The 56,717-nt window shown below is 71.4% G+C and carries 51 protein-coding genes and 1 pseudogene (1 of these 52 running past the window's edge); 29 read left to right on the forward strand and 23 right to left on the reverse strand.

Annotated elements, in window-relative coordinates; all coding sequences use genetic code 11:
* Positions 1-245: 245 nt before the first annotated feature.
* The 6 genes from AB0L37_RS17870 (at position 246) to AB0L37_RS17895 (ending at position 6,608) form a co-directional block, all read left to right on the forward strand.
* The gene (locus AB0L37_RS17870) at positions 246-1,493 is read left to right on the forward strand and encodes an FAD-dependent oxidoreductase (protein ID WP_365505681.1); all 1,248 of its coding nucleotides are present in this window, start codon (positions 246-248) and stop codon (positions 1,491-1,493) included.
* 1 nt (position 1,494) lies between these two features.
* Complete coding sequence (nirB, locus tag AB0L37_RS17875) at positions 1,495-4,056, forward strand: nitrite reductase large subunit NirB (protein ID WP_365505684.1); 2,562 nt, start codon at positions 1,495-1,497, stop codon at positions 4,054-4,056.
* Positions 4,053-4,415, forward strand: coding sequence for a nitrite reductase small subunit NirD (gene nirD, locus AB0L37_RS17880; protein WP_365505687.1), 363 nt, complete (start codon positions 4,053-4,055; stop codon positions 4,413-4,415). The genes nirB and nirD overlap by 4 nt, the downstream gene beginning before the upstream one ends.
* A gap of 65 nt (positions 4,416-4,480) precedes the next feature.
* Positions 4,481-5,065: a TetR/AcrR family transcriptional regulator gene (locus AB0L37_RS17885; RefSeq protein WP_365505690.1), complete on the forward strand. Its 585-nt coding sequence runs from the start codon at positions 4,481-4,483 to the stop codon at positions 5,063-5,065.
* 105 nt (positions 5,066-5,170) lie between these two features.
* On the forward strand, positions 5,171-5,959 hold the full coding sequence (locus AB0L37_RS17890; RefSeq protein WP_365505692.1) for an SDR family oxidoreductase: 789 nt from the start codon (positions 5,171-5,173) through the stop codon (positions 5,957-5,959).
* Between the two features lie 91 nt (positions 5,960-6,050).
* Positions 6,051-6,608, forward strand: coding sequence for a hypothetical protein (locus AB0L37_RS17895; RefSeq protein WP_365505695.1), 558 nt, complete (start codon positions 6,051-6,053; stop codon positions 6,606-6,608).
* Between the two features lie 9 nt (positions 6,609-6,617).
* Here the strand turns inward: AB0L37_RS17895 and AB0L37_RS17900 are convergent, their stop codons facing one another.
* The 3 genes from AB0L37_RS17900 to AB0L37_RS17910 form a co-directional block, all read right to left on the reverse strand.
* Positions 6,618-7,550: an oxidoreductase gene (locus AB0L37_RS17900; protein WP_365505698.1), complete on the reverse strand. Its 933-nt coding sequence runs from the start codon at positions 7,548-7,550 to the stop codon at positions 6,618-6,620.
* A gap of 181 nt (positions 7,551-7,731) precedes the next feature.
* The gene (gene ppdK, locus AB0L37_RS17905; RefSeq protein ID WP_365505701.1) at positions 7,732-10,449 is read right to left on the reverse strand and encodes a pyruvate, phosphate dikinase; all 2,718 of its coding nucleotides are present in this window, start codon (positions 10,447-10,449) and stop codon (positions 7,732-7,734) included.
* Positions 10,450-10,887: 438 nt separating this feature from the next.
* A complete protein-coding gene (locus AB0L37_RS17910; protein ID WP_365505704.1) occupies positions 10,888-12,090 on the reverse strand; it encodes an ROK family protein in 1,203 nt (400 codons plus the stop codon).
* 122 nt (positions 12,091-12,212) lie between these two features.
* On the opposite strand from AB0L37_RS17910, the gene AB0L37_RS17915 reads away from it, so the two are divergent.
* Both AB0L37_RS17915 and AB0L37_RS17920 read left to right on the forward strand, forming a co-directional pair.
* Entirely contained in the window at positions 12,213-13,565 is a 1,353-nt protein-coding gene (locus AB0L37_RS17915) for a hypothetical protein (protein WP_365506210.1), read from the forward strand.
* Positions 13,562-15,520, forward strand: a complete 1,959-nt coding sequence (locus AB0L37_RS17920; protein WP_365505707.1) for a glycogen debranching N-terminal domain-containing protein — start codon at positions 13,562-13,564, stop codon at positions 15,518-15,520. The genes AB0L37_RS17915 and AB0L37_RS17920 overlap by 4 nt, the downstream gene beginning before the upstream one ends.
* A 141-nt stretch (positions 15,521-15,661) precedes the next feature.
* Here the strand turns inward: AB0L37_RS17920 and dusB are convergent, their stop codons facing one another.
* Positions 15,662-16,795, reverse strand: a complete 1,134-nt coding sequence (gene dusB / locus AB0L37_RS17925; RefSeq protein ID WP_365505709.1) for a tRNA dihydrouridine synthase DusB — start codon at positions 16,793-16,795, stop codon at positions 15,662-15,664.
* A gap of 76 nt (positions 16,796-16,871) precedes the next feature.
* Positions 16,872-17,735: a helix-turn-helix transcriptional regulator gene (locus AB0L37_RS17930; protein ID WP_365505712.1), complete on the reverse strand. Its 864-nt coding sequence runs from the start codon at positions 17,733-17,735 to the stop codon at positions 16,872-16,874.
* A 148-nt stretch (positions 17,736-17,883) separates the two neighbouring features.
* On the opposite strand from AB0L37_RS17930, the gene AB0L37_RS17935 reads away from it, so the two are divergent.
* Entirely contained in the window at positions 17,884-19,353 is a 1,470-nt protein-coding gene (locus AB0L37_RS17935) for an MFS transporter (RefSeq protein WP_365505715.1), read from the forward strand.
* On the opposite strand, the gene AB0L37_RS17940 is transcribed toward AB0L37_RS17935, so the two are convergent.
* Positions 19,337-20,233, reverse strand: a complete 897-nt coding sequence (locus AB0L37_RS17940) for a helix-turn-helix transcriptional regulator (RefSeq protein ID WP_365505718.1) — start codon at positions 20,231-20,233, stop codon at positions 19,337-19,339. The genes AB0L37_RS17935 and AB0L37_RS17940 overlap by 17 nt on opposite strands.
* 101 nt (positions 20,234-20,334) lie before the next feature.
* Between AB0L37_RS17940 and AB0L37_RS17945 the strand changes: the two genes are divergently transcribed.
* The 3 genes from AB0L37_RS17945 (at position 20,335) to AB0L37_RS17955 (ending at position 23,530) form a co-directional block, all read left to right on the forward strand.
* Positions 20,335-21,765, forward strand: coding sequence for an MFS transporter (locus AB0L37_RS17945; RefSeq protein WP_365505720.1), 1,431 nt, complete (start codon positions 20,335-20,337; stop codon positions 21,763-21,765).
* A gap of 121 nt (positions 21,766-21,886) precedes the next feature.
* Complete coding sequence (locus tag AB0L37_RS17950) at positions 21,887-22,921, forward strand: aldo/keto reductase (protein WP_365505722.1); 1,035 nt, start codon at positions 21,887-21,889, stop codon at positions 22,919-22,921.
* Positions 22,922-22,945: 24 nt separating this feature from the next.
* Positions 22,946-23,530 (forward strand): TetR family transcriptional regulator, encoded by a 585-nt coding sequence (locus AB0L37_RS17955; protein ID WP_365505725.1) that lies wholly within the window; start codon positions 22,946-22,948, stop codon positions 23,528-23,530.
* A gap of 10 nt (positions 23,531-23,540) precedes the next feature.
* Here the strand turns inward: AB0L37_RS17955 and AB0L37_RS17960 are convergent, their stop codons facing one another.
* Both AB0L37_RS17960 and AB0L37_RS17965 read right to left on the reverse strand, forming a co-directional pair.
* Positions 23,541-23,750, reverse strand: a complete 210-nt coding sequence (locus tag AB0L37_RS17960) for a hypothetical protein (RefSeq protein ID WP_365505728.1) — start codon at positions 23,748-23,750, stop codon at positions 23,541-23,543.
* A gap of 494 nt (positions 23,751-24,244) precedes the next feature.
* Positions 24,245-25,627, reverse strand: a complete 1,383-nt coding sequence (locus AB0L37_RS17965; RefSeq protein WP_365505731.1) for a glycine--tRNA ligase — start codon at positions 25,625-25,627, stop codon at positions 24,245-24,247.
* 188 nt (positions 25,628-25,815) lie between these two features.
* Here AB0L37_RS17965 and AB0L37_RS17970 point away from each other — a divergent pair, with 188 nt between their 5' ends.
* From AB0L37_RS17970 to AB0L37_RS17985, 4 genes are all read left to right on the forward strand, one after another.
* The gene (locus tag AB0L37_RS17970; RefSeq protein WP_365505735.1) at positions 25,816-26,775 is read left to right on the forward strand and encodes a metal ABC transporter substrate-binding protein; all 960 of its coding nucleotides are present in this window, start codon (positions 25,816-25,818) and stop codon (positions 26,773-26,775) included.
* A 35-nt stretch (positions 26,776-26,810) separates the two neighbouring features.
* Entirely contained in the window at positions 26,811-27,584 is a 774-nt protein-coding gene (locus AB0L37_RS17975; protein WP_365505738.1) for a metal ABC transporter ATP-binding protein, read from the forward strand.
* Between the two features lie 17 nt (positions 27,585-27,601).
* Positions 27,602-28,489, forward strand: coding sequence for a metal ABC transporter permease (locus tag AB0L37_RS17980; RefSeq protein ID WP_365505741.1), 888 nt, complete (start codon positions 27,602-27,604; stop codon positions 28,487-28,489).
* 67 nt (positions 28,490-28,556) lie between these two features.
* Positions 28,557-28,961: a transcriptional repressor gene (locus AB0L37_RS17985; protein ID WP_365505744.1), complete on the forward strand. Its 405-nt coding sequence runs from the start codon at positions 28,557-28,559 to the stop codon at positions 28,959-28,961.
* A gap of 12 nt (positions 28,962-28,973) precedes the next feature.
* Here AB0L37_RS17985 and AB0L37_RS17990 read toward each other — a convergent pair whose 3' ends face one another.
* Genes AB0L37_RS17990 through recO form a run of 4 tightly spaced genes read right to left on the reverse strand, consistent with a single transcriptional unit; the run spans position 28,974 to position 31,733 of the window.
* Positions 28,974-29,510: a YcxB family protein gene (locus AB0L37_RS17990; RefSeq protein ID WP_365505747.1), complete on the reverse strand. Its 537-nt coding sequence runs from the start codon at positions 29,508-29,510 to the stop codon at positions 28,974-28,976.
* A gap of 58 nt (positions 29,511-29,568) precedes the next feature.
* Complete coding sequence (locus tag AB0L37_RS17995; RefSeq protein WP_365505750.1) at positions 29,569-30,087, reverse strand: YcxB family protein; 519 nt, start codon at positions 30,085-30,087, stop codon at positions 29,569-29,571.
* A gap of 26 nt (positions 30,088-30,113) precedes the next feature.
* Positions 30,114-30,956: an isoprenyl transferase gene (locus AB0L37_RS18000; RefSeq protein WP_365505752.1), complete on the reverse strand. Its 843-nt coding sequence runs from the start codon at positions 30,954-30,956 to the stop codon at positions 30,114-30,116.
* A 27-nt stretch (positions 30,957-30,983) separates the two neighbouring features.
* Positions 30,984-31,733 (reverse strand): DNA repair protein RecO, encoded by a 750-nt coding sequence (gene recO / locus AB0L37_RS18005; protein WP_365505755.1) that lies wholly within the window; start codon positions 31,731-31,733, stop codon positions 30,984-30,986.
* A gap of 152 nt (positions 31,734-31,885) precedes the next feature.
* On the opposite strand from recO, the gene AB0L37_RS18010 reads away from it, so the two are divergent.
* Positions 31,886-33,133 (forward strand): FAD-dependent oxidoreductase, encoded by a 1,248-nt coding sequence (locus AB0L37_RS18010; RefSeq protein ID WP_365505758.1) that lies wholly within the window; start codon positions 31,886-31,888, stop codon positions 33,131-33,133.
* Positions 33,134-33,142: 9 nt separating this feature from the next.
* Here the strand turns inward: AB0L37_RS18010 and AB0L37_RS18015 are convergent, their stop codons facing one another.
* Together AB0L37_RS18015 and AB0L37_RS18020 are read right to left on the reverse strand one after the other, a co-directional pair.
* The gene (locus AB0L37_RS18015; protein ID WP_338696290.1) at positions 33,143-33,358 is read right to left on the reverse strand and encodes a hypothetical protein; all 216 of its coding nucleotides are present in this window, start codon (positions 33,356-33,358) and stop codon (positions 33,143-33,145) included.
* Positions 33,355-33,597: a hypothetical protein gene (locus AB0L37_RS18020; protein ID WP_365505762.1), complete on the reverse strand. Its 243-nt coding sequence runs from the start codon at positions 33,595-33,597 to the stop codon at positions 33,355-33,357. The genes AB0L37_RS18015 and AB0L37_RS18020 overlap by 4 nt, the downstream gene beginning before the upstream one ends.
* A gap of 115 nt (positions 33,598-33,712) precedes the next feature.
* Between AB0L37_RS18020 and AB0L37_RS18025 the strand changes: the two genes are divergently transcribed.
* Together AB0L37_RS18025 and AB0L37_RS18030 are read left to right on the forward strand one after the other, a co-directional pair.
* Entirely contained in the window at positions 33,713-34,546 is an 834-nt protein-coding gene (locus tag AB0L37_RS18025; RefSeq protein ID WP_365505765.1) for a helix-turn-helix transcriptional regulator, read from the forward strand.
* Positions 34,528-34,728, forward strand: a complete 201-nt coding sequence (locus AB0L37_RS18030; RefSeq protein ID WP_365505768.1) for a DUF397 domain-containing protein — start codon at positions 34,528-34,530, stop codon at positions 34,726-34,728. The genes AB0L37_RS18025 and AB0L37_RS18030 overlap by 19 nt, the downstream gene beginning before the upstream one ends.
* Before the next feature lie 80 nt (positions 34,729-34,808).
* Here the strand turns inward: AB0L37_RS18030 and AB0L37_RS18035 are convergent.
* Together AB0L37_RS18035 and AB0L37_RS18040 are read right to left on the reverse strand one after the other, a co-directional pair.
* Positions 34,809-36,545 (reverse strand): annotated as a pseudogene (locus tag AB0L37_RS18035) (beta-galactosidase); the annotation flags it as partial.
* Positions 36,542-37,285: a FadR/GntR family transcriptional regulator gene (locus AB0L37_RS18040; protein ID WP_365505771.1), complete on the reverse strand. Its 744-nt coding sequence runs from the start codon at positions 37,283-37,285 to the stop codon at positions 36,542-36,544. The pseudogene AB0L37_RS18035 and the gene AB0L37_RS18040, both read right to left, overlap by 4 nt.
* A 209-nt stretch (positions 37,286-37,494) precedes the next feature.
* Here AB0L37_RS18040 and AB0L37_RS18045 point away from each other — a divergent pair, with 209 nt between their 5' ends.
* The 5 genes from AB0L37_RS18045 (at position 37,495) to AB0L37_RS18065 (ending at position 43,685) form a co-directional block, all read left to right on the forward strand.
* Positions 37,495-39,129: an ABC transporter substrate-binding protein gene (locus AB0L37_RS18045; RefSeq protein ID WP_365505774.1), complete on the forward strand. Its 1,635-nt coding sequence runs from the start codon at positions 37,495-37,497 to the stop codon at positions 39,127-39,129.
* Positions 39,126-40,085 carry an ABC transporter permease gene (locus tag AB0L37_RS18050; protein WP_365505777.1) on the forward strand — a complete coding sequence of 320 codons (960 nt, stop codon included), beginning with the start codon at positions 39,126-39,128 and terminating at the stop codon, positions 40,083-40,085. The genes AB0L37_RS18045 and AB0L37_RS18050 overlap by 4 nt, the downstream gene beginning before the upstream one ends.
* Before the next feature lie 73 nt (positions 40,086-40,158).
* Positions 40,159-42,162, forward strand: coding sequence for a dipeptide/oligopeptide/nickel ABC transporter permease/ATP-binding protein (locus tag AB0L37_RS18055; protein WP_365505780.1), 2,004 nt, complete (start codon positions 40,159-40,161; stop codon positions 42,160-42,162).
* The gene (locus AB0L37_RS18060; protein ID WP_365505783.1) at positions 42,159-43,172 is read left to right on the forward strand and encodes an ABC transporter ATP-binding protein; all 1,014 of its coding nucleotides are present in this window, start codon (positions 42,159-42,161) and stop codon (positions 43,170-43,172) included. The genes AB0L37_RS18055 and AB0L37_RS18060 overlap by 4 nt, the downstream gene beginning before the upstream one ends.
* 165 nt (positions 43,173-43,337) lie before the next feature.
* Entirely contained in the window at positions 43,338-43,685 is a 348-nt protein-coding gene (locus AB0L37_RS18065; protein WP_365505786.1) for an extradiol dioxygenase, read from the forward strand.
* On the opposite strand, the gene AB0L37_RS18070 is transcribed toward AB0L37_RS18065, so the two are convergent.
* From AB0L37_RS18070 to leuA, 6 genes are all read right to left on the reverse strand, one after another.
* Positions 43,682-44,212 (reverse strand): isochorismatase family protein, encoded by a 531-nt coding sequence (locus AB0L37_RS18070; protein WP_365505789.1) that lies wholly within the window; start codon positions 44,210-44,212, stop codon positions 43,682-43,684. The two genes, AB0L37_RS18065 and AB0L37_RS18070, sit on opposite strands and share 4 nt — an antisense overlap.
* A gap of 24 nt (positions 44,213-44,236) precedes the next feature.
* Positions 44,237-44,911: a response regulator transcription factor gene (locus AB0L37_RS18075; RefSeq protein WP_365505792.1), complete on the reverse strand. Its 675-nt coding sequence runs from the start codon at positions 44,909-44,911 to the stop codon at positions 44,237-44,239.
* Positions 44,908-46,203: a histidine kinase gene (locus AB0L37_RS18080; protein ID WP_365506213.1), complete on the reverse strand. Its 1,296-nt coding sequence runs from the start codon at positions 46,201-46,203 to the stop codon at positions 44,908-44,910. The genes AB0L37_RS18075 and AB0L37_RS18080 overlap by 4 nt, the downstream gene beginning before the upstream one ends.
* Before the next feature lie 71 nt (positions 46,204-46,274).
* Positions 46,275-48,353: an MMPL family transporter gene (locus tag AB0L37_RS18085; protein WP_365505795.1), complete on the reverse strand. Its 2,079-nt coding sequence runs from the start codon at positions 48,351-48,353 to the stop codon at positions 46,275-46,277.
* 357 nt (positions 48,354-48,710) lie between these two features.
* A complete protein-coding gene (locus AB0L37_RS18090) occupies positions 48,711-49,397 on the reverse strand; it encodes a TerB family tellurite resistance protein (protein WP_365506216.1) in 687 nt (228 codons plus the stop codon).
* 207 nt (positions 49,398-49,604) lie between these two features.
* The gene (leuA, locus tag AB0L37_RS18095; RefSeq protein ID WP_365505798.1) at positions 49,605-51,326 is read right to left on the reverse strand and encodes a 2-isopropylmalate synthase; all 1,722 of its coding nucleotides are present in this window, start codon (positions 51,324-51,326) and stop codon (positions 49,605-49,607) included.
* Between the two features lie 290 nt (positions 51,327-51,616).
* Between leuA and AB0L37_RS18100 the strand changes: the two genes are divergently transcribed.
* The 5 genes from AB0L37_RS18100 (at position 51,617) to AB0L37_RS18120 (ending at position 56,448) form a co-directional block, all read left to right on the forward strand.
* Positions 51,617-52,702, forward strand: a complete 1,086-nt coding sequence (locus AB0L37_RS18100) for a M4 family metallopeptidase (RefSeq protein ID WP_365505801.1) — start codon at positions 51,617-51,619, stop codon at positions 52,700-52,702.
* A 26-nt stretch (positions 52,703-52,728) separates the two neighbouring features.
* Positions 52,729-52,995, forward strand: coding sequence for a protealysin inhibitor emfourin (locus tag AB0L37_RS18105; protein WP_365505804.1), 267 nt, complete (start codon positions 52,729-52,731; stop codon positions 52,993-52,995).
* Between the two features lie 73 nt (positions 52,996-53,068).
* Positions 53,069-54,394 (forward strand): GH1 family beta-glucosidase, encoded by a 1,326-nt coding sequence (locus AB0L37_RS18110; RefSeq protein ID WP_365505807.1) that lies wholly within the window; start codon positions 53,069-53,071, stop codon positions 54,392-54,394.
* Positions 54,391-55,632 carry an MFS transporter gene (locus AB0L37_RS18115; protein WP_365505810.1) on the forward strand — a complete coding sequence of 414 codons (1,242 nt, stop codon included), beginning with the start codon at positions 54,391-54,393 and terminating at the stop codon, positions 55,630-55,632. The genes AB0L37_RS18110 and AB0L37_RS18115 overlap by 4 nt, the downstream gene beginning before the upstream one ends.
* Before the next feature lie 9 nt (positions 55,633-55,641).
* Complete coding sequence (locus AB0L37_RS18120; RefSeq protein ID WP_365505813.1) at positions 55,642-56,448, forward strand: GNAT family N-acetyltransferase; 807 nt, start codon at positions 55,642-55,644, stop codon at positions 56,446-56,448.
* Positions 56,449-56,619: 171 nt separating this feature from the next.
* Here AB0L37_RS18120 and AB0L37_RS18125 read toward each other — a convergent pair whose 3' ends face one another.
* A protein-coding gene (locus AB0L37_RS18125) for an NAD-dependent epimerase/dehydratase family protein (RefSeq protein ID WP_365505816.1) crosses the window boundary here: on the reverse strand, positions 56,620-56,717 show its 3' end. The gene runs 757 nt beyond the window's last position; only the last 98 of its 855 coding nucleotides appear in the window; the start codon falls outside the window, past its right edge — the gene reads right to left on this strand; the stop codon is at positions 56,620-56,622.

The following is a 56,717-nucleotide window of genomic DNA, read 5'->3' on the forward strand; positions in this document are numbered from 1 at the left end:
CGCCCCTGAGATGCGCACCTTCGGTGCGGCATCTCCCCGATAAAGGCTGAGCGGCGAAGCCGCTCGCCTTTAGGGGCGCGGGGAACTGCGCGACCGGCCACGACGCACGCCGCACCCGGCAACGGACCCCCACCCCCGCGGCGCGAACCCCTCACACCCGCCCATCCGCCCCGCTGAGCCCACCGTTCCCCCCGGGAAACCATCGGGACGCCACCGGGAAACACCCACCCCGCACTCTCAAGAACATGACCGCACCGTACGAGCACGCCGACACCCCCCGGGACGGGACCGTCGTCGTCATCGGCACCGGCCTCGCCGGCACCCGCCTCGCCCAGCGCCTGGGCGAGCGCGCGGTGCTGATCGGGGAGGAGCAGCACGCCCCGTACAACCGCGTGCTGCTCGCCGAGGTCCTCGCCGGAACGTACGGCCCGGACGTCATCGAGCTGCCCCGCACCCCGGGCACCCGCCTGCACACCCGCGCCGTCCGCATCGACCGGGACCGGCGGATCGTGCAGTGCGAGGACGGCACCGAGGTCGGCTACGACCACCTCGTCCTCGCGACCGGGTCCAACCCCGTACTGCCGCCCCTGCGCGGACTCTTCGAGCCCGGGGCGGGTGAACTGCCCGGCGGCGTCCGCGCGTTCCGCACCATGGACGACTGCCTGGCGCTGTCCGGCGCCGTCTCCGAAGGGACCCGGGCCGTCGTGATCGGCGGCGGTCTCCTCGGGGTCTCCGCGGCCCGCGCGCTGGCCCGGCGCGGCGCCCAGGTGGTGCTCACGCAGCAGGCGGAGCGGCTGATGGAGCGCCAGCTCGACCCGCGCTCCTCCGAACTGGTCCGCCGCCATCTGACCTCGCTCGGCGTCGAGATCCACACCGAGTGCCGGGTCCGCGGCGTCGGCGTCGTCGACGGACACGTACGCCGCGTCGAACTGCACGACGGCTACGTGCTCGGCACCGACGTCACCGTCCTCGCCTGCGGGGTGCGGCCCCGCGCCGGACTCGCGCAGGCCGCGGGCCTCGACGTACGCAAAGGCATCGTCGTCGACGACGAGCTGCGCACCAGCGACCCGCGCATCCACGCGATCGGCGACTGCGCGCAGCACGCCGGCACCGTGTACGGGCTCGCGACGCCCGCACTGGAGCAGGCCGACGCGCTCGCCGACCTGCTGACCGGGGCGCCCGCCGCGTACACCGGCACCCGCACCCTGACCCGGCTGACCCTCCCGCACGAGGCAGGCCCGCTCGATCTCGCCGCGTTCGGCGAGACCGAGGCACTCCCCGGCGACGACGTCGTCCAGCTCACGGACGCCACGCGCGGCACGTACCGCAAGGTCGTGGTGCGCGGTGACCGTCTGGTCGGCGGCGTCCTGGTCGGCGAGCTCGCCAGCGTCGGCGCGCTCGCCCGTGCCTGGGAGTCGAACGAATCGCTGCCCGCCGACGACGCCGTCGCCGCGCCGCTGCTCCATCTGCTCACCCACGACGGAGGCCTCTGACATGGCGACCTCACTGCCCACCCTCGTTCTCGTCGGCCACGGCATGGTCGGCCAGCGCTTCCTCGAAGCGGCGGCCGAGCGCGGGCTCACCGAGACGCACCGCGTCGTCGTCCTGTGCGAGGAGCCGCGTCCCGCCTACGACCGCGTGCATCTGACCTCGTACTTCTCGGGCACGACGCCCGAGGAACTGTCCATGACGGACCCGGAGTTCATCGCGAAGCACGGCATCGAGCTGCACGTCGGCGACCCCGCCGTGGTCGTGGACCGCGAGGCCCGCGTCGTGCACGCCCGGTCCGGCCTGAAGGTGTCGTACGACGCGCTCGTGCTGGCCACCGGCTCGTACCCGTTCGTGCCGCCGGTGCCGAACAAGGACGCCGCGGGCTGCTTCGTGTACCGGACCATCGAGGACCTGTACGCGATCGAGGACTACGCCAAGAACAACGCCACGGTGGGTGCCGTGGTCGGCGGCGGGCTGCTCGGCCTGGAGGCCGCGGGCGCGCTGCAAGGGCTCGGACTGACCACGCACATCGTGGAGTTCGCGCCGCGCCTGATGCCGGTGCAGGTCGACGAGGGCGGCGGCGCCGCGCTCCTGAAGACCATCTCCGACATGGGCCTCAGCGTCCACACGGGCGTCGGCACGCAGGAGATCGTGACGACGGACGGCGCGGAGACCGGCGCGGTGCGCGGGATGAAGCTGTCCGACGGCTCCGAGCTCCAGACGGACCTGGTGGTGTTCTCCGCCGGCGTCCGGCCGCGTGACCAACTCGCCCGCGACATGGGCCTGCTGGTCGGCGAGCGCGGCGGCATCACCGTCGACGAGCAGTGCCGTACCAGCGACCCCGACATCTTCGCGATCGGCGAGTGCGCACTGGCCTCGGACGGCCGGGTGTACGGCCTTGTCGCCCCGGGTTACGAGATGGCGCTGACCGCCGCCGCGGCCATCGCCGAGTCCTCCACGGAGGGTGTGGCCGAGCAACTGACCTTCACCGGCGCCGACTTGTCCACCAAGCTGAAGCTGCTCGGCGTCGACGTGGCCTCCTTCGGTGACGCGCACGGCGCCACCGCGGACTGCCTCGACGTCGTCTACTCGGACTCGCGCTCGGGCACGTACAAGAAGCTGGTCATCGGCAGCGAGGGCGAGCTGCTCGGCGGCATCCTCGTCGGCGACGCGGAGGCGTACGGCACGCTGCGCGCGTTCACCGGCTCGGTCCCGCCGATCGCGCCCGAGCAGCTGGTGCTCCCGGCGGGTGCGGGGGCGCCGGTGCAGCTGGGCCCGGAGGCGCTGCCCGCCGACGCCGTCATCTGCTCGTGCCACAACGTCACCAAGGGCGAGATCTGCGAGCACACGACGCTGCCCGAGGTGAAGAAGTGCACCAAGGCCGGTACCGGGTGCGGCAGTTGCGTCAAGCTCATCGGGCAGCTGCTGCCCAAGACGGGCGACGACGGGCTGTGCGGCTGCTTCAAGCACACCCGCCAGGAGCTGTACGAGATCGTGCGCGTCAAGCGGATCACGACGTTCGCGCAGCTGCTCGACGAGCACGGGCGCGAGGACGCGCGCGGCGGCGAGGGCTGCGAGGTCTGCAAGCCGACGGTGGGTTCGATCATCGCGTCGCTCGCTCCCGCGATCGGCGCCGACGGTTACGTCCTGGAAGGCGAGCAGGCGGCGCTCCAGGACACCAACGACCACTTCCTCGCCAACTTGCAGAAGAACGGCTCCTATTCGGTCGTGCCGCGCATCCCGGGCGGTGAGATCACGCCCGAGAAACTCATCGTGATCGGCGAGGTGGCGCGGGACTTCGGCCTCTACACGAAGATCACCGGCGGCCAGCGCATCGACCTCTTCGGCGCACGCGTCGACCAACTGCCCATGATCTGGGCGCGGTTGGTGGACGCAGGCTTCGAGTCGGGTCACGCGTACGGCAAGTCGCTGCGCACCGTGAAGTCGTGCGTCGGGCAGACCTGGTGCCGCTACGGCGTGCAGGACTCGGTCCGGATGGCCATCGACCTGGAGCTGCGCTACCGGGGGCTCAGGTCGCCGCACAAGCTGAAGTCGGCGGTCTCCGGGTGCGCCCGCGAGTGCGCCGAGGCCCAGTCGAAGGACTTCGGCGTCATCGCCACCGCCAACGGCTGGAACCTGTACGTGGGCGGCAACGGCGGCATGACGCCCCGTCACGCCGACCTGCTCGCCCAGGACCTGAGCGACGCTGAGCTGATCCGCCTGATCGACCGGTTCCTGATGTTCTACATCCGCACCGCCGACCGCCTGGAGCGCACCTCGGTCTGGCTCGACCGGATCGACGGCGGCCTCGACCACGTACGCGACGTCGTGGTGCACGACTCGCTCGGCATCTGCGACGAGCTGGAAGCCCTGATGCGGGCGCACGTCGACCACTACCGCGACGAGTGGTCCGAGACCATCAACGACCCGGAGCGGCTCGCCCGCTTCGTCTCCTTCGTCAACGCCCCCGGCACCCCGGACCCCACGGTCCGCTTCGTGCCGGAGCGCGACCAGATCAAGCCGGAACTGCCGCTGATCCCCCTGGAAGGACTCGCTGTCCGATGACAATGGCCCCGATCGCCCCCGACAAGACGACGGTCATGGTTCAAGTCGCCGTCAACGACGAGTGGTTGAGCGTCTGCGAGCTGTCCCGGATGACGCCGGGGCGCGGCGTCGCCGCCCTGCTGCCCGACGGCCGGCAGGCGGCGGTCTTCCTGGACCGCGCGGGCCGCGTCTTCGCCCTCGACAACACCGACCCGTTCACCGGCGCGGCCGTGCTCTCGCGCGGCCTGATCGGCTCGGCGCAGGGCCGCCCGTTCGTGGCGTCGCCGCTGCTCAAGCAGCGCTTCGACCTGGCGACGGGCCGGTGCCTCGACGACGACGAGGTCACGGTGCGGGCGTACGAGGTGCGGGCCGCCGCCTGAGCCGCCCCGAGCCCCGGCAAGAGGATTACTTGACCGATCGTTCTGATTACGCATAGGTTCTCCGCGTGGCCAGAACCAAGGAATTCGACCCGGACGCCGCGCTGCTGGCAGCCCTTGAGCTGTTCCAGCGGCGCGGCTACGAGGCGACGTCGATGACGGACCTCGTCGAGCACCTCGGCGTCGGACGCGCCAGCATCTACGCGACGTTCGGCAACAAACAGGAGCTCTACCTCAAGGCGGTCGACCGCTACACCGAGACCGCGGACTCGACGGTCCTCGCCGAGCTGGCCGGGGACGGCCCGCCGCTCGACGCCGTACGCACCGTCGTACGCCGCTTCGCCGCCGAGGCCGCCTCCGACGACCAGCGCTTTCTGGGCTGCCTGGTCACGAACACGGCGGCGGAGCTCGGCCCGCACGACACACAGGCCGCCCGCCGCGTCCAGCGGAGCTGGGACCACATGGAGACGCTGCTGCACGCGACGCTCACCCGCGCGCAGGCCAGGGGCGAGCTGCCGGGCGACCGCGATCCGCGCGCGCTCGCCCGCCTGCTGCTCGTCCTGATGCAGGGGATCCGCGTCACCGGCAAGGCGTCGCAGGACCCGGCCCGGGTCAGGGACGCGGCCGAGCAGGCACTCGCCCTCCTGGACTGAGACGCCGTTCCGGACCGAGCCGCCCTTCCGGACCGAGACCTCCGCGCCTCTCCCCTTTTTTCATGCCCTCATACTGAACCGATCGGTCAAGAAAGAGGAACCCTGATGACTTCCCCGACCACCTCCGCGCCCCGCACCCGCTTCACCGGCCGCACCGCCCTCGTCACCGGCGCCGGCTCGGGACTCGGCCGGGCGATCGCCCTCGCCCTGGCCGCCGAGGGCGCGAACGTCGTCGTCGCCGGGCGCACCCCGGCACCGCTGGAGGAGACCGTCGCCCTGATCGAGGCGGCGGGCGGCACCGCCCTCGCGCACCCGGCGGACGTGACCCGCGCCGACGACGTGAAGGCCCTGGTGCGTACGGCAGTGGACCGGTTCGGCTCGCTCGACGTCGCCGTGAACAACGCCGGCGTCTTCCGCGGCGGCGGCCCCGTCGCCGACCTGTCCGCCGAGGACTGGCGCACCCTGCTCGACATCAACGTCACGGGCGTCCTCTACGCGCTCCAGGCCGAGGTCGCCCAGATGCGCAGCCAGCCGGGCGGCGGCGCGATCGTGAACATCTCCTCGAACCTCGGGCCGCACAAGTCCCGCGCCGGGATCGCCGGTTACGGTGCCTCGAAGGCCGCCGTCTCGGCCCTGACCCGGGGCGCCGCGCTCGACCACATCGCCGACGGCGTCCGTATCAACGCGGTGAGCCCCGGCCCCTCCGACTCGGCGATGTCGCTGCTGCCCGGCGAGACGCCGGCCGAGCGCGCGGTCCGGATGAAGGAGGCCTCGCCGCTGGGCCGCGTCTCGACGGCCGACGAGGTCGCCGCGGCCGTCCTCTACCTCGCCTCGTCCGACGCCGCGTCGGTGGTCGGCACCGACCTGGTGATCGACGGCGGCGCCTCCGCCTGACCGTCAGCGGGCCGTCACCACCCCGGTTCGGTCAGTCAGTGTCACGTCAAGAGGGGTGACTCCGCACAGCCCCCGGCCTAGCGTGCGCTGCATGCGACACATTGCGAGGACGCCGGGGGTGCGGGGCGGGCGCCGCCCCGCCCGGCCGACGGGCACCGTCACCGACCGGAACTGGGCGGGCGAACTGCGGGCCGCGCTGTTCTCCGCCCTGGCCCTGGCCGCTCTCGTCCTGACCATCGACGCGGCCAACTCGACGCTCACGCCCGCCCGTTCGGCCCTGTGGCTCGGACTCTCCCTGCTCCTCTACGCCGTTCTGCACCCGCAGCGCGTCACGGCGGGCCCCGGCTGGCTCGCCGTGCGCGGGCTGCTGCGGCGCGCCCACGTCTGCACGGACCTGCTGGTGTCGGCGCGGGCCGCGGACGGGGTCGCGCCGCGGCTCGTCCTGCGCGACGCGCTGGGCGGCCGGGTCGAACTGGACCCGAAGATCCTCACCGGCAACCCGCTGCTGTGGCACCGGGTCGAGACCGGCGCCGCGCGGGCCCGCACCAGCGGGCTCTTCGTCTGCGGCGACGAGTTGCTGCGCGGCCTCGGCGCGCGGGTCGACGGCGACACGGCCAAGGCCGTCTTCGAGGCGTCCGGCCTCGACTGACGGCCCGGCTCAGCCCGCGGCTTTGAGCGCCCCGTACGCCACCCCGGTCAGCTGCTCCGACGCGGCCCAGAGCCGCTCCCCCGCCGCGTCGTTGAGCGTCCACGGCGCCCGCCACGACCCGGCCGGCGCCCCGCGCCACATGAGGAAGCGCGGCCCGTAGAAGCCGTCCGGCCGTACATCGGGCGCCGTCGCCGCGTAGAGCGTGGGCAGCGCGCCCTGGTCCGCGGGCTGCGCGAAGAACCGGTTGCCGACCTCGACGAACCGTTCGGCCGCCTTGCGGCCCTCCATCCGGACGCCCCGCGTCTGGAGGGACGTGGCGGCGTACCCGGGGTGGGCGGCCGCGGCGATCAGGTCCGCGCCGGTGGCGGCGGCGCGGCGGGCCAGTTCATGGACGTACAGCAGGTTGGCGGTCTTGGAGCGGGCGTACGCCACCCACCGCCGGTACTGCCGCTCGCTGTTGAGGTCGCCGATGTCGAGGTTGGCGAGGGCGTGCAGGCCGCTGGCGACGGTGACGACGCGCGGCGCGGATGCCTCCAGGAGGTTCGGCAGGAGCAGTCCGGTCAGCGCGAAGTGCCCGAGGTGGTTGACGCCGAACTGCCTCTCGAAGCCGTCGGCCGTGCGCCCGTACGGCAGCGCCATCACGCCCGCGTTGTTGACGAGGAGATCGAGGGCCTGCCCGCCCCGGGCGGCGGCGAAGTCCCGTACGGAGGTGAGGTCGCCGAGGTCGAGGGGCGCGAACTCGGCGTCGGCGTGCGGGACTTCGGTGCGGATCCGGTCCCGCGCCTCGGTGCCGCGCCGTTCGCTGCGGCAGGCAAGGACGACCCGCGCGCCGGCGCGGGCCAGTTCGCGGGCCGTGACGTAACCGATGCCGCTGTTGGCGCCGGTGACGACGGCGGTGCGGCCGCTCTGGTCGGGGATGTCGCTCGCGTTCCAGCCGCTCATGGCGGAATTCTCCCTGGGAGAGGGGGCGGAGGGCCTGCTTCTTACCGCAGGGTAACCACGATCCCGGTCCCAGGGAACGCGAAGGGCGGCACCCCCCGCACAGGGGTACCGCCCGTTCGCAGGGGGGCCGGAGCCGCCGCCGATCGGTGAGGGTCGGGGACCGACGGCGGCTCCGGAGCTTCTAGCGGTGGTCGCTGCCCGTGGAGGTGCTGGCCGCGCGGCCGGCCTCCAGGCGGGCGACCGGGATGCGGAACGGCGAGCAGGAGACGTAGTCGAGGCCGACCTCGTGGAAGAAGTGGACCGACTCCGGGTCGCCGCCGTGCTCACCGCAGACACCGAGCTTGAGGTCGGGACGCGTGGCCCGGCCCGCGGCGACCGCGGACTTCACGAGGGAGCCGACGCCGTCCTTGTCGATCGTCTCGAACGGCGACACCCCGAAGATGCCCTTCTCCAGGTACGCGGTGAAGAACGAGGCCTCCACGTCGTCACGGGAGAAGCCCCAGACGGTCTGCGTGAGGTCGTTCGTGCCGAAGGAGAAGAACTGGGCGGCCTCGGCGATCTGCCCGGCCGTGAGGGCGGCCCGCGGCAGCTCGATCATCGTGCCGATGGCCAGCTTCAGCTTGACGCCGGTCTGCTCCTCGACCTCCGCGATGACCCGGTCGGACTCCTCGCGGACGATCTCCAGCTCCTGGACGGTGCCGACGAGCGGGATCATGATCTCGGCGCGGGGGTCGCCCTTGGCGTTCTTGCGGGCGGCGGCCGCCTCGGCGATGGCGCGCACCTGCATGGCGAACAGGCCGGGGATGACGAGCCCGAGGCGGACGCCGCGCAGACCCAGCATCGGGTTCTGCTCGTGCAGCCGGTGCACGGCCTGGAGCAGGCGCAGGTCGTTCTCGTTGTTGTCCTGGCGGGACTCGGCGAGCGCGACGCGCACCGACAGCTCGGTGATGTCGGGCAGGAACTCGTGCAGCGGCGGGTCGAGCAGGCGGATGGTGACGGGCAGCCCGTCCATCGCCTCGAACAGCTCGACGAAGTCCTGCTTCTGGAGCGGCAGGAGCTGCTTGAGGGAGTCCTCGCGCTCGGTGTCCGTGTCGGCGAGGATCAGCTTCTCGACCATCTCGCGGCGCTCGCCGAGGAACATGTGCTCGGTGCGGCACAGGCCGATGCCCTGGGCGCCGAACCGGCGGGCGCGCAGCGCGTCCTCGGCGTTGTCGGCGTTGGCCCGCACGCGCAGCCGGCGTACCCGGTCCGCGTACGCCATGATCCGGTGCACGGCGCCGACCAGTTCGTCGGCGTCGTCGGCCCCGGCGTGCATCCGGCCCTCGAAGTACTCGACGACCGGGGAGGGGACGACCGGCACCTCGCCGCGGTAGACCTTGCCGGTCGAGCCGTCGATGGAGACGACGTCGCCCTCCTCGACGACGACGTCGCCGATGGTCAGGCGCCGCCGCTTGGTGTCGACCTCCAGCTCCTCGGCGCCGCAGACACAGGTCTTGCCCATGCCGCGCGCGACGACGGCCGCGTGCGAGGTCTTGCCGCCGCGCGAGGTCAGGATGCCCTCGGCGGCGATCATGCCGTCGAGGTCGTCGGGGTTGGTCTCGCGGCGGATCAGGATGACCTTCTCGCCGGAGCGCGACCACTTGATCGCGGTGTACGAGTCGAAGACCGCCTTGCCGACCGCGGCGCCCGGGGACGCGGCGATGCCGCGCCCGAGCAGCTCGACCTTGGCCTCGTCGTCGAAGCGCGGGAACATCAGCTGGGCGAGCTGGGCGCCGGTGACGCGCTGGAGCGCCTCGGCCTCGTCGATCAGGCCCTGGTCGACGAGCTGCGTCGCGATACGGAAGGCGGCACCGGCGGTGCGCTTGCCGACGCGGGTCTGGAGCATCCACAGCTGGCCGCGCTCGATGGTGAACTCGATGTCGCAGAGGTCCTTGTAGTGGTTCTCAAGGGTCTCCATGATCTGCATGAGCTGGTCGTACGACTTCTTGTCGATCTGCTCCAGCTCGGCGAGCGGCACGGTGTTGCGGATGCCCGCGACGACGTCCTCGCCCTGCGCGTTCTGGAGGTAGTCGCCGTAGACGCCCTGGTGGCCGGAGGCCGGGTCGCGGGTGAACGCGACGCCCGTTCCGGAGTCGGGGCCGAGGTTGCCGAAGACCATCGAGCAGACGTTGACCGCGGTGCCGAGGTCGCCGGGGATGCGCTCCTGGCGGCGGTACAGCTTGGCGCGGTCGGTGTTCCACGAGTCGAAGACCGCGTGGATCGCGAGGTCCATCTGCTCGCGCGGGTCCTGCGGGAAGTCGCGCCCGGCCTCGGTCTTGACGATCTTCTTGAAGCGCGTGACGAGCTTCTTGAGGTCGGCGGCGTCCAGGTCCGTGTCGACGGTGACCTTCTTGGCGCGCTTGGCCTTCTCCAGCTCCTCCTCGAAGAGCTCGCCGTCGACGTCCAGGACGGTCTTGCCGAACATCTGGATGAGGCGGCGGTACGAGTCCCACGCGAAGCGGTCGTCGCCGGCCTGCTTGGCGAGGCCCTGCACCGACTTGTCGGAGAGGCCGATGTTGAGGACGGTGTCCATCATGCCGGGCATGGAGAACTTCGCGCCCGAACGGACCGACACCAGAAGGGGGTTGTCGGCCTGGCCGAGCTTCTTGCCCATCTGCTGCTCGAGCGCGTCGAGGTGCTGGGTGACCTCGTCACGCAGTGCCACCGGCTCGGCGCCGCTCTCCAGGTAGACCTTGCACGCGTCGGTGGTGATGGTGAAGCCCGGAGGAACGGGAAGCCCCAGGTTCGTCATCTCGGCGAGGTTGGCACCCTTGCCGCCGAGAAGGTCCTTGAGGTCCTTGTTTCCTTCGGTGAAGTCGTAAACGAACTTCGTTACCTGAGGATCTTTGTTTTCCGACACGGGTCTCGACTCCTCGAGGCTCGGGTGGCTGCCCTGACGGCGAGGAACATACCCAGATCCAAGGCCTATGGGTACGTCCACTCAGCCGTCATACGGACGTAACCACCCGTCCGCCAGGAGATCGAAAGTGACCGGCGGGTAGGCGCCCTCGAATCCGTGTGTTCAAGTTCTGAACGGTCAACCCCCGTAGACCCCGGATATCGCTCACATGAGCGCCCCGATCTCACATGTGCGTTCACTGCGTAAATGATCGAGCGATGGCACTCAGTGCCAGGAGTTGGAGAAGTGCAGACGGCGATTCCGCGTCACGATGCCGCTCATGTGAGCACAAGGGCTATCAGGCGTGGCGAGAATCACGCCGTTTGAAGCGGGCGCCGGACGCTCCGATGTCAGCATGCGGACAGGTCCGGGGCCCGTCCCCGGGCGGAAACGGGCCCGTCACACGCCGAGGGCCGCGAGCCGTCGCTCGGCGCGCGCGGGGGCGTACAACTCCTCCACCACCAGCGCTCCCGCTCCGATGAGCGCGGACCGCTCGCCGAGCCGCGAGGTGACCACGTCGAGGCGGGCGGTGGAGCGGGGCAGGGCCCGCTGGTAGAGGAGTTCGCGGACGCCGGTCAGGAAGGGAGTTCCGGCCAAGTCTCCGGCGATCATGAGAACGCCGGGGTTGAGGAGCGTCACGACCGTGGCGAGGACCTCCCCGACGCTGCGCCCCGCGTCCCGCGCGAGCCGCGCCGCCTGGGGGTGCCCGGCGGCGAGCAGCGCGCGCACATCGGACCCCGAGGCCGCGGGCACGCCCGCCTCGGTGAGCCTGCGCGCGAGGGCCCGGCCGCTCGCGACCGCCGCGAGGCAGCCGTACGAGCCGCACTTGCACAGGGCGTCGGCGCCCTCGGGCACCCGGATGTGGCCGATGTCGCCGGCGCCGCCGTCGATGCCGCGGTAGATCGCGCCGTCCACGACGACACCCGCGCCGATCCCGGTGGAGACCTTGACCAGGGCGAAGGCGCGGCAGTCCGGGTGGGCGGCGCGCTGCTCCCCGTACGCCATGAGGTTCGCGTCGTTGTCGACGAGCACGGGGACGTCGGGGGCGGTCGCCGCGTGTTCGGCGGCGGCGCGCGCGAGGCGGCCCGTGATGTCGTAGCCGTCCCAGCCCGGCATGATCGGGGGCTGCACGACGCGGCCGCTCTCGATGTCGACGGGGCCGGGGACCGCGAGGCCGATGCCGCAGACGGTGTCGGCGGCGCGGCCGGTCTTCTTCAGCAACTCGCCGAACCAGACGGCCAGTCGGGGCAGGACCGTCTCGGGCCCCGCCTCGACGGTGAGGGAACCTGTGTGCTCGGCGAGGACCTCGCCGCTCAGACTCAGGACGGCGGCGCGGGCGTGCCGGGTGTCGAGGTCGGCGGCGAGCACGACCGCGTGCGCGTCGTCGAACTCCAGGTGGATCGAAGGGCGGCCGCCCAGACGGGAGTTGACGGGTCCGGCCGCGCCCTCGCGCAGCCAGCCCGCGCGGAAGAGCCGGTCGAGGCGCTGCCCGACCGTGGCCCGCGACAGGCCCGTGACCTCCTGGAGGGCGCCCCGTGTGGTCGCCCGTCCGCTGCGCACCAGGTGCAGCAGATCTCCGGCGCTCGCCTGGTTCCCCGCCATGGCCGCCAACCCCCTTGCGTTCATCAACTGCGCGTTACATTCTAGGTTTTGCGTGTTAAGCAGACGTAACCCTATGCTGCCTCTCGCGTAACCGGCAGCCCGCGGGAGAGCATGTGGAGCACATCATCGAGCGGCGCAGAACCACGAGCACCGCGGTCGCCCGGCGGGACACGCTGCACGACCGCGCGGCACGGGTCCTCGACGCGAACTGGACGGGCACCTCGACGGTCCCCTCGCGCACGCTCTATCCCCACCAGTGGTCGTGGGACTCGGCGTTCATCGCGATCGGCCTGCGTCATGTCTCCTCCTTACGGGCCCAGTTGGAGCTGGAGACGCTGCTCGGCGCCCAGTGGGGCGACGGGCGCATCCCGCACATCGTGTTCAACCCTGCCATCCCGCTGGACGCGTACTTCCCCAGCCCCGACTTCTGGCGCTCCTCCACCGCGGGGCGCGCCGCCGGGGCGCCGCTGACCCAGCAGACGTCCGGCATCGTGCAGCCGCCGGTGCACGCGCTCGCCGCGTGGCTCGTGCACCGCGCCGACCCGGACCTCTCGCGCGAGCGCGGCTTCCTCTCCCGCGTCTATCCGGCTCTCGCCGCCTGGCACCGCTATCTGCTGCACCGCCGCGACCTGGGCGGCGCGGGCCTCGTCTCCGTCGTCCACCCCTGGGAGCAGGGGATGGACAACAGCCCGTGCTGGGACGCCCCGTTGGGCCGGATCTCCCCCGCGCCCGCGCGGACGTTCCGGCGCGCGGACCTGGAGCACGGCGCGGCGGAGGACCGCCCGACGGACCTCGACTACGGCCGGTACGTGCGCCTGGCGATGGACTACCGCGACGGCCGATACGCGGACGGCGGCGGGCAGTTCGCGGTCGAGGATCCTGCCTTCAACGCTCTCCTGGCCGCCTCCGAGCACGCCCTCGCGCGCATCGCCTGCGAGCTGGGAGCGGTGGGCACGGCGCGGCACGCCCGCGCCGAGCGGCTCACGGCGGCGCTCGTCGAGCGGCTCTGGGACCCGCGGGAGGGCCTGTTCTTCTGCCGTGACCTGCGGGGCGCGGGCGGCCTGATCCGTGAGCGGGGCATCGCCGGGCTGATCCCGCTGATCCTGCCGACGCTGCCGCGTGACGTGGTCACCACCCTCGTCCGCACCGCGAGCGGACCGCACTTCGGCGTCGGCGACCGGGTGCGCCTCGCGCCGAGCTACGACCTCGAAGGGCCGTCCTTCGATCCGCACCGCTACTGGCGCGGGCCCGCCTGGTTCAACACCAACTGGCTCCTTGAGCGCGGCCTGAACCTGCACGGCGAGCACGAGCGGGCGGCGGACCTGCGGGCGTCGCTCCTGGAGGTGGCCGGGGCCTCCGACTTCGCCGAGTACGTCGACCCGTACACGGGAGCGGGCTGTGGCGCCCGCGGCTTCGGCTGGACGGCCGCGCTGACGCTGGACCTGCTGGGTTCTCGGGAAGGAACGTGGGGATGACGGACGGACACGCGCACGGGCAGGCGCGTCAACTCCTCGTGCGGGCGGGCACGTTCGCGTCGACGGACGCGGCCGGCGGGCTCACCGCGGTACGGGGCGGTTCCTCGCTCGAAGGCCTCTTCGTGCGGGACGCCCGGCACCTGTGCCGCTGGCAGCTCACCGTCGACGGCGCGGCGCCCGAGGTGCTCACGCCGATGACGTACGAGGACGAGGGCGTCGCCCGCTGTGTCCTCGTGCCGCGCGGCGGGCGTCAGGAGCCGCCCGCGTACACGCTCTTCCGTGAACAGGCGGTCGGCGACGGCTCGTTCGTGGAACGACTGCGCGTCGTGTCGAACCGCCCCCTGCCCACGACGGTCCACTTGGCCCTGACGGTCGACGCGGACTTCACGGACCAGTTCGAGCTGCGGTCCGACCACCGCACGTACACGAAGACGGGCGCGGTCCGCGGGCGTGAAGTCCTCGACGACGGCGTCGAGTTCACGTACACGCGCGGCGACTGGCGCTCGTCGACGACCGTGACGGGCGAGCCCGCCCCCGACGCGGTCGAGGAGACAGGGGCGGGCGCGCGGCGGCTCGTCTGGGCGCTGGAGCTGGCATCACAGGGCAGCGCCGAGCTGACCCTGCGCGTGGTGGCCCGCCCGCACGGCGCGGAGGCACCGGACAGCGTCCCGGCGAGCCCCGCCGACGCCTCGGCCGAACTCGGGGCGTCCGTGAGGGAGTTCGCCGGCGGGGTGGAGCTGCCCGGGGCGTGGCCGGAGCTGGCCGACGCGTGTGCGCGCGGGCTCGCCGACCTGGCGGTGCTGCGGGTCCCCGCGGCCGGTCCCGACGGGGAGCGGCATCTGGTGCCGGCGGCGGGCGTGCCGTGGTTCCTGACCCTCCTGGGGCGCGACGCCCTGCTCACCTCCCTCTTCACGCTGCCCTACCGCCCCGAACTGGCCGCGGCCACGCTCCCGGTCCTCGCCGCCACCCAGGCCACCGAGCAGGTCGAGGGGGCCGTCGCCCAGCCCGGCAAGATCGTGCACGAGGTGCGGCACGGGGAACTGGCGCACTTCGGGCAGGTGCCGTACGGGCGCTACTACGGCTCGGTCGACGCGACGCCGCTGTTCCTGGTGCTGCTCGGCGCGTACACGGAGCACACCGGGGACTTGTCCGTGGCCCGGCGCCTGGAGCCGCACGCGCGGGCCGCGGTGGGCTGGATGCTCGACCACGGCGGGCTCACGTCACGCGGCTACCTCGTCTACCGCGCGGACCAGGGCGGCCTCGCCAACCAGAACTGGAAGGACTCCCCCGGCGCGATCTGCTCCGCCGACGGGAGCCGGGCGACGGGCCCGGTGATGGCGGCGGGCGCCCAGGGCTACGCGTACGACGCGCTGCGCCGCACGGCCCTCCTGGCCCGCACCGTCTGGGACGACGTGGTCTACGCGGAGCTGCTCGAACAGGCGGCGGCGGATCTGCGGGACCGTTTCCTGCGGGACTTCTGGATGGAGGACCGCGGCTTCCCCGCGCTGGCCCTCGACGGCGACGGCCGGCAGGTCGACGCGCTCGCCTCCGACGCGGGGCATCTGCTCTGGTCCGGGCTGCTCGACAAGGAGTACGGGGAGGCGGTCGGGCGGCGGTTGCTGGAGCCGGACTTCTTCTCCGGGTGGGGCGTGCGCACGGTGGCCTCCGGGCAGGCCGCGTACCACCCGCTGTCGTATCACCGGGGGTCGGTGTGGCCGCACGACAACGCGTTGATCGCGCTGGGGCTCGCGCGGTACGGGCTGCATGACGAGGCGCGGGTCGTGGCCGGGGGGCTCGTCTCGGCCGCGGTCGCCTGCGGCGGGCGGCTGCCGGAGGTCATCGCCGGGTACGCCAGGTCGGCTCACCCGGAGCCGGTGCCTTACCCGTACGCGTGTGTCCGTGAGTCGAGGTCTGCGGCGGCGCCGTTGGCGTTGCTCAGCGCCGTTGGGGGTTGAGGCCGGGGGGCGACTGCGGTGCCGTCGTGGCTGGTCGCGCAGTTCCCCGCGCCCCTGGGGAAGCTGCGCGAAGCGCATGCCTCAGAGGCGCGGGGAACTGCGCGGCCAGCCCCCACACACCCGCACCCTGCGACGCAACAATCAGCCCCCGGACGTGTCCAGCTCCGCGTCCTCGGAGATGCCCGCACAGTCGTACGGGTCCTTCAGCCAACCGTCCGGCAGGACGACCCGCCCGTTCCCCGAGGTACGGCCCCGCGGACCGTCCGCCCCGGTGGGCCACTCCTGCTCCAGGTCCAACTCGTCGAGCCCCGAGCGGAGTTCGTCCAGCGACGACGTGATCGCCAGACGCTTGCGCATCTCGGAGCCGACCGAGAACCCCTTCAGGTACCAGGCGACGTGCTTGCGGAAGTCGATGACGCCCCGCGCCTCGTCCCCGATCCACTCACCGAGCAGCGTCGCGTGCCGCACCATCGCGTCGGCCACGACCCGCAGCGTCGGGCGGACCCGCTCGTCGCGGCCCTCGAACGCCGCGACCAGGTCCGCGAAGAGCCATGGCCGGCCCAGGCACCCGCGCCCCACGACCACGCCGTCGCACCCGGTCTCGCGGACCATGCGCAGCGCGTCGTCGGCGGACCAGATGTCGCCGTTGCCGAGGACGGGGATCTCCGGGACGTGCTCCTTCAGGCGCGCGATGGCGTCCCAGTCCGCCGTGCCGCCGTAGTGCTGCGCGGCCGTACGCCCGTGCAGCGCGATCGCCGTCACGCCCTCCTCGACGGCGATGCGGCCGGCGTCGAGGAACGTGATGTGGTCGTCGTCGATGCCCTTGCGCATCTTCATGGTGACCGGCAGGTCACCGGCCCCCGACACCGCTTCCTTGAGGATCGCGCGGAGCAGCGGCCGCTTGTACGGGAGGGCGGAGCCGCCGCCCTTGCGCGTCACCTTCGGGACGGGGCAGCCGAAGTTCAGGTCGATGTGGTCGGCGAGGTCCTCTTCCGCGATCATGCGGACGGCCTTGCCGACGGTGGCCGGGTCGACGCCGTACAGCTGGATCGAGCGAGGCTTCTCGGTCTCGTCGAAGTGGATCAGCTGCATGGTCTTCTCGTTGCGCTCGACGAGGGCGCGCGTCGTGATCATCTCGCTCACGAAGAGACCCTTGCCGCCGGAGAACTCCCTGCACAGGGTGCGGAAGGGCGCGTTCGTGATCCCGGCCATGGGGGCGAGGACCACGGGCGGCTGCACGGTGTGCGGGCCGATGTGAAGAGGCTGCTGGGTCATCGGGGCGGGTCTCCGGAGACGTACGACTACACCTTCGAGGGGCGCGGGCAAGGATCCATTGTCCCACCCCCGCCGCTCACCCCGTGAGGGCCGCCAGTTTCTCCAGCCGTTCCTCGGTCTCGTCGTCGGCGGGGAGGTACGAGACCACCCGGTACGCGTCGCTGTCGGGGGCGAGCCACATGTGGCGGTGCTCAAGGCGCAGCAGGCCGATCTCCGGGTCCGGGTGCAGGTAGCGCTTGACGTGGGAGACCATCGGCGCGACGTCGTGGCGCCGCCACAGTTCGCGGAACTCCTCGGACACGTCGAGGAGCTCGTCGACCTGCGTCTTCCAGGCGGGTTCGGCGACGTGTTCGGCCATCGCCTTGCGGTACTTGGCGAGGAGTTCGGGCAGCATCACGTCCCGGTCGAGGAACTGCACGCGCCAGCGGTCGTTCATGAACATCATCCACAGGGCGTTGCGGTGCCGGGGTTCCTGTTCGGCGGGGTCGCCGAAGACCTCGGTGTAGGCCTGGTTGTGGGCGAGGACGTCGTAGCGGGCGTTCTTCACCTCGGCCGGGTACGGCTCCAGGCGCTTGAGCAGCCGAAGCAGCGTGGGCGTGACGGCCGGGGAGACCACCTCGGCCCGCGGGTCGGTGGTCCCGGCGAGCGCGAAGGCGTGGGCCCGCTCGGTGGGGTCGAGGCGCAGGGCGCGGGCGATGGCGTCGAGGACTCCGGCCGAGACGTTGATGGCGCGGCCCTGCTCCAGCCACGTGTACCAGGTGATGCCGACCGAGGCGAGGTGCGCGACCTCTTCGCGGCGCAGGCCCGGGGTGCGGCGGCGGGCCGTGCCGGGCAGGCCGACCTGGTCGGGGGTGATGCGCTCGCGGCGGCTGCGCAGGAAGGCGGCGAGCTCGGCCCGGCGCAGACCGTCCGCCGATGTGGCCCGGGCAGAGGTCGTCATGCCACCAGGATGCCCCGGCGCTCATCCTGTTGCCAGGTACTGCCTGTAACACGATAAGCAGGCTCTGGTACCAGGCTGAGCGGGCGGCGACGGTGGGGGCATGACCTCACACACGCGCCCCCGTGGCGCACCGGATACCGTCGAACCCATGTCCGACGCACCACACACCCTGACGCACCGGCGACGGATGCTCGTCCTCGCGATCTGCTGCATGAGCCTGCTGATCGTCAGCCTGGACATCACCATCCTGAACGTGGCGCTCCCGTCCATGGCGAAGGACTTCGACGCCACGCTGTCGGGCATGCAGTGGACGATCGACGCGTACACGCTCGTCCTCGCCTCGCTGCTGATGCTGGCCGGTTCGACCGCCGACCGGATCGGGCGCCGCAAGGTCTTCAAGATCGGCCTGATCGTGTTCACGGCCGCGTCCGTGGCCTGCTCGCTCGCGCCGACCATCGAAGCGCTGGTGGCGTTCCGGATGGTGCAGGCCGTCGGTGGCTCGATGCTCAACCCGGTCGCGATGTCGATCATCACGAACACCTTCACGGACCCGCGCGAGCGGGCCCGCGCCATCGGTGTGTGGGGCGGCGTCGTCGGCATCTCGATGGCCGCGGGCCCGCTGATGGGCGGCCTGCTGGTGGACTCGGTGGGCTGGCGGTCGATCTTCTGGGTCAATCTGCCCGTCGGCCTGGCCGCGCTCCTGCTCACCATCCGTTACGTGCCCGAGTCCCGGGCGCCGAAGGCCCGCCGCCCCGATCCGGTCGGCCAGGTCCTGATCATCGCGCTGCTCGGTTCACTGACGTACGCGATCATCGAGGCGCCCGACGCGGGCTGGACGTCACCGCGCATCGTCGTCTTCGCGGCGGTCGCCCTCGCCGCGCTCATCGGGATCCTGCTCTACGAGCCGCGCCGTATCGAACCCCTCATCGACCTGCGGTTCTTCCGCTCGGCCCCGTTCAGCGGCGCCACCGTGATCGCGGTCGGCGCGTTCGCGGCGCTCGGCGGCTTCCTGTTCCTGTCGACGCTGTACCTCCAGGACGTACGGGGTCTGGACGCGCTGCACGCGGGCCTGTGGATGCTGCCGATGGCGTCGATGGCGCTGGTGTGCGCGCCGCTGTCGGGCCGGCTCGTCGGCAGCCGGGGTCCTCGGCTGCCGCTGCTGATCGCGGGCGTGACGATGACGGCGAGCGGGCTGCTGTTCGCGGTCTTCGACGCGGAGACGTCGAACGGTTCGCTGTTCGTCTCCTACGTCCTGTTCGGCATCGGCTTCGGCTTCGTCAACGCGCCCATCACCAACACGGCCGTCTCCGGGATGCCGCGCGCCCAGGCCGGAGTCGCGGCGGCCGTCGCCTCCACCAGCCGGCAGATCGGCCAGACGCTCGGCGTCGCCGTCATCGGCGCGGTCCTCGCGTCGGGCGTCGCCGGATCCTCGTACGCGGACGCCTTCGTCGGCGCGAGCCGGAGCTGCTGGTGGATCATCGCCGGGTGCGGTCTCGCGGTCCTGGTGCTCGGCGCGCTGACCAGCGGGCGGTGGGCGAAGGAGACGGCCAGGCGCACGGCGCAGCGCCTTGCGGAGCCGGAGGTCCGCGCGGAGGCGGACCTCACGAGTTCGAGCTGAGCGCCAACTCCCGGAGCCTGTCGAGGCGTTCGCGGGTCGCGTCGTCCACCGGGGTGTAGGTGACCATGCGGGCCCCGCCGTCCCGGCCCAGCCACAGGTCGGTGTGGACGACGGCGATCGGGCCGACGAGCGGGTTGATGAAGTGCTTGACCTTGCTGGGCACCGACTGCACGACCTCGTGGCGCTCCCACACCTCGCGGAACTCGGCGGACTCGTCGAGGAGGCGCTTGAGGACCGACTTCCAGGTGGGCTCGGCGAGGTGCTCGGCCATGCCGGCGCGGAACTTGGCGGCCATGATCCGCTCCACCTCGTCGAGGTTGACGATCGTCGACCGCCACTGCTCGTGGGTGAAGGCGAGCAGCATCCAGTTGCGGTCCTCGGGCGGGATCTCGTCCAGGTCGCAGAAGAGCAGCCGGTAGGTGCTGTTGTAGGCGAGGATGTCGTAGCGGCTGTTCTGCACGCAGGCCGGCATCGGTTCCAACTTGTCGAGCATCAGGCGCAGTTCGGGGGTGAGCCGGGCGCAGCTCGACGCCGGGGACGGGTCGATCGCCCCCGCGAGAGCGAACAGGTGGGCGCGCTCGCTGGTGTCGAGGCGCAGGGTGCGGGCGAGGGCGTCGAGGACCTGCGCGGAGACCTGGATGTCGCGGGCCTGCTCCAGCCACGTGTACCAGGTGACACCGACCGCGGACAGGTGCGCGACCTCTTCGCGGCGCAGGCCCGGGGTGCGGCGGCGGGCTCCGCGCGGCAGGCCCACGTCCTCGGGCGTGATGCGCTCGCGGCGGCTGCGCAGGAAGCCGGCGAGTTCGTGCCGCCGGATCTCGGCGGGCCGTGCGTCCTCCTCGCCCAGGGCGAGAACGGCATCCTGCGTCATGGTGGTCATGCCTCCAGCCTGCACCCGTGCCGAGCCTGTTTCCAGGTATCTCTTCTACCAGGATAAGAACACTCTGGTACCCCCTTCAGGGGTGGCGGAGTCTCGATGCCATGACCACCACCACGCAGTCCCCGCCGCTGGCGCGCGGCACGGCGCCCGGCACCGCCCTGACCGGTCCGGGCCTGTTCACCGTGCTGCTCGGCGCGGCGCTCCCGCTCATCGACTTCTTCATCGTCAACGTCGCCCTGCCCACCATCGACCGCGACCTGTCCGCGAGCGAGCCGGTCCTCGAGCTGGTCGTCGCCGGGTACGGCATCGCGTACGCCGTCCTCCTCGTCCTCGGCGGCAGGCTCGGCGACCTGCTGGGCCGCCGCCGGCTCTTCCTCGGCGGCATGGCGGCGTTCGGCCTGACGTCACTGGCCTGCGGCCTCGCCCCGACCGCCACGACCCTCGTCGTGGCACGCGTCGCACAGGGCGCGGCGTCCGCGGCGATGCTCCCGCAGGTCCTCGCCACCATCCAGGCGACGACGGCCGGGCCGCGCCGGGCCAAGGCCATGAGCATGTACGGGGCGACTGCGGGCCTGTCGATGGTGGCGGGCCAGGTCCTGGGCGGCGTCCTCGTCTCGGCGGACCTGTTCGGCACGGGCTGGCGCTCGGTGTTCCTGGTGAACGTGCCGGTGGTCGTCGTGGCCCTCGTCCTCGCCGCCCGCACCGTCCCCGAGACCCGCTCGGCACGCCCCGAACCGGTCGACGTCCCCGGCACGGTCCTGCTCGCCCTCGCCCTGGCCGCGCTGCTCGCGCCGCTCACCGAGGGCCGGGCGGCGGGCTGGCCGCTGTGGACGTGGATGTCCCTGGCGGCGTTCCCGCTCCTCGCGTACCTCTTCTACGCGGTCGAGCGCAGGGAGGACAGGGCGGGCCGCACACCGCTGGTCCCGCCGTCCCTCTTCCGGCTCCCTTCCCTGCGGCGGGGGTTGATCATGGTCGTCCCGTTCTCGATCGGCTTCTCGGGCTTCATGTTCGTGATCGCGGTGGCCCTTCAGCAGGGTGAGCGGCTCGACGCGACTGCGGCGGGTCTGGCGCTGGCCCCGATGGCCGCGGTGTTCTTCGCGACGTCGCTCGCCGGGCCGCGCCTGGTGGCCCGCTGGGGCACGCGGGTCGTCACCGCGGGCGGCCTGCTCCAGGCGGCCGGCCTGAGCCTGATCGCGCTCGCGGCCTGGCAGACGTGGCCGCACCTCGGGGTCGTCCAGCTGCTCCCCGGCGCGGCGCTCGCGGGCGCGGGGCAGGCGCTCCAGCTCCCCATCCTGTTCCGCATCATCCTGTCCGAGGTGCCGGCGGCGCGGGCGGGCGTCGGCAGCGGCGTCATGACGACGACCCAACAGGCGGCCCTCGCCCTGGGCGTGGCCACCCTCGGCTCCCTGTTCCTCTCCCTGGCCCCGGGCATGGGCATGCGCGACGCCCTCCTGGTCACCTTGGCCGCCCAGCTCGCCACGGTGGCCCTGACGGTGACGCTGAGCCTGCGCCTGCCGCGCTCGATCGCGTGACCCGCACGCCGGCACCGCCGACGTGAGTGACGGGTGACAGGCGACGGACGGCCCACGACACATGACAGGTGACAGATAACAGATATTGAAATCTGTCACCTGTCATGTCATGGTGGAGAACATGAACCTCCCCACCGGAAACCCCGGAAACCTCCCCACCCGATCCCTCGGCACCACCGGCCCCCGCGTCTCCGCGCTCGGCCTCGGCTGCATGGGGATGTCCGCCCTGTACGGCGACGCCGACCGCGCCGAGTCGATCGCCACCATCCATGCCGCGCTCGACGCGGGGATCACGCTTCTCGACACCGGCGACTTCTACGCCATGGGCCACAACGAGATGCTGATCGGCGAAGCACTGCGCTCCGCGCCCGCCGCGGCCCGCGAGAAGGCACTGACCAGCGTGAAGTTCGGCGCCCTTCGCGACCCGGACGGCGGCTGGTCCGGCTACGACGGCCGCCCGCAGGCCGTGCGGAACTTCGTCGCGTACAGCCTTCAGCGCCTCGGCGTCGACCACATCGACGTCTACCGGATCGCCCGCATCGACCCGGACGTGCCGATCGAGGAGACCGTCGGCGCCATCGCCGAGCTGGTCGAGAAGGGCCACGTCCGGCACATCGGCCTCAGCGAGGTCGGCGCCGACACCATCCGCCGGGCCGCCGCCACCGCCCCGGTCTCCGACCTCCAGATCGAGTACTCGCTGATCTCGCGCGGCATCGAGGACGACATCCTGCCGACCGCCCGTGAGCTGGGCATCGGCGTCACCGCGTACGGCGTCCTGTCCCGCGGTCTGATCTCCGGCCACTTCACCCGCGACCGGCAGCTCGCCGCGAACGACTTCCGCGGGATGAGCCCGCGCTTCCAGGGCGAGAACCTCCAGCACAACCTCGACCTCGTCGAGCAGCTCCGCAAGATCGCCGAGCAGAAGGGCGTGAGCGTCGCGCAGATCGCCATCGCCTGGGTCCTCAGCCGCGGCGAGGACATCGTGCCGCTGGTCGGCGCCCGCCGCCGCGACCGCCTCACCGAGGCCCTCGGCGCGCTGGACGTCACGCTGGACGCGGCCGACCTCGCCGCGATCGAGGAGGCCGTGCCCGCCGACGCCGCGGCCGGCGAGCGCTACCCGGCCGCGCAGATGGCACACCTCGACAGCGAACGCTGATCGGCGCCGGGTACCTTCGTCACCATGCCCACCGAGACCCTGACCCCCGAGCGCATCCTCGCCGCGACCGAGGAGGTGCTGCGCCGGCACGGTGCCGCCAAGGCCACCGTCGTCGACGTCGCCCGCGCCCTCGGGGTCAGCCACGGCTCGGTCTACCGCCACTTCCGTACGAAGGCGGAGCTGCGCGGCGCGGTCACCAAGCGCTGGCTGGACCGTACGACGGGGCTGCTCGCGGCGGTCGTCGCGGGCGACGAGGCCCCGCCCGCCAAGCTGCGGCACTGGCTCTCGGCCCTCTTCGACGCCAAGCGGCACAAGGCGGGCGACGACCCCGAACTGTTCGCCACGTACACGGTTTTGACGACGGAGAACGGCGGTGTGGTCGACACGCACATCGCCGAACTCGTCGGCCAGCTCGGCGAGATCCTCCAAGAGGGCGTCACCCAGGGCGAGTTCGAGATCGCCGACCTGCCCGTGACGGCCCGGGCGGTCTTCGAGGCGACGGCCCACTTCCACGACCCGGTGCACGCCCCGGAGTGGCAACGGCCGGACGCCGAGCAGGCCTTCGACGCGGTGGTGTCGCTGGTGCTGCGGGGCCTGACCGCCCGCTAGGCCGCGGCCCCTAGTCGGCAGCCCCCGGGTCCACCGTCGCCTGGTGCTCGATCTCCAGATGTTCCTGCGCCTTGAGCCAGGGCAGGAACTGGGCGTTCTTGCGCCACCCGCACGTCCCGCACGTCAACTGCCGCTGGATCCCGGCCCTTTCGACGCTCACGACATGGGCCCGCCCGTGCTGATCCCAGCGACTGACTTTGCTCCGAGCCATCTGCGACATGCCCCGCAGTCTGCCCCACCTCAAGCCCCTGCGGCGATCGAGCAGCGGGGTCCCGGGCAGAGCCCCTCGCCGACCCACCCGCCGTGGGGGCCGGCACATCAAGCCCCTGCGGCGATCGAGCAGCGGGGCCGGCACATCAAGCCCCTGCGGCGATCGAGCAGCGGGGCCGGCACATCAAGCCCCTGCGGCGATTGAGCAGCGGGGTCCGGGGCAGCGCCCCGGGACCTCAGCATCGTTGCCGGGTGCGGCTGCGTGGGGGCTGGTCGCGCAGTTCCCCGCGCCCCTTCAGGGCGCGCCCACGCGGCGGAGCCGCAAATCGACACAGCCCCGCGCCCCTTCAGGGCGCGCCCACGCGGCGGAGCCGCAAATCGATACAGCCCCGCGCGCCTTCAGGGCGCGGCGGAGCCGCATATCGGTACAGCCCCGCGCCCCTGGCCGGACATGGCGACGGCCCCACCGAGAGGCGGGGCCGTCGTCATGTCCGAGGATGCGGGTCAGCAGCCGATCAGGCGGCTGGCCAGGTAGCCCTCGATCTGGTCGAGGGAGACGCGCTCCTGCTTCATCGTGTCGCGCTCGCGCACGGTCACCGCGTTGTCGTCCAGCGTGTCGAAGTCGACGGTGACACAGAACGGCGTACCGATCTCGTCCTGGCGACGGTAGCGGCGCCCGATCGCACCGGCGTCGTCGAAGTCGATGTTCCAGTGCTGGCGCAGCGCGGCCGCCAGGCCCTTGGCCTTCGGGGACAGCTCCGGGTTGCGGGACAGCGGAAGCACCGCGACCTTCACCGGGGCGATGCGCGGGTCGAAGCGCATGACGGTGCGCTTCTCCATCTTGCCCTTGGCGTTGGGCGCCTCGTCCTCGAAGTAGGAGTCGAGCATGAACGCCAGCATCGTGCGGCCGACACCGGCCGCGGGCTCGATGACGTACGGCGTGTAGCGCTCGCCCTTCTCCTGGTCGTAGTAGGAGAGGTCCTGGCCGGAGGCCTTGGCGTGCGCGGACAGGTCGTAGTCGGTGCGGTTGGCGACGCCCTCCAGCTCGCCCCACTCGCTGCCGCCGAAGCGGAAGCGGTACTCGATGTCAGCGGTGCGCTTCGAGTAGTGGGAGAGCTTCTCCTGCGGGTGCTCGAACCACCGCATGTTCTCCTCGCGCATGCCGAGGCCGGTGTACCAGTTCCAGCGCTGCTCCATCCAGTACTCCTGCCACTTCTCGTCCTCGCCCGGCTTGACGAAGAACTCCATCTCCATCTGCTCGAACTCGCGGGTCCGGAAGATGAAGTTGCCGGGCGTGATCTCGTTGCGGAAGGACTTGCCCATCTGGGCGATACCGAACGGGGGCTTCCTGCGCGCGGTCGTCTGCACCTGCGAGAAGTTGGTGAAGATGCCCTGCGCGGTCTCGGGACGCAGGTAGGCGATGGAGCCGCTGTCCTGCGTCGGGCCGAGGTGCGTGGAGAGCAGGCCGGAGAACTGCTTGGGCTCGGTGAAGGCGCCCTTGGTGCCGCAGTTCGGGCAGTTGATGTCCGCGAGGCCGTTCTCGGGGGCGCGGCCCTTCTTCTCCTCGTACGCCTCTTCCAGGTGGTCCGCGCGGAAGCGCTTGTGGCAGGAGGTGCACTCGGTGAGCGGGTCGGTGAACGTGGCGACGTGGCCGGAGGCCTGCCAGACGTCGGTCGCCAGGATCACGGACGAGTCGATACCGACGACGTCCTCGCGCGAGGTGACCATGTAGCGCCACCACTGGCGCTTGATGTTCTCCTTGAGCTCGACGCCCAGGTGTCCGTAGTCCCAGGCGGCCCGCTGACCGCCGTAGATCTCACTGCAAGGGAATACGAAGCCACGGCGCTTGCTGAGGCTGACGATGGTGTCGATCTTGTCGGCGGCCACGGTGCTCTCTTCATTACGACGACGACGAGCGCGCTGGATACGCGCTCCGGGAGCGAATGCTTCAGGTTACCGGCGGGCCCACCCCCCGAACCAAATCGGTTCCCGGGCAGGAGTCGGCACAGAGCGGGACGAAGGCTTCACCGCATCCTTCTTGACAATCATTTCCAGTTTTGTTGAAAATGACTGTCATGAACGTACGCCGCTCCCGCCGCCTCATACCCGTCGCCGCCGTCACCGCCCTCGGCCTCGCCGCTCTCACCGCATGCGGCAGCTCGGCCGCCGACGGCAAGAACAGCGACGGCAAGCTGGACGTGGTGGCGTCGTTCTACCCGATGCAGTTCCTCGCGGAGCGCATCGGCGGCGACCACGTCGACGTCACGAACCTGACCAAGCCCGGCCAGGAGCCCCACGACCTGGAAGTCAGCGCCCAGCAGCGCGCGCAGCTCGAAGAGTCCGACGTCGCCGTCTACCTCAAGGGCCTCCAGCCCGCCGTCGACGAGGCCATCAGCCAGTCCGGGATCTCCACCAAGGTCGACGCCGCGTCCCTGACCGAGCTGGAGGAGCACGGCAGCGAGGTCGGCGGCCACGCCGAGGAGCACGAGGGCCACGACCACGGCGGCGAAGAGGGCACCGACCCGCACATCTGGCTCGACCCGGTGAAGTACGCCGAGGTCGCCGAGGGCGTCGGCAAGGCCCTGGAGAAGGCCGACCCGGACCACGCGGCGGACTACAAGAAGAACACCGCGGCCCTGGTGAAGGAGCTGGACCAGCTCGACACCAAGTTCGAGGACGGCCTGAAGAACACCGACTCCAAGGTCTTCATCACGACGCACGCCGCCTTCGGCTACCTCGCCGAGCGCTACGGCCTCACCGAGGAGGCCATCAGCGGCCTCGACCCGGAGTCCGAGCCCAGCGCCTCGCGCGTCAAGGACCTCCAGGAGATGGCGAAGGCCGACGGCGTCACCACCGTCTTCTACGAGACCCTCGTCAGCGACAAGACGGCCAAGACCCTGGCGACCGACGCGAAGCTCACGACTGATGTACTCGACCCGATCGAGGGCATCACCGAGAAGTCCAAGGGCGACGACTACATCCAGGTGATGGAGTCCAACCTCGCGGCGCTGCAGAAGGCTCTCGGCGCCAAGTGACGTACGGATCAAGCGGCTTGAAGGGCGGCGCGGACATGAGTGATCCCGATCCCGTGATCACCTTGCGGAAGGTGACGGCGGAGCTGGGCGGTCGCCCCGTGCTGCGCGGCATCGACCTGACGGTGGGGCGCGGCGAGGTCGTCGCGCTGCTCGGGGCCAACGGCTCCGGCAAGTCCACGGCCGTGCGCAGCATCATCGGCCAGGTGCCGCTCACCGGCGGCGAGATCGAGCTCTTCGGTACGCCGCGCCGCCGCTTCAAGCAGTGGGCGCGGGTCGGCTACGTGCCGCAGCGCACCACGGCCGCGGGCGGCGTGCCCGCGACGGTCGCCGAGGTCGTCTCCTCGGGCCGCCTGTCGCGCGCCCGTCTCGGCGTGCTGCGCAAGGCGGACCGGGCGGCGGTGGCCCGCGCCCTCGACCTGGTCGGCATGGCGGACCGTGCCAAGGACTCGGTCGACGCGCTCTCCGGCGGCCAGCACCAGCGGGTGCTCATCGCCCGCGCCCTGGCCGCCGAACCCGAGCTGCTGATCATGGACGAGCCGATGGCGGGCGTCGACCTGGCGAGCCAGGAGATCCTCGCCGCGACCTTGCGGGAGCAGGTCGCGACGGGGGCCTCCGTCCTTCTCGTCCTGCACGAACTGGGCCCCCTTGAGCCGCTGATCGACCGCGCGGTGGTGCTGCGCGACGGCTGCGTGCTGCACGACGGGCCGCCGCCGAAGGCCGTCGGCCAGCACGCGCTGCCCGGCCACGACCACGTACATCCGCATGCCGCGGCCGACGCCGTGCCGCTGCGCACGGGCCTGCTGAGCTGAGGGACGGAAAAGCAGTCATGGAATTCCTGAACTACGACTTCATGCAGCGGGCCCTGCTCGCGGCCGTCCTCATCGGCATCACGGCCCCCGCGATCGGCATCTACCTGGTCCAGCGCCGGCAGGCCCTGATGGGCGACGGCATCGGCCACGTCGCGATGACCGGCGTCGGCCTGGGCTTCCTGCTGTCGACGTCGCCGGTGTGGATGGCGATGGCCGTCTCCGTCGTCGGCGCGCTGATCATGGAGCTGATCCGCTGGTACGGGAAGACACGCGGCGACATCGCGCTCGCGATGCTGTTCTACGGGGGCATGGCGGGCGGCGTGATGCTGATCAGCCTCGCTCCCGGCGGCTCCACGGCCAACCTCCAGTCGTACCTCTTCGGCTCGCTCACGACGGTCTCCCAGTCGGACGTCACCGCCATCTGCTGGCTCGCCGCGTTCGTGATCCTGGTGACGATCGGCCTGCGCCGGCAGCTGTTCGCGGTCAGCCAGGACGAGGAGTTCGCGCGGGTCACGGGCCTGCCGGTGCGCTTCCTGAACCTCCTCGTCGCGGTCACGGCGGCGGTGACGGTGACGGTCGCGATGCGCGTGGTCGGCCTGCTGCTGGTGTCGGCGCTGATGGTCGTCCCGGTGGCGGCGGCTCAGCAGCTGACCCGCAGTTTCAAGGCGACGTTCGTCGTGGCGGTCGCCATCGGCGTGGTCGTCACGCTCGGCGGAACCGTCACGTCGTACTACAAGCCGGTGCCCCCGGGCGCCACGATCGTGCTCCTGACCATCGCCGTCTTCATCGTCCTGACGCTGCTCGCGACGCCCCTGGCAAGGCGGCGGGCCCGCGCGGCGACGACAGCGGCCGGCGACCCGGCGGAGTGCGCGATCCCGGGGCAGCAGGCCCCGCTCAAGGTATGACCCGGCCATGACGTCACCTGGCACAATGGCGCCGGTACGTACGTGGCAGGGATGTGAGGAGGAACCCGTGGCAGCCCCGGTTCGAGGCAGGTCGACCCGCCAGCGCGCGGCCGTGGCGGCGGCGCTCGACGAGGTGGACGAGTTCCGCAGTGCCCAGGAGTTGCACGACGTCCTCAAGCACAAGGGCGACTCCGTCGGCCTGACCACGGTCTACCGCACGCTCCAGTCCCTCGCCGACGCGGGCGAGGTCGACGTCCTGCGCACGTCGGAGGGCGAGGCCGTCTACCGCCGCTGCTCGTCGGGCGACCACCATCACCACCTGGTCTGCCGCCTGTGCGGCAAGGCCGTGGAGGTGGAGGGCCCGGCGGTGGAGAAGTGGGCGGAGGCGATCGCCGCCGAGCACGGCTACGTGAACGTGGCGCACACCGTGGAGATCTTCGGCACGTGCGCGGAGTGCGCGGCGGCGTCCTGAGCCCTTCTCGTGTCAGACCCGGCGGATGTGCCGGTCGAGCAGAGCCCGGAGCGCGTCCACGCCTCCGGGCTCTCGCACGCCCCGCTTGGGCAGGACGGTCAGGCACGAGACGTTCTTGTCGCCGCTGAGCAGGACGAACAGGTCGGGCGTCTCGGCGTAGTGCGGGGCTGCCGTCCAGTTCAGCTGGCTGGAGCCGCCCCCGTTGACGATGGTGACGCCGCCGGCCTCGGCCGAGGCGCGGTAGACACCGTGCCGCGCGGCGAGCTTGTGGAACTGGCGGGCCGTGAGCCAGGGCTGGAGCACGAACACCACCACGGTGAGGATGCCCGCCATCACCAGCGAGCTCGCGTCGAACCCCCTGCCGTTCACCAGCGGCACCACGGACGCCCCGCCGAACGCGGCCACGCCGAGCACGGCGAACCGCCGCAGCCGTCGAGCGCTGCCCGACGCCTTGGCCCGCGCCTTGAGCGCCTGTCTCATGTCGGCGCCCGTCAGCTCGTACGTGAGCTCGACGCGCTCCCCCACAGCGGAATCGGCGTGCTGTTCCACAAGTCCCTCCCCAGGACCGCACTGATGTGATCAGGGGGAGAGTAGCGGGCCCCGCAGGTCAGGCCTGCTGAAGGTGGCCGTCCAGGTAGGTGCGGAGGCGGTCCGTTTCCGGGGCGGAGAGGCGGTCCTTCGGGAGGAGGACCGCGCGGGTGGCTTCCTCGTCGTCGAAGAGGACGAACAGGCCGTCCGTCTCCCTGTAGCTCAGCAGGCCGTCCCAGGTGAACCGCTCGGAGCCGAGCTCGTGCTCGACGGTCACGCCGTCCGCGTCGATCGTCGCGCGGTGCCCGCCACGACGTACGGCGCGGTCGTGCAGGTCACTGGCCTCGCGACGCGGGCGCACCACGAAGACTCCGACGAGCGCGCCGATCGCCATGCTGGCCAATACCGCTGACGCGAGGCCGGGATCGCGCACAACTGTCAGGACCGCTATGACAGCGACGCTGAGGGCGCCGCCCCCGGCCTTGCCCTCCCGGCCCGACGCCGCGCGCCGCGCCCGGCCGGCCTCCTCGTACTGCCGCAGCGTGGGCCGGTACTCCAGCTCCACGGGCTCCCCCGCCGCTATCTCTGTGCTGTCCACGGCGGGGATCGTAGTCCGGGTAGCTGTCAGCTCTGCTCGGAGCGGCCTTCCAGCTGGAGCAGCACCTCGTTCGGGGTGGCTCCGCCGAAGCGGCGGTCGCGGGAGGCGTACTCGACGCAGGCCCGCCACAGGTCGCGCCGGTCGAAGTCCGGCCACAGGACGTCCTGGAAGACCATCTCGGCGTAAGCGCTCTGCCACAGAAGGTAGTTGGAGGTGCGCTGCTCGCCGCTGGGCCGCAGGAACAGGTCCACGTCCGGCATGTCCGGGTAGTAGAGGTACTTGGCGAAGGTCTTCTCGCTCACCTTCGACGGGTCGAGGCGCCCGGCCTTCACGTCCTCGGCCAGGGCCTGCGCGGCGTCGGCGATCTCGGCGCGGCCGCCGTAGTTCATGCAGAAGTAGAGGGTCAGCTTGTCGTTGCCCTTGGTCTGCTCCTGGGAGATCTCCAGCTCCTTGGCGACCGACTTCCACAGCTTGGGCATCCGGCCGACCCAGCGCACCCGCACGCCCAACTCGTCCAGCTGGTCACGGGTCTTGCGGATGAAGTCCCGGTTGAAGTTCATCAGGAACTTCACCTCGTCCGGGGACCGCTTCCAGTTCTCCGTGGAGAAGGCGTAGAGGGAGATCGCGCCGACGCCCATCTCGATCGCGCCCTGGAGCACGTCGAGGACGCGCTCGGCGCCGACCTTGTGGCCCTCGGTGCGCGGCAGCCCGCGTTCCTTGGCCCAGCGGCCGTTGCCGTCCATCACGATGGCGACGTGCTGGGGCACCAGCTCGCCGGGGATCTTCGGCGGCCGCGCGCCCGACGGGTGCGGTTCGGGTGTCACGTACGTACGCCGTGACGACCGTCCGAGAATTCCGCGACGTGCCATGTGGTGGGCCTCTCCCCTAGCTCAGCTCTAGCTTTTCTCTACGTAACGCAGCGAGCGCAGTCCGCGCTCCAGGTGCCAGTGCAGGTACGCCGACACCAGGCCGCTGCCCTCCCGTACGAACCGCGGCTCGCACGTGTCCGCCGTCTCCCAGTCGCCGGTCAGCAGCGCTCCCAGCAGGGTGAGGGCCTGCGGTGAGGGTACGACGCTGCCCGGTACCCGGCAGTCGACGCAAACCGAGCCGCCCGCACCGACGGAGAAGAACCGGTTCGGACCGGGCATTCCGCACTTCGCGCAGTCGCCGAAGGTGGGCGCGTAGCCGTTGACGGCGAGGGAGCGCAGCAGGAAGGCGTCGAGGATGAGGTGCGGTTCGTGTTCGCCGCGGGCGAGGGTGCGCAGCGCGCCGACGAGCAGCAGGTACTGCTGGACGGCCGGTTCTCCCTCGTGGTCGGTGAACCGCTCGGCGGTCTCCAGCATCGCGGTGCCCGCGGTGTAGCGGGCGTAGTCGGTGACGATGCCGCCGCCGTACGCGGCGATGGTCTCGCTCTGCGTGCACAGCGGAAGCCCGCGCCCGACCAACTCGCTGCCCCGCGCGAAGAACTGCACGTCGACGTGGGAGAACGGTTCGAGCCGCGCCCCGAACTTCGACTTCGTGCGCCGCACCCCGCGCGCTACCGCACGTACGCGTCCGTGACCGCGTGTGAGGAGGGTGATGATGCGGTCCGCTTCACCCAGTTTCTGGGTGCGCAGCACGATGCCGTCGTCGCGGAACAGACTCATGGCATCCATTGTCCCTTACGGGAAGGGGGCGAGGGGGCGCCCTCCGCGCGCGTGATGTGAACTGGGCCACACCATGTCACGTCCCGGGGGCGCGGATCGTCTCGTGGTCGAACCCCGCACAGGAGCGGGGACCGACCCGAGGAGAGACCGTCATGGGCAAGCAGCTTTCCGAAACCGCCGCAGTCACCGGAGTCACCGGATCCGCCGGTGTCACCAAGGTCGTCGTGGTCGGCGGCGGTTACGCGGGCGTCATGGCCGCCAACCGTCTCACCAGCCGCGCCGACGTCGCCGTCACCCTGATCAACCCGCGCGACACCTTCGTGGAGCGCATCCGGCTGCACCAGCTGGCGGCCGGGACCGACGACGCGGTGGTCGCGTTCCGTGAAGTGCTCGCGGCCGGCGTGGAGTTGACCGTCGGCTCCGTGGAGCGGATCGACGCGCCGGAGCGCCGCGTCACGCTGGCGGACGGTTCCGCGGTCGGCTACGACCACCTCGTCTACGCGGTGGGCAGCGGCAGCGCGGACCCGCGCGTGCCCGGCGCCGCCGAGTTCGCCCACCCGATCGCCTCCCTGGAGGAGGTGCGGCGGCTGCTGCCGGTGCTCGACGCGACCCCCGCCTCCGCGCCCGTGACGATCGTCGGCGCCGGCCCGACCGGCATCGAGACCGCCGCAGAACTGGCGGAGGCGGGCCGCACGGTGACCCTCGTCTGCGGCACGATCCTCGGCCCGTACCTGCACCGCAGGGGCCGCCGCGCCGTCACCAAGCGGCTGACCGCGCTCGGCGTCACGCTGCTCCAGGGCTCCGGCGCGAAGGTGACCGAGGTGACCACCGACACCGTGCGCCTGGAGGACGGGCGTGAGCTGCCGAGCGCGGTGACCGTGTGGACCGCCGGGTTCGGGGTGCCCGACCTGGCCGCCCGCAGCGGTCTGCGTACCGACGAACTGGGCCGGCTGCTCACCGACGAGACGCTGACCAGCATCGACGACGAGCGCATCGTCGCCGCCGGTGACTCGGCGGCGCCGTCGGGCCTGCCGCTGCGGATGAGCTGCCAGGCGGCGATCCCGCTGGGCGCCCGGGCGGCCGACACGGTGATCAGCCGGATCGACGGGGAGCGTCCGGGCACCCTCAACCAGGTGTTCGCGGGCCAGTGCATCAGCCTCGGCCGGCAGGGCGGCATCTTCCAGTTCGCCCACCGTCACGACGTCGCTGTCGGTTTCCACATCGCGGGCCGCCCCGGCGCCAAGGTCAAGGAGTTCGTCTGCCAGGGGATCATCAAGCACCTGGCGGGCGAGGCGAACAAGCCGGGCTCGTACGGGCTGCACCGCGTCTCCGGCGGCAGCAAGCGCGCGGAGCTGCTGCGGACGGCGCCCCCCGTCTCCGACCCCGCGCTGATCCCGTGAACCCACCTGTCACGGCACTTCGCCCCGGCTTCTTCTGTTCTCGTACGCGGTCGCCGCCCGCAGCCGCTCCGTCGTCGTCGCCTCCCGCAGCACCTCCGGCGGGCAGTCCCACTCCCGGCCGCCCCCGAAGGGCCGCAGTTGCACGTACGGTCCTTCGTGCCCCATCACCCTCCCGACCTGCCCCGTACTCGTATCGACCGCATACGAACCGATCGGCGGCTTCATCGGGTGGCGCTCCTGTCGTCCGGTGCTGCGAGGAGTACGGCGGCCAGTCGTGCCGCCGCGTCAACCGAACAACGCCCCAATTCCACCAATGGACACGGGGCGGCCCGCGCGATTGACCCCGGGTCCAGCGCGAGCGAGGGCAGCACAATTCCCGCCCCCGTGAGTGCGGCTCGCAATTTCTCCACCGTTTCCTCGGCTTCCTCCACGCACACCGCGGCGTGCTCCGCTTGTCCCGTCACGTGGCTCCCCTTCCCGATTTGATTTCACGCTTTGCGCCTCCAGATTGCTTGCGTGTCCCTACAGTTGGGAGGGGTCTGTGCACTACAAGTGCGGGGCTGGACTTGGGGGTTGGCCATGGCCAATGGTTCGCGGCAGGCTGCGTGGGAGTTCTTCGGACTTGAGCTGAAGCGGCGCAGAGAAGACGCCGGGCTCACTCAGGTGGAGTTGGGGGTACGCGTATTCGTATCCGGCGGCTACATCGGCCAGTTCGAACAGGCAATTCGCAAACCGCAGTTGGACGTCGCCCAACGGATTGACGAGACGCTGCAAACCGACGGCATTTTCGAGCGGATGTGGCGGAAGCTGATCGACGACCGTCGGTATGCGGAGTATTTCGCGGAGGTCGTCGAGCTGGAGCGGGTCGCTACGCGGATCTGCGAGTTCGCGCCCACGGTGATCCCGGGGCTGTTGCAGACGGCCTCGTACGCCGAGGCCGTCACGATCGCGGCGAACCCGTTCGTCACGGACGCCTACGTCGAGGAGAAGGTCGCGGGGCGCAGGGAGCGGGCGGAGATCCTCGGGGACGCTACACGGCCCGAGTATTGGGTGGTGCTGCACGAGAACGTGCTGTGGACGCCGGTGGGTGGGGCTGCCGCGGCAGCAGAGCAGTTGAAGCACATCGCAGCGCTGATGCAGGAGCGGACACTGTGGGTGGCGGTGATCCCGTACACGGCCGGAGCCCACGCCGCGATGGGCGGGATGCTCAAGCTCATGGAGTTCGAGGACGCCCCGCCGATCGCCTATACAGAGACGGAGTATTCGGGAACGCTCATCGACGATCCGGCCGTAGTGAAGCACGCTCAGCGCACATACGATCTACTGAGGGGCGCCGCGCTGTCGCCGGAGGCATCCCTGGCCCTGATCGAATCGGCGGCGGAGGACTACAGACGATGCGCGAGTACGACCTGAGCAACGCCCGCTGGCGCAAGAGCAGTTACAGCAACGGTCAAGGCGGCGACTGCGTCGAGGTCGCCGACGGAGTCACCGGTGTCGTGCCCGTCCGGGACTCCAAAGTCGCCGGCGGGCCCGTCATCATGATCGGCGCCGACGCCTGGGCCGCGTTCGTGGTCTCGTCCAGGATCACCGTGTAGCGCGTACCGTCCGCCCCGATCCGGCGCCGGGCGTGCATGCCCTCCGGGAGGTCGGGCAGGACCGGGGCCACGCCCGCCTCGGCGCGGATGGTGTCGAAGAGGGCGCGCATCACGGACGGTTCGGGGCGGGTCGCCAGGTACCAGGCCGTGCCGGCGCCGTACGCGTGGCGGGTGACGGACGGCATGACCTCCTGGGCGCCCTCCAGGACGACCTCCTCGGCCCACGTGCCGTCGGGGCGCGCGTCGAACTCCTCGACACGCAGACCCAGCAACTCCCGGAAGGGCGCCGGGTATCCGCCCAGGTGCACGCGGTCGTGCTCGTCGACGATGCCGGAGAAGTAGGAGAGCACCAGGGTGCCGCCGTCGTGGACGTACGCGCGGATGCGGGCCGCCGTCGCCTCCGAGACCGAGTACAGGTTGGGGACGACCAGCAGGCGGTAGGGCGTGAAGTCGGCGTCCACCGGCACCACGTCGCAGGCCACCGACGCGCCCCACAGCGGGCGGTGATGGGCGAGCATCGTGTCGAGGTACGTGACGCCCGCGCTGGGGTGCGCCTCCTGTTCCAGGGCCCACCAGTTGGGCCAGTCCATGAGGAGTGCCGCGTCGGCGGGCTCGGGCCGCGAGCCCAACAGGCCCGGATGTGAAGCCAGTTCGGCGCCGAGGCGCGTGACGTCGCGGAAGATCCGGGTGTCACGGCCACCGTGCGGGACCATCGCCGAGTGGAACTTCTCCGCGCCGCCTCGCGATGCCCGCCACTGGAAGAAGAGGACCGAGTCGGCGCCGTGGGCGACGGCCTGCCAGTTGTCCAGCTCCATGCGGCCCGGCGGCTTGCGGGCGTTGTGCTCCCGCCAGTTGACCGCGCTCGGCGCCTGTTCCAGGAGCAGCCAGGGCTGTCCGCCGCGCAGGCCGCGGATCACGTCGTACGAGAACGCGGTGCGGTGGAAGGAGTCCGGGTCGTGCGGGTCGGGGTAGGAGTCGTAGGAGACGATGTCCATCTCGCTCGCCCAAGTGAACAGGTCGAGGGTCGGGGCGATCGGGACGAAGTTCGTCGTCACAGGGACGGACGGGGCGAGGCGGTCCAAGACCCCCTTCTCCGCGCGGTAGCAGGCGAGGAGTTCGTCGGAGGAGAAGCGGAGGTAGTCCAGGCGCTGGGCCGGGTTGCGGAACGAGGGGGCCGTGCGCGGAGTGCCGATCTCCTGCCAGTCGCCGTAGCGCTGGGACCAGAAGTCCGTGGACCAGGCCGAGTTGAGGGCGTCGAGCGAGTCGTCGTAGCGGGCGCGCAGCCACGTACGGAAGGCGGCCGTCGACGTCTCGCAGTGGCAGTGGCGGGAGATGTGGCAGCCGAACTCGTTGCCGATGTGCCACAGGGCGAGCGCCGGGTGGTCGGCGTACCGGGTCGCCAACTGCTCGACCAGGCGCGTCGCGTACGTGCGGAAGACGGGGCTTGAGGGGCACCAGTGCTGACGCGAGCCGGGGTGCAGGCGGGTGCCGTCCTCCAGGACGGGCAGGGTCTCCGGATGCAGGCGGGCCAGCCAGGGCGGCGGGGACGCGGTCATCGTGGCGAGGCTGACGGCGACCCCGGTGTCCGCGAGCCGGTCGAGGTGGCCGTCGAGCCAGGTGAAGTCGTAGGCCCCGGGGGCCGGTTCGGTCCGCGCCCAGCCGAAGATGCCGAGGGTGACGAGATTGACCCCTGCCGCCGCCATCAACTCGGCGTCCTCGGCGTGGACTTCGGGCCCCCACTGCTCGGGGTTGTAGTCGCCGCCGTAGCCGAGCGAGCCCAGCCTGTCGTAGAGGTGGCGCAGGCGGCCCCCGGTCACTGCACGCCCCTCGTCTCCTGCTCCGCGCGCTTCTCGATACCGCGAAAGTGCGTGGCCATGGCCTCCTGCGCTCCGGCGACGTCCCGGGCGCGAAGCGCGGTGACGATGGCGCGGTGCCGGTCGACGGTGACCTCGGGGGCCGGGTCGCTGGACCACTGGCGGACGCCGGCGACGCGGTTGAAGACGTTCCAGAACGCGCCGAGCAGCTGGGGTATGAGTTCGTTGCCGAGGGAGCGGTAGAGCGTCTCGTGGAACTCGCGGTCCAGGCCGGCGAACGGCTCGTCGGCCTCTCCCGCCTCCCCCATCTTCCGCACGATGCTGTCGAGTTGGTCCAGGACGTCGTCCGCGGGCGGGGCGGCGGCGACCCGCCGGATGAGGCCCTCCTCCAGGATCTCGCGCAACTGGAGGATGTCGGCGAGGGCGTGCGCGTCATCGGCGGGGCGGACCAGGGTGCGGAAGGTCAGGCCGTCGGCGAGCGGGGTGAGTGATCCCTGGCCGACGTAGGTGCCGTACCCGTGCCTGATCTCCACGATGTCGAGTGCCTGGAGCGCCTTGAGCGCCTCCCGTACGGAATTTCTGCTCACCCCCAGCGTCTCCATCAACTCTGCCTCTGTGGGCAGGAGTTCACCGGGGCGCGACCCCGCGTCCAGGATCAGTTGCATCACCGCTCGCTGGACCTGGTGACTGACACGGGGCTGGCGGACGCCCCCGGCGCGAAGCTCGTCGGACATGCGCCGCATCGTAGGGGCTCCGGACGTCCCACGTCCCACCTCGGGCGAAATATCTCCCCCCGCGCTCCCCCGCACCCCCCTCGGACTCCGGCCCCCCGATCTCTTGCGCGATCTCTTGACCGGCCCCCCGGACGCTCTTATGGTCACGTCGCTACCAAGACGTAGGACGTTGGATCTCCCGAACTCCCCTACGGGGCCTGTCCCTTACTGGAGGCACCATGAGCGACCACGACGCCACCGGCCGCCGTTCCTTCCTCAAGTACTCCGGCGCCCTGGGCGCGGCCGCCGCCGTCTCCACCTCGCTGACCGCCTGTTCGTCGGGACCGAAGTCCACGAACGACACGGACGACGACGGGGGCAAGGGCGGATCGACGAGTCTCACCGCCGTCATCGGCTATGGGAACGACGGGAGCTGGGATCCGACGCAGACCGCTTCGGCGTTCGCGATGGCCGGCAACAACCACATCTACGAAGGCCTCGTCGAGACCGACCCGATCACCCGTGCCCCGTACCCGGCACTCGCCACCGCGGTGCCCGACGCCGCCCAACTCAGGGGCACCTCCTGGAAGTTCGCACTGCGCCCGGGCGCGAAGTGGCACGACGGGAAGCCGGTGACGGCGGACGACGTGGTGTTCGTCTTCGACCGGATCCTCGACCCGAAGACGCAGACCCTCGCCAAGGGCTTCTTCGAGAGCTGGCTGAAGGAGGTCAAGAAGGTCGACGAGTCGTCGGTGGAGCTGGTCCTGAAGTTCCCCTTCCCCGACGGCGTCGCCCGGCTGACCCTTGCCAAGATCATGCCGAAGCACGTCTACGCGAAGCCCGGCGCCTGGGACGAGGCGATGAAGGGCAAGGCCGTCGGCTCGGGCCCGTACAGGCAGACCTCGCACCAGCCGAAGACGAACACGACCTTCGAGGCGTTCGCCGACTACAACGGCCCGCGCAAGCCCGCCTTCACGAAGATGAACTGGCTGACCATCGTCGACGCCGCGCCGCGCGTCGCGAAGATCTCCGGCGGCAGCGCGGACGCGCAGATCGCGGACAACATCCCGTACGCCAACATCCAGCAGCTGGAGAAGGGCGGGCTCACCGTCGACGGCGGGGCCGGGATGAACAACCTGTTCCTGATGTTCAACACCGCGCACAAGCCCTTCGACGACGTCCGCGTGCGGCAGGCGCTGCACTACGCCATCGACAAGAAGAAGATGATCGCGGTCGCGCTCAAGGGCCATGGAAAGGCCGCGAGTTCGTTCCTCAACGAGGGCAACCCGACGCACCGCGCGGCGAGGACCGTCTACGACTACGACCCCGGGAAGGCGAAGAAGCTCCTCAAGGAGGCCGGGGTCAGCGGGCTGAGCATCAGCCTGATGGCGGTCAACGTGTCCTGGATCGTGGACTGCCTGCCCACCATCAAGGCGTCCTGGGACGCGATCGGCGTGAGGACCACGCTCGACCCGCAGGAGACCACGGCCGTCTTCACGAAGATGGACCAGAAGAAGGACTACCAGGTGGTGGCCGCCGCCTCGAACCCGAACCAGTTCGGCCTCGACGCGGACCTGATCATGCACTACAACTACGGGCCGGCCAACTTGTGGATGGGGTACGCCCGTTGGGCCGACAACTCCACCGCCAAGCAGCTCTTCAAGCAGATGGACCAGGCGACGCGCGAGCCCGACGCCGACAAGAAGAAGACGATGATCCAGGAGTACATCGACATCGTCGCCGAGCAGGCCGTCATCTACCCCGTCGTGCACAACGAGCTGATGACCGCCTGGGACCCGAAGAAGATCACGGGGGTGCAGGCGCAGCCCTACCCCGGGATCAACGTGCTCAAGGCGAAGCCGGCGACGGCATGACGGTCGTCGCCCGGATCCTCGCCCGCCGGCTCGCCCTGCTCGTCCCGCTGCTGCTCGGCATCGCCGCGTTCGTGTTCCTGGTGATGCGGTTCGCCGACATCGACCCGGCGTCCGCGTACTTCCAGGGCGCCAATCCGACGCCCGGACAGTTGCACGAGTTCCGCGAGCGCAACGGCCTGCTCGACCCGATGCCGCTGCGCTACCTGCACTTCGTCGGGGACCTGCTCCACGGCGACATGGGCATCAGCGTGCTGACCCGGCAGCCGGTCGTCGAACAGGTCACCACCGCGCTGCCGCTCACCCTGCAACTCACGTTCCTCGGGCTCGGCATCGCGGTCGTCGTCTCGCTGCTGCTCGGCATCAGCGCGGCCATCCACCGCGACCGGGCGTGGGACCAGATCGTCCGCGTCGTGTCGCTCACCGGCGTCGCCGCGCCGGGCTTCTGGCTGGCGCTGCTGATGATCCAGTACCTGGCGGTGGGCCAGGGCTGGTTCCCGACCGGCGGATACATCAACCCCGGTGACTCGCTGAGCGGTTGGCTGAGGACGATGACACTGCCCGCCCTCGCGCTGTCCCTGCCGGTCGCCGCGCAGCTCACCCGGATCGTGCGGACGGCCGTGGTGGAGGAGCTCGACAAGGACTACGTCCGCACGGCCGTCGGCAGCGGGCTCCCGCCGGTCGTCGTGGTCGGCCGCAACGTGCTGCGCAACGCCCTCATCAACCCGCTCACCGTGCTCGGACTGCGGGTCGGGTATCTGCTGGGCGGGGCGGTCGTGGTCGAGACGATCTTCTCGTTGCCGGGGATGGGGAAGCTGATGATCGACGCGGTGAAGAACGGGGACCCGGCTGTGGTGCAGGGGGTCGTGCTGACCACCGCCGTGGGGTTCGTCGTGGTGAACCTGGTGATCGATGTGCTGTATCTGCTGGTGAATCCGCGACTGCGGGGGGCGTCTTGAACGTGATCCGTGTCGGTGCTCGGGTCGCGGGGCTCCGCCCCGGGCCCCGCTCCTCAAGCGCCGGAGGGGCTTCATGATGCGGAGGAGCTTCATGATGCGGCCGGGCCACATGCTGCGCCGGTTGCCGCTGATGTCCCGTATCGCTCTCGGCGTGCTGGCGCTCGTCGTGCTCATGGCTCTCTTCGCGCCGCTTCTCGCCCCGCACGATCCCCTCGACCAGCAGCCGCAGGTCGGCGGGACCGGGCATCCGTCCGGCGCGCACTGGATGGGGCAGGACAGCCTCGGCCGGGACATCCTCAGCCGGCTGATGTACGGGGCCCGCTGGTCCCTGGCCATCGGGCTCGGCGCGACGCTGCTCGCGCTGCTCGTGGGCGCGGTCGTCGGCGCCGTCGCGGCGACGTCCCGCAAGGCCGTCGACGAGACGCTGATGCGCTGCCTCGACGTCGTCATGGCGTTCCCGGGCATCGCGCTCGCCGCCGTGCTCGTCGCGGTGTTCGGCGGCGGCATCCCCGTACTGATCTGCGCGCTCGCCTTCCTCTTCACACCGCCCGTCGCCCGCGTCGTGCGCGCCAACGTCCTCGACCAGTACGGCGAGGACTACGTCACGGCCGAGCGGGTCATCGGCGCCCGCACCCCGCACATCGTGATCCGGCACGTCGCCGTCAACTGCGCCGCCCCGATCCTCGTGTTCTGCACGGTGCAGGTCGCCGAGGCCATCGTCTTCGAGGCGTCGCTGTCCTTCATCGGGGCGGGCGTGCGGCCCCCGGACCCGTCGTGGGGCAGCGTCATCGCCGACGGCAAGAACATGGTCCTGATCGGCGGCTGGTGGGCGACCGTCTTCCCCGGCCTGCTCATGCTGCTCACCGTCCTGTCCCTGAACATCCTCAGCGAGGGCGTCTCCGACGCCTGGGCCGCGCCCGCCGCGCGCGACGTGACGACCAAGGAGGCCGACCGCCTGGAGACCCCGGCACCCGGCACCGGAAAGGTCCTCGAACTCCCCGGACTCACCGAGGCGGCGGCCCGCCTGCGGGCCCGCGCCCGGCCGCTGCCCGACGCCCCGCCGATCCTGTCCGTACGGAACCTCGCCGTCGGGTTCGACGCCCGGCACGGCGGCGTCGACATCGTGGACGGCATCAGCTTCGACGTACGCCCCGGCGAGTTACTCGGCCTCGTCGGCGAGTCCGGCTGCGGCAAGTCGCTGACCGCCCTGACCGTCATGGGCCTGCACCCGAAAGGCGCCCGCATCAAGGGGGAAGTCACCTTCGACGGAAGGGAGTTGACCGACCTCCCGATGAGCGCGCGGCGCCGCCTCCTCGGCCACGACATGGCGATGATCTACCAGGACGCCCTGTCCTCCCTCAACCCGGCGATGACCGTCCGGGCGCAGCTCAAGCAGGTCGTACGGCGAGGAGGGCGGCGCTCCCCCGCCGAACTCCTGCACCTGGTCGGCCTCGACCCGGACCGCACGCTGCGCAGCTACCCGCACGAGCTCTCCGGCGGCCAGCGCCAGCGCGTCCTCATCGCCATGGCGCTGTCCCGCGAACCGAAACTGATCGTCGCCGACGAACCGACGACCGCCCTCGACGTCACCGTCCAGGCCCAGGTCATCGAACTGCTGCTGCGCCTGCGCGCCGAACTGGGCTTCGCGCTCGTCCTTGTCTCGCACGACCTGGCGCTGGTCGCCGACGTCACGGACCGGGTGGTCGTCATGTACGGCGGCCAGATCGTCGAGACGGGCGTCACGGCCGACCTCGTCCAGTCTCCTCAACACCACTACACCCGCGGCCTGTTGGGCTCGGTCCTCTCCCTGGAGGCGTCGGCCGCCCGCCTCACCCAGATCAAAGGCGTGGTCCCGTCCCCGGCGGACTTCCCACCCGGCTGCCGCTTCACGGACCGCTGCCCGCTCGCGTCGGAGGTGTGCAGGGCGCAGGCGCCGGCCCTGCGGGGGCAGCACTCCCACAGCACGGCGTGCCACCACCCCGCCAGGGGCGCGGCCAGCCACGACGAACCGTCAGCCGCCGACCCGCCCCACGTCCCCACGGCGCGTGGCCCCCTGCCGGAGAGGGACCTCACATGACGACCCCCCTGGTCGAGTTGACCCACGTGCACGTAGTCCACAAGGCCCGCTCCGGAGGCCTCCTCACCCGCGACCACGTCCACGCCCTGACCGCCGCCGACCTCACCGTCGAACCCGGTGAGACCGTCGGCGTCGTAGGCGAATCCGGCTGCGGAAAATCCACCCTGGCCAAGGTCCTGGTAGGCGTACAGAAACCCACCACCGGCACCGTCACGCACCGCGGAGCGGACCTGTGGACGATGCCCCCGGCCGCCCGTCGCACCGCCCTCGGCACGGGCATCGGCATGATCTACCAGGACCCCTCCACGGCCCTGAACCGGCGGCTGACCGTACGGCAGATCGTGCGCGACCCGATGGACGTCCACCACCGCGGCACCCGCCCCGAACGGGACGACCGGGTGCGGGAGTTGCTGGGCCTGGTAGGGCTGCCGAAGTCGCTGGCCGACGTCCTGCCCGGCCAGCTGTCGGGCGGGCAGCGCCAGCGCGTCGCCATCGCCCGCGCGCTCGCCCTCGAACCCGACCTGGTCGTCGCCGACGAACCCACCAGCGCGCTCGACGTGTCCGTCCGTGCCCAGATCCTCAACCTCCTCCTCGACCTGAAGGAACGGCTCGGCCTCGCCCTCGTCTTCGTCTCGCACGACATCCGGACGGTGCGCCGGATGAGCGACCGGGTCATCACGATGTATCTGGGCCGGATCGTGGAGGAGGCACCGGCCGCCGTACTGGACCGGGCCCGGCACCCGTACACGCGCGCCCTGTTCTCGGCGACGCCCGGCCTGCTCGACCCGATCGACCCGATCCCGCTGGCCGGCCCGGTGCCGTCGGCGACGCGGCCGCCGTCCGGCTGCCCGTTCCGTACGCGGTGCTGGCGGGCGGACGACGTGTGCGCGGCGGCGATGCCGGACCCCGAGGGCGGGGCGGCGACCGGCGGCCACGTCTTCCGGTGCCACCACCCCGTACGTGAGGACCGGACCACGCACGACCTCGTACGGGAGGCCTCGCCGGGGTGAGGGGCCCTCACGGGCGGTGCGGCACCGTCCGCGCCGGGAGCCCGGCCGGGCGGGACGCCGGGCCCCCTGCGGGTGTTCGCCGGGGACGTGCGCGGCCGCGGCCCCGAAGTGAGCAGCGGGGTCCGGGGCAGAGCGCCGCGACCCGAGCGCAGATACCCTCCGCGCATGATCACCGGAACCCACACCGTCCTGTACTCGGCCGACGCCGAAGCAGACCGCGCCTTCCTCCGCGACGTGCTGCGCTGGCCTCACGTCGACGCCGGAGGCGGGTGGCTGATCTTCGCCGCGCCGCCCGGCGAGATCGCCCTGCACCCCACCGACTCCGCCCCCTCGCACGAGCTGATGCTGATGTGCGACGACCTGGCGGCGACCGTCGCCGAACTCGCCGCCCGGGGCGTCGAGTTCACCAAGCCGGTGGAGGAACTGCGCTGGGGGAAGCTGACCGCGCTGCGCCTGCCGGGCGGTGGCGAGGTCGGCCTGTACGAGCCGCTGCACCCGCTCGCCCACGGCTAGGGCGCCCCGAAGTCCACGTCCGCCGAGCGCAGCACACGCACGCCGCGCTCCGGGAAGTCGATGTGCCGGTAGATCTCGTTGTGGTGGGCGATCGACTGCTCCGGTGGAGCGAAATCCGTCGTGTCGGGCCTGACCGACGTGGTGTGCCCGTCGGCGACCAGCACCAGGTCGTAGCCGCGGCTCAGCGCCTGCCGCGCGGTCGTCTCCACGCAATTCTCCGTGGCGAACCCGGTGACCAGGACCTCGGTGACGCCGAGGTCCTGGAGCGCGGCGTCGAGTCCGGTCCGCAGGAAGGCGTCGGCGGAGGTTTTCTCCACCGTCGACTCATCCTCGTTCGGCCGGAGTTCGTCCACGACCGGGCCCTCGCCCCGCTGCCGGACCGTGACGACGGGCACGCCCGCGGCACGCGCCCGCTGCCGCAGCCCGGCGATGACGGCGACCGTACGGCCGGGCTCGTGCATGATCGGCACCATCGCCTCCTGCATGTCGATGACGAGGAGCGCGGGCCGGTGCGGGGTGGATGGCATGGCCGTACGGTAACCGCCGCCTCTCTACGGGGAGTTGAGAGGGGCGACGAGACCGGACTCGTACGCGACGATGACGAGCTGCGCGCGGTCCCGTACCGCCAGCTTGCCCATGATGCGGCTGACGTGGGTCTTCGCGGTGAGCGGGCTGAGGCCCAGCGTGTCGGCGATCTCGGTGTTGTTGAGGCCGCGCGCGACGAGCGTGAGCACCTGGCGTTCGCGGTCGGACAGGCCGGTCAGCGTGGAGTCGCCGTGCGGGGCGGGGATCTCGGGGGCGCGCAGCACACGGGAGATCAGGCGGGCCGTCGGACCGGGCGACAGCAGGGCCTCTCCGGCGGCCACCGTCCGTATGGCGTCGAGGAGTTCGGCCGGGCGGGTGTCCTTCACAAGGAACCCGGAGGCGCCCGCGCGCAGCGCCTCGACGACGTGCTCGTCGGTGTCGTACGTCGTCAGCATCAGGACCTTCACCCCGGCGAGGTCCTCGTCGGCGGCGAGCAGCCGGGTCGCCTCGATGCCGTCGAGGTCGGGCATGCGGATGTCCATGACGACCAGGTCGGCGCGGGCCGACCTGGCCAGCTCGACGGCCTCGCGGCCGGTGCCGGCCTGGGCGACGACCTCCATGTCGGGGGCGGACTCGACAAGCATGGCGAAGGCGGACCGCACGAGGGTCTGATCGTCGGCCAGCAGGACTCGGATCGTCACGGTGCGGCCTCCGCTGTGGGCGCGGTCGCGCCGTAGGTCGTCGGGCTCTCGTCGGCGGGTGCGGGTTCGTCGTGGTGGCCGGCGCCCCGCGGCGGAGCCGCTGATCGATACTGCTCCGCGCCCCCATGGGGCAGGGTAGCCGCCACCCGGAACCCCCCGCTCTCCCCCGGTCCGGCCTCCACCACGCCGCCCACACTCCGCGCCCGCTCCCGCATCCCCACGAGCCCGAACCCCGGCTCCGCCGAACTCGAAGGGCCCGTACCGTCGTCCACCACCGAGACCTCCACCGCCCCGGGAACGGCCCGCACCGAGACCCGCACCGACACCCCGGGCCCTCCGTGCCGCACCGAGTTCGTCAGCGCCTCCTGCACGATCCGGTACACGGCGGCGCCCACCGCGGGCGGCAGCTCCCCGGCGTCCACCTCGCACTGGACCGCGGCACCGGACGTACGGGCCGCCTCCGCCAGCTCCGGTATCCCGTCCACCCCCGGCAGGGGCCCGCGGGACTCGTCCGGCGAGGAGCGCAGCACCTCCAGCGTGGCGCGGAGTTCACCGCGGGCGGAGCGGCAGGTGCCGGCGATGTCGTCGAGGGCCTTGGCGACGGCGGCCCGGTCGAGGCGGTCGGGGTCGGCGTTCAGGACGTGGGCGGCGACCGACGTCTGCACGCCGACCAGGGTGATGCTGTGCGCGAGCAGGTCGTGCAGGTCGCGGGCGACGCGCAGCCGCTCCTCGGCGACCCGGCGCCTGGCCTCCTCCTCGCGGGTGCGCTCGGCGCGCTCGGCCCGTTCGACGACGGAGTCGACGTACTGCCGGTGCACCCTCGTGTAGACACCGAGCAGGACGACGGCGACGATCCAGCCGGAGATCTGCAGCGCCTCTCTGCCCTCCGCCATGCCCTGGCTGAACTTGACGACCAGCATCAGGCCGATGACGGCCGCACCGACGAGCGCGGAGCGCAGCGGGCGCCCTGTCATGGCGACCGTGAACAGGGCGACGAGGGAGACCAGCTGCGGCGCGGTGTGGTTGTAGTCCATGGCGTGGTACGGGCCGATGCAGACGACGACACCGAGGAACGAGACCAGCGGTGCGCGCCACCGCCAGATCGCCGGGATGTGCGCGGCCATCAGCAGCGTCCAGCCGACGGCGTCCGGCCGGCGCCCGTCGCCGTGGACGCCGAGCGCAAGGCCGACGGCGACGGCGGCCATCGCACAGGCGAGCACCACGTCCTGGCGCAGCAGCCGGGTGGGGCCCGGCCGCCCGCCGCGGCGCACGGGATCTTGCAGCATCAGCATGCCTTTGACGTCCACCGGCTCATCTTCCGTCAGGAGGGCGCCCCTCCGGCAGGGAGGGGCGCCCGGTTCGGTCAGGGGGTGCGGGCGAGGACGGGTTCCTCGGCCGGTGGCGGTGCGGCCGCGGCGGCCGTACGGGACAGCGCCCCCGGCCACCACACCTTCCGGCCGAGCGCGAGACTGGCCGACGTCACCAGGTACGTACGGACGAGGAACGTGTCGAGGAGCACACCGATCGCGATGACGAAGCCCAGCTCGACGAGTTGGACCAGCGGCATATTGGTGAGCACGGCGAACGTCGCGGCGAGGACCAGCCCGGCGGACGCGATCACGCCGCCCGTGGTGCGCAGCGCGGTGAGCGCCGCCGTGCCGGTGTCGGCGCCGCCGAGCACTTCCTCGCGCATCCGGTGCATCAGGAAGATCCCGTAGTCGACGCCGAGGGCGACGAGGAAGACGAACGAGAGGAGTCCGAGCCCGGGGTCGGTCCCTTCGAAGCCGAAGACCGGGCCGAAGACGAGCCCGCCGAGGCCGAGCGCGGCGCCCCACACGGCGACCACGGCGAGCAGCAGCATCAGCGGCGCGACGAGCGAGCGCAGCAGCGCGACGAGGATGAGCAGGACGGCGGCGAGCACGATCGGCACGACGACGAGCCGGTCGCGGGCGTTGGTGTCCTTCAGGTCGAGCTGCTGGGCGGAGGGCCCCCCGACGTAGGCGCCCTGCTTGTCGAGTCCGTCGCGCAGCGCCTCGATGGTGGCGGTCTCGGCGGCGCTCTGCGGCACGGCCTTGGCGACGACGCTGATCTCGGTCCAGCCGTCGCCGCTGCGTCCCACCCGTACGTCGGCGACGCCCGCGGTGTCGCGTGCGGTGGCCGCCGCCCGGTCGGCGCCCCGGGTCGGCGCGATGACGGTGAGCGGCTGGGTGCCGGTCTCCGGGTAGGCGGCGGCGAGGGTCTTCATCGCGGCCACGGAGTCCGGTGTGCTGGTGAAGGAGTCCTCCTGCTTGACGGCGCCGGGCAGGTTCAGCGCGCCGAGGGCGAGCGCACCGAGCGCGACGGCGCCGACGCCGAGGACGGTGAGCGGCCTGCGCCCGGCCGACGAACCCATCGCGGAGAACAGCGACTTGCGCGCCTTGGGCTGCGATCCGTATGCGGGGACCAGCGGCCAGAACACGCGTCGGCCGAGCAGCACGAGCACGGCGGGCAGCAGCGTCAGCATCGCGACGAGCGCGCACAGCACGCCCACGGCGCCCAGCGGGCCCATGCCGCGCGAGGAGTTGAGGTCGGCGGCGAGCAGGCACAGCAGCCCCGCGGCGACCGTCCCCGAGGAGGCGAGCACGGCGGGCCCGCACCCGCGCAGGGCGACCCGCATGGCGTCGTACGGCCGCTCGACGCGCCGCAGTTCCTCCCGGTACCGGTTCACGATGAGCAGCGCGTAGTCGGTGCCCGCGCCGAACACGAGGATCGTCATGACGCCGGAGCTCTGCCCGCTGATCGTGGTGCCGAACGCCGAGTGGAGCCCGTACGCGACGCCCATCGACAGGAAGTCGGCGACGCCCGCGACGACGAGCGGCACGAGCCACAGGAACGGGCTGCGGTAGATCAGGATCAGCAGGATCGCGACGACGACGACGGTCGTGTAGAGCAGCGGTCCGCCGAGCGAGTTGTACACCTCGCCGGCGTCGGTGGCCAGCGCCCCGGGACCGCCGACCTTCACGCTCATCCCGGCGTCGGTGTCGTGGGCGATGTCCCGTACGTCGTTCACGAAGGCGTCGCGGAGCTTCTCGTCGGTGCCGGGCGCGTTGCTGGCGACCGGGTACATCAGGGTGTCCCCGCTCTTCGAGGGCACGCCCTCGGGATCCCCGGCGAGCTTGAACTCCTCCGCGATGCGGGCGACTTGCCTGCCCGCGGTCTCCTTGTCGCCGGCCGTCAGTCCGCCGTCCCGGTGGTACACGAGCACCAGCTCGGTCGTCTCACCGCCCGGCAGCCGGTCCTGGATCTTCGCGACCTGCGTCGAGTCGGCACTCGCGGGCAGATAGTCGACCGCCCGGTCGTGCTGCACGTCACCGAGCTTGCCGGCGAACGGCCCGGCCAGCGCGAGCACGGCGATCCACATCGCCAGCAACGTCCATGGCAACTTCCTCGGCAGTCCCCCCATGAGCGGACCCCCATCTCTCTCGTCCCGAAATCCGACGAGTCCAGCCTCTTGGACGACCGAGCGGGATTCGTCGGACGAGAGATCGAGGGGTGCGCTACTCCCGGGGTGGGCCACGGGGCTGTAGTACTCCCGCGGGAGTACTACAGCCCCGCAAGGGGCGCGGGGAACTGCGCGACCAGCCACAACGGCGCGGCGCCCACGCACAAACCGCAACCGGCAACGGCGCTGAAGTCCCGGGGCTCCGCCCCAGACCCCGCTGCTCAACCGCCGCAGAGGCTTGATGTGCCCAGCCCCGTCAGGGGCGCGGGGAACTGCGCGACCAGCCACGACGGCGCCGAGGCTTGATGTGTCGGCGTATCAGCGGGGCGTGCGCGCCGCGGCGACCAGCACCTGGTCGACCTCGTCCGTGCAGAGCGTCAGCGCCGCCCCCACCGTGCGGAGCACATCCCGCTCGGCCCCGGAGTACGGGCCGTCCGCGAGAGCGATCCGCGCGCCCTGGAGCAGGATCGACTCCCGCCCGGCCGGAGCCAGATGCGGGGTGAGCGGGTCGAGCGCCTCGTGCAGTTCGATGGCGAGCCCGGCGCCGCCCCCGCCGCACTGCTCGGGCATCCGCATCCGTCCCGCGTCGCTCATCAACGCCTCGACCAGCGCGGCGAGTTGCACCTCGGAGCAGTCGTCGAACCCGGCCCCGCGCAACGTCCCCACCGCACACTCAAGAGCGGACCGCGACGACACCCCGCCGGCGGCGAGCACCGCGAGGACCACCGTGTGCACGGCGTCCCGGAGCATCGCCGACAGACGGTGCGTGGTCGGGTGGTCGAGGGCCTCCGCGCCGAACCGCTCCTCGCAGGCCGCGCACTGCACGACGGGCCCGGTCTCGCCGCGCGGCAGCACGGGCACGCCGAGCACGCTGAACCGCCGCTTCCCGGTGCGCCGTTGGTAGTTGCGATCGCCACCGCAGCCTGGGCAGAAGAACTCCCCGTCCCCCACGGTGGTCCACGCGGTGTGCACGCCGAGGACCCGGGAGAGTCCGGCCTGTCGCATACGTCCCCAGATCGGCAGCACGTCGCACACCTCCGTAACGGCGCCGCAACATCGCGGCGTTGGCGTGATGTTAGCCACATTGTTGATGCGACGTCAGTACCTTGGTCACGCCGAGGTCACGGAGCGGGGCCCCAGTGGCCGATACACGCCACGGCCCCGCACACCCACAAAAGGTGTACGGGGCCGCGAACGGGCAGCTCAACCGCCTCAGCGGGTCGCGCGGTTGACGGCGGAGACGACCGCCTTCAGCGACGCACGTGTCGTATTCGCGTCGATGCCGATCCCCCACAGAACCTTGTCGCCGATCGCGACCTCGATGTACGAGGCGGCCACGGCGGACGCACCCTCGCTCATCGTGTGCTCCTGGTAGTCCAGCAGGCGGGCGTCGATGTCGATGCCTTGCAGCGCGTGGAAGAAGGCCGAGATCGGACCGTTGCCGGTGCCGACCAGGACCTGCTCGACGCCGTCGACCTCGGCCTCGACGGTCAGCGTGTCGACGCCGTCCGTGTCGGTGGTCGTCTGGCCCGTCTTGACCTGGATGCGGCCCCACGGGTTGTTCGGGTTCGGCAGGTACTCGTCCTGGAAGACGCTCCAGATCTCCTTCGGCGTGACCTCGCCGCCCTCGGCGTCCGTCTTCGCCTGGATGACCTTGGAGAACTCGACCTGCATCCGGCGCGGCAGGTCCAGGCTGTGGTCGTTCTTCAGGACGTACGCGATGCCGCCCTTGCCGGACTGCGAGTTGACGCGGATGACGGCCTCGTAGGAGCGGCCGACGTCCTTCGGGTCGATCGGCAGGTACGGGACGGCCCACTCGATGTCGTCGACGGTGACGCCCTTGGCGGCCGCGTCGGCCTCCATCGCGTCGAAGCCCTTCTTGATGGCGTCCTGGTGGGAGCCGGAGAAGGACGTGTAGACCAGGTCGCCCACGTACGGGTGGCGCGGGTGGACCTCCATCTGGTTGCAGTACTCCCACGTACGACGGATCTCGTCGATGTCGGAGAAGTCGATCTGCGGGTCGACGCCCTGCGAGAACAGGTTCATGCCCAGGGTCACCAGGTCGACGTTGCCGGTGCGCTCGCCCTGGCCGAACAGGCAGCCCTCGATGCGGTCGGCGCCGGCCATCAGGGCCAGCTCGGCGGCGGCGACGGCGGTGCCGCGGTCGTTGTGCGGGTGGACGGACAGGCAGACGTGCTCGCGGCGCGACAGGTTGCGGCCCATCCACTCGAAGCGGTCCGCGTGCGTCGACGGCGTCGAACGCTCGACCGTGGCGGGCAGGTTGAGGATGATCTCGCGCCCCTCGGCCGGCTGCCACACGTCGCAGACGGCCTCGCAGACCTCCAGGGCGAAGTCCAGCTCGGTGTCGGTGAAGATCTCGGGGCTGTACTGGTAGCCGAACTCGGTCTCGGGGCCGAGGATCTTCTCCGCGTACTCCATGACCAGACGCGTGCCGTCGACGGCGATCTGCTTGATGTCTTCCTTCGAGCCGCGGAAGACGACGCGGCGGAAGACCGGCGCGGTCGCGTTGTACAGGTGCAGCGTCGCGCGCTTGGCGCCCTTGAGGGACTCCACGGTCCGCTCGATCAGGTCCTCGCGGGCCTGCGTCAGTACGGAGATCGTCACGTCGTCCGGGATCGCCCCCGGCTCTTCGATGATGGAGCGTACGAAGTCGAAGTCGGTCTGGCCGGAGGCCGGGAAGCCGACCTCGATCTCCTTGTAGCCCATCTTGACCAGCTGGTCGAACATCCGGCGCTTGCGCTCGGGCGACATCGGGTCGATCAGGGCCTGGTTGCCGTCGCGCAGGTCCGTGGAGAGCCAGCGGGGAGCGACGGTGATCCGCTTGCCCGGCCAGGTGCGGTCGGGGATGTCCACCTGGTCGTACTGGCCGTACTTGTGGATCGGCATGCTGCTGGGCTGCTGGCGGTTCGCCATGATGCGTGGGCTCCTCGAGAGGTGGGCCGGTCAGTCGGCCGACGGCGCAACGCCAGACTCCGCGGGGAGGGGGTCGGCCTCGACTACAGGCCCTCGCCGCGGCAGCTAAGGAGAAGCAGCCCGATACGCATGATGCCGAGCACACTAGCCCAGGCTCGCCGGGGACGGAGGCCCGTATCAGTATGCGGGACCGCCGTTAGGTAACGGGTAAGAGGTGATCAATACCTCTATTTCACTAATCATGGTTGCAGGTAGTGACAGCGGCATGACCCAGTGCCACATTGCCACGCATGACCGCCAACCAAGCGGGGAACCCGAAGGGGTTCGAGCCCGTTTTCTGCACCATCGTGCCGCCCCACATCCTCGACAAGGCCGCCCGTGCCGAGGACTCCGCGATCGCCGCCAAGGCCCGCAAGACCCTGGAGCGCGACGCGTTCGAGCGCACCCACCGCCGGATGACGACCGTCATCGGCGCTCCGTCCGTGGCGCCGCCGCCCGAAGCGGGGGCTCAGAAGCCGCACCGCACCATCTACGACGCCAAACACGGCACCAACCTGCCGGGGCGCAAGGTGCGCGGGGAGGGCGACAAGCCCGGCAAGGACGCGACCGTCAACCGCGCGTACGCGGGCCTCGGCGCCACCTTCGAGCTGTACCTGGAGAAGTTCGCCCGCTACTCCATCGACGGCAACGGTCTGCCGCTGATCGCGACGGTGCACTACTCCGAGGACTACAACAACGCCTTCTGGAACGGCGAGCAGATGGTGTTCGGAGACGGGGACGGCGAGATCTTCCTCGACTTCACCATCCCCGTCGACGTCATCGGCCACGAGCTGACCCACGGCGTCACGCAGTACACGGCGAACCTGACGTACTTCGGCCAGCCGGGCGCCCTGAACGAGTCGATGTCCGATGTGTTCGGCTCGCTGATCAAGCAGTACACGCTGGGCCAGACCGCCGCCGAGGCCGACTGGCTGATCGGCGCCGGACTGCTCGCACCGCGCATCCACGGCGTGGCCCTGCGCTCCATGAAGGCCCCGGGCACCGCCTACGACGACCCGGACCTGGGCAAGGACCCGCAGCCCGCCGACATGGACCACTACGTGCGCACCGGCCGCGACAACGGCGGCGTGCACATCAACTCCGGCATCCCCAACCACGCCTTCTACATCCTGGCCGAGTCGCTCGGCGGGCACGCGTGGGAGCGGGCCGGGCAGATCTGGTACGACACCCTCACGGGCGGCAAGCTGAAGCAGGACTGCTCGTTCGCCGACTTCGCGAAGGAGACGGTGCAGTCCGCGCAGGCCCGCTACGGCGGCGGCGAGGAGTACCAGTCGGTGCTCAAGGCGTGGGAGCAGGTCGGGGTGCCTACTCAGTAGGCGCACGCTGCGGTAGACAGGGAGCCATGCGGATTCAGGTCTCACGCACGGGCGGATTCGCCGGCATCGACCGGCACGCGGCCGTCGACACGGCGGGCCGTGCCGACGCCCATGAATGGCACGCCCTGGCCGAGAAGGCGATGGCCTCCGGCCGGGGCACGCCACCGATCGGCGTGCCCGACGGATTCAGCTACACCATCACCGTGGACGGGAAGACCGTGTACTGCGCGGATCCCCGCCTCACCGAGGAACAGCGCAAATTGATCACGCGGGTGCTCAAAGAAGGGGCGTAACACCGAGCGGGCTCAACTCCCTGTCACTGCACGGCCGTTGACTTCCTACCGGTCGGTACGGAAGATCGCGGCCATGACAGCGACCCCGGACGACGCAGCCCTGCCCCCGTTCCCGCCCGGTTTCCTGTGGGGCGTCTCCACCTCGGCCCACCAGATCGAGGGCGCCGTCGAAGGGCGCGCGCCCTCCGTCTGGGACGTGTTCGGCGACGAGCCCGGCCGGATCAAGGACGGTTCGACGGCGCGGACGGCCTGCGACCACGTGGCCCGCTACCGCGAGGACGTGGCGCTCGTCCGGGACCTCGGCGTGGACGCCTACCGCTTCTCCGTCTCCTGGCCGCGAGTGCTCGCACCGGGCGGCCTCGACTTCTACGACCGGCTCGTCGACGAGCTGTGCACGCAGGGCGTACGGCCCGTGCCGACGCTCTTCCACTGGGATCTGCCGGTGGGCCTCGACTGGCTGGAGCGGGACACGGCGTCCCGTTTCGCGGAGTACGCGGCGACGGTCGCGGCCCGCCTCGGCGACCGCGTCAGCAAGTGGATCACCCTCAACGAACCCGCGGAACACACCCTGTTGGGCCATGCGCTCGGCGAGCACGCCCCCGGCAAGAAGCTCCTCTTCGACGCGCTGCCGGTGGCCCATCACCAGCTCCTCGCGCACGGACTCGCGGCGCGGGCGCTGCGCGCGGCGGGCGCGGACGACATCGGCATCGCCAACTCGCACGGCCCGACCTGGCCCGCCTCCGACGACCCGGCCGACGTCGGGGCGGCCGACCTCTACGACGTCATCCTCAACCGGCTCTTCTCCGACCCGCTGATCCTGGGCCGGTACCCCGAAGGCTTCGGCGAGCTGATGCCCGGCGGCGACGTCGGGGCCGACCTGAAGGTGATCTCCGAGGGAACCCTCGACTGGTACGGCATCAACTACTACCAGCCGACCGAGGTGGGCGCCCCCGGCACCGAGGACGTCGAGTTCGCCGGCCTGACACTCCCCGCCGAACTCCCCTTCTCCGTACGGAGGATCGAGGACTACCCGACGACGGACTTCGACTGGCCGGTGGTGCCCGAGGCCCTCACGGAACTGCTCACCGGCTTCCACGAGCGGTACGGCGACCGGCTGCCCCCGCTCGTCGTCACCGAGAACGGATGCGCGTACGAGGGTCTCGACGACCGGGACCGGATCGCCTACCACGACGGCCATCTGCGGGCGCTGCACCGGGCGTTGGAGGCGGGCGTCGACGTACGCGGCTACTTCGTCTGGTCGCTCCTGGACAACTTCGAATGGGCCGAGGGGTACTCGAAGCGGTTCGGCCTGGTCCACGTCGACTACGCGACGCAGGTGCGCACGCCGAAGGCGTCGTACGGCTGGCTGCGCGACGCCCTGCGCGCCCAACGCCCGTGACAGGGCTCGCCCTCGAGGAGCCCGGCCGGCGGGTCGGGCGGGGCTGGACGGCGGCGCTCTCGCTCGCCAACGGGGCGATCTGGGTGGGCTGGTACGGCCCGCTCCAGATCCTCCTCGCCCGCCAGTGCGAACACGTCGCCCCCGGCGCCGGCATGTCGAAGGAGTCGCTGCTCGCGTGGGTGACCGGGGTGGGCGCGGTGGTGTCCCTCGCCGCGAACCCGCTGTTCGGGGCGCTGTCCGACCGGACGGTGTCGCGCTACGGGCGGCGCACGCCGTGGATCGTGGCGGGCGCGGCGGGCGGCGCGCTCTCGCTGTTGCTGCTCGGCGGCGCGGACGCGGTCCGGGTCCTGTTCGTGGGCTGGTGCCTGGTGCAGCTCACCCTCAACGCGTCGTTCGCGGCGGTCACCGCGGCCGTCCCCGACCGCGTGCCACGGCTTCAACGGGGCTCCGTGGGCGGCTGGTTGGGGGCGGCGCAGATCCTGGGCGTGGTCGTCGGCACCGGCCTCGCGACGGCGGCCGGCGGCATCGGCGCGGGATACGCGGCCTGCGCCGCCTTCACCCTCCTCGGCGTCGCCCCGTACGTACTGCGCCATCCGGACCTGCGCCTCGACCCGGCGGCACGGCCCCCGTGGTCGTGGCGGGAGTTCGCGCGGGGCTTCTGGCTGAGCCCGCGCACGCACCCGGACTTCGCCTGGGCATGGCTGACCCGCTTCCTGATCAACCTCGGCAACGCACTGGTCCTCCTCTACCTCTTCTTCTACCTCCGGGACCAACTCGCCTACGACGACCCCGAGTCGGGGGTCCTCGTCCTCACCGCAGTGAACGGGGCGACGCTCCTCGCCACCGTGGTCGTCGGCGGCGTCTGGTCGGACCGGGTGGGCCGACGCAAGCCGTTCGTGCTGTGGTCGGGCGTGCTGATGGCGGTGGCGACGGGCCTGCTCGCGTGCTGGCAGACGTGGCCGGGCGCGCTGGTCGCCGCGGCGGTCCTCGGCATCGCGTTCGGCGTCTTCACATCGGTCGACTTCGCGCTCATGACGGACGTCCTGCCGAAGGCGCTCGACCGCGGCAAGGACCTCGGCGTCATCAACATCGCCAACTCCCTGCCCCAGGTCGCGGCACCGGCGCTCGCCGCGCCTCTGGTCAACGATCTCGGCGGATACCGGGTGCTGTACCTGGTCGCGGCGGCGGTGGGCCTCGCCGGAGCAATTCTGGTGCGCCGGATCCGAGGCGTCGCATAAGGTCCGGCCATGCCTACCGATCTTCTCGCCGAGCTGGAGAGCTACTACGACGCCGTGCCGCGCGCGGCGTCGCGCGTCGAGGACTTCGGCTCCCTCACGCTCTTCGTCCGCGAAGGCGCGGGCTGGCCGTACTACGCGCGTCCCGCCCTGCGCGCGGACGCCCCGCCGCCGAGCGTCTCCGACGTACTCGAAGTCCGCGCCCGGCAGCGGGAGTTGAAGATCCCCGAGGCGTTCGAGTGGGTGGCCGAGACGACCCCGGGCCTGCGCGAGGCCGCCGAGGCGGCGGGCCTGCGGGTCCACGCGCACCCCCTCATGGCACGCGAGGCGGGGGGCCCGACCGGCGAACCCCACCCCCTGGTACGCGTCCTGGACGCCGACGACCCGTTCCTGGCGGGGGCGCTCGCGCTGCCGCACGTGGCGTTCGCGCACCCCGGCACCGCGGTCGGCACGGCGGGCGCCACCGAACTGACCGCGGCGCTCACCGAACGGGCCACGGACGGGGCGCTGCCCGGTTACCAGGCCCGGATGCGGGCCGGGCAGGTCGTCGTCGCGGCGGCCGTCGAGAACGGGGTCGTGGTCAGCTCCGGCCTCCACCTGCCCGTCGGCACCGTCACGGAGATCGCCGGCGTCGGCACGCTGCCCGCGTCGCGGCGCCGGGGCCTGGGTCTGGCGGTGACATCGGCGCTGGTCGCCCATGCGGTGGCCTCCGGCGTGAGCACGGTGTTCCTCTCGGCCGGTGACGACGATGTGGCCCGCATCTATGCGCGGCTGGGCTTCACCCCGGTGGGCACGGCGATGATCGCCGAACCCGCCTGATTCAAACGCTGATTGAGCAATTCAAGCCCATCTCGGCACCGGTCGAGCACTTCAAGCCCCTGCGGCGATTGAGCAGCGGGGTCCGGGGCGGAGCCCCGGGGCCTCAGCATCGTTGCCGGGTGCGGCTCCGTGGGGGCTGGTCGCGCAGTTCCCCGCGCCCCTTCAGGGCGCTTAAAGCACCCCCGCGTCCTTGGCGGACCACACAGATGGGTACACCGGGCGGTACCCCAGCTCATGCCTGATCCGGGACGTGGACACCACCCCGCACC

It is taken from the genome of Streptomyces sp. NPDC052225, assembly GCF_040679615.1.
Taxonomy (GTDB): Bacteria; Actinomycetota; Actinomycetes; order Streptomycetales; family Streptomycetaceae; genus Streptomyces.

Coding starts and splice junctions, on each gene's coding strand:
- AB0L37_RS17870 (WP_365505681.1), top strand. CDS start 246: ATGACCGCACCGTACGAGCACGCCGACACCCCCCGGGACGGGACCGTC.
- nirB (WP_365505684.1), top strand. CDS start 1,495: ATGGCGACCTCACTGCCCACCCTCGTTCTCGTCGGCCACGGCATGGTC.
- nirD (WP_365505687.1), top strand. CDS start 4,053: ATGACAATGGCCCCGATCGCCCCCGACAAGACGACGGTCATGGTTCAA.
- AB0L37_RS17890 (WP_365505692.1), top strand. CDS start 5,171: ATGACTTCCCCGACCACCTCCGCGCCCCGCACCCGCTTCACCGGCCGC.
- AB0L37_RS17895 (WP_365505695.1), top strand. CDS start 6,051: ATGCGACACATTGCGAGGACGCCGGGGGTGCGGGGCGGGCGCCGCCCC.
- AB0L37_RS17900 (WP_365505698.1), bottom strand. CDS start 7,550: ATGAGCGGCTGGAACGCGAGCGACATCCCCGACCAGAGCGGCCGCACC.
- AB0L37_RS17910 (WP_365505704.1), bottom strand. CDS start 12,090: ATGGCGGGGAACCAGGCGAGCGCCGGAGATCTGCTGCACCTGGTGCGC.
- AB0L37_RS17920 (WP_365505707.1), top strand. CDS start 13,562: ATGACGGACGGACACGCGCACGGGCAGGCGCGTCAACTCCTCGTGCGG.
- dusB (WP_365505709.1), bottom strand. CDS start 16,795: ATGACCCAGCAGCCTCTTCACATCGGCCCGCACACCGTGCAGCCGCCC.
- AB0L37_RS17930 (WP_365505712.1), bottom strand. CDS start 17,735: ATGACGACCTCTGCCCGGGCCACATCGGCGGACGGTCTGCGCCGGGCC.
- AB0L37_RS17935 (WP_365505715.1), top strand. CDS start 17,884: ATGTCCGACGCACCACACACCCTGACGCACCGGCGACGGATGCTCGTC.
- AB0L37_RS17940 (WP_365505718.1), bottom strand. CDS start 20,233: ATGACCACCATGACGCAGGATGCCGTTCTCGCCCTGGGCGAGGAGGAC.
- AB0L37_RS17945 (WP_365505720.1), top strand. CDS start 20,335: ATGACCACCACCACGCAGTCCCCGCCGCTGGCGCGCGGCACGGCGCCC.
- AB0L37_RS17950 (WP_365505722.1), top strand. CDS start 21,887: ATGAACCTCCCCACCGGAAACCCCGGAAACCTCCCCACCCGATCCCTC.
- AB0L37_RS17955 (WP_365505725.1), top strand. CDS start 22,946: ATGCCCACCGAGACCCTGACCCCCGAGCGCATCCTCGCCGCGACCGAG.
- AB0L37_RS17960 (WP_365505728.1), bottom strand. CDS start 23,750: ATGTCGCAGATGGCTCGGAGCAAAGTCAGTCGCTGGGATCAGCACGGG.
- AB0L37_RS17970 (WP_365505735.1), top strand. CDS start 25,816: ATGAACGTACGCCGCTCCCGCCGCCTCATACCCGTCGCCGCCGTCACC.
- AB0L37_RS17975 (WP_365505738.1), top strand. CDS start 26,811: ATGAGTGATCCCGATCCCGTGATCACCTTGCGGAAGGTGACGGCGGAG.
- AB0L37_RS17980 (WP_365505741.1), top strand. CDS start 27,602: ATGGAATTCCTGAACTACGACTTCATGCAGCGGGCCCTGCTCGCGGCC.
- AB0L37_RS18000 (WP_365505752.1), bottom strand. CDS start 30,956: ATGGCACGTCGCGGAATTCTCGGACGGTCGTCACGGCGTACGTACGTG.
- recO (WP_365505755.1), bottom strand. CDS start 31,733: ATGAGTCTGTTCCGCGACGACGGCATCGTGCTGCGCACCCAGAAACTG.
- AB0L37_RS18010 (WP_365505758.1), top strand. CDS start 31,886: ATGGGCAAGCAGCTTTCCGAAACCGCCGCAGTCACCGGAGTCACCGGA.
- AB0L37_RS18015 (WP_338696290.1), bottom strand. CDS start 33,358: ATGAAGCCGCCGATCGGTTCGTATGCGGTCGATACGAGTACGGGGCAG.
- AB0L37_RS18025 (WP_365505765.1), top strand. CDS start 33,713: ATGGCCAATGGTTCGCGGCAGGCTGCGTGGGAGTTCTTCGGACTTGAG.
- AB0L37_RS18030 (WP_365505768.1), top strand. CDS start 34,528: ATGCGCGAGTACGACCTGAGCAACGCCCGCTGGCGCAAGAGCAGTTAC.
- AB0L37_RS18040 (WP_365505771.1), bottom strand. CDS start 37,285: ATGCGGCGCATGTCCGACGAGCTTCGCGCCGGGGGCGTCCGCCAGCCC.
- AB0L37_RS18045 (WP_365505774.1), top strand. CDS start 37,495: ATGAGCGACCACGACGCCACCGGCCGCCGTTCCTTCCTCAAGTACTCC.
- AB0L37_RS18050 (WP_365505777.1), top strand. CDS start 39,126: ATGACGGTCGTCGCCCGGATCCTCGCCCGCCGGCTCGCCCTGCTCGTC.
- AB0L37_RS18055 (WP_365505780.1), top strand. CDS start 40,159: ATGATGCGGAGGAGCTTCATGATGCGGCCGGGCCACATGCTGCGCCGG.
- AB0L37_RS18060 (WP_365505783.1), top strand. CDS start 42,159: ATGACGACCCCCCTGGTCGAGTTGACCCACGTGCACGTAGTCCACAAG.
- AB0L37_RS18065 (WP_365505786.1), top strand. CDS start 43,338: ATGATCACCGGAACCCACACCGTCCTGTACTCGGCCGACGCCGAAGCA.
- AB0L37_RS18070 (WP_365505789.1), bottom strand. CDS start 44,212: ATGCCATCCACCCCGCACCGGCCCGCGCTCCTCGTCATCGACATGCAG.
- AB0L37_RS18080 (WP_365506213.1), bottom strand. CDS start 46,203: ATGCTGATGCTGCAAGATCCCGTGCGCCGCGGCGGGCGGCCGGGCCCC.
- AB0L37_RS18085 (WP_365505795.1), bottom strand. CDS start 48,353: ATGGGGGGACTGCCGAGGAAGTTGCCATGGACGTTGCTGGCGATGTGG.
- AB0L37_RS18090 (WP_365506216.1), bottom strand. CDS start 49,397: ATGCGACAGGCCGGACTCTCCCGGGTCCTCGGCGTGCACACCGCGTGG.
- leuA (WP_365505798.1), bottom strand. CDS start 51,326: ATGGCGAACCGCCAGCAGCCCAGCAGCATGCCGATCCACAAGTACGGC.
- AB0L37_RS18100 (WP_365505801.1), top strand. CDS start 51,617: ATGACCGCCAACCAAGCGGGGAACCCGAAGGGGTTCGAGCCCGTTTTC.
- AB0L37_RS18105 (WP_365505804.1), top strand. CDS start 52,729: ATGCGGATTCAGGTCTCACGCACGGGCGGATTCGCCGGCATCGACCGG.
- AB0L37_RS18110 (WP_365505807.1), top strand. CDS start 53,069: ATGACAGCGACCCCGGACGACGCAGCCCTGCCCCCGTTCCCGCCCGGT.
- AB0L37_RS18120 (WP_365505813.1), top strand. CDS start 55,642: ATGCCTACCGATCTTCTCGCCGAGCTGGAGAGCTACTACGACGCCGTG.